The sequence below is a fragment of the Pseudovibrio exalbescens genome (genome assembly GCF_028737195.1).
Lineage (GTDB): Bacteria > Pseudomonadota > Alphaproteobacteria > Rhizobiales > Stappiaceae > Pseudovibrio > Pseudovibrio zosterae.
Genome location: NZ_JAQZAJ010000003.1, coordinates 1 through 56,386 on the forward strand (window position 1 = coordinate 1; position 56,386 = coordinate 56,386).

Here is a 56,386-nt window from a genome sequence, read left to right on the forward strand (position 1 = left end):
GGCGCCAGATCCGCCGATCAGCGTGTCATTGTCCTCGCCACCAAAGAGCGCGTCGTCGCCCTGATTGCCGAACAGAATGTCATCGCCAGCGCCGCCATGAATTGTGTCATTCCAATTGGCTTTGCCTTTGGCTTCATGCTTGCTGCTGTCGCTGTAATCTCCGTAAAGCAGATCGTTGCCTGCCCCACCATCGATAAAGTCTGAGCCAGACCCGCCCTTTACAAAGTCATTGCCGCCTTCGGTGCGGATGTCATCATTGCCCGAGTTACCTGCAATAATGTCGTCGTTTTGGCTGCCGCGCATTTTATCGTTGCCACGCCCTCCGGTCGCTATGACCGGTGAGCTATACTGGACGTCGTCATTGCCTTTGCGAAGGAAGTCGATGTTATCTTCCGCTGAGACCGGCTGGCCACCAACGTCAGCGTTATCTTCGAACTTCAAAACGCCTTTTTCGAACAGCTTGGCTGTGCCACGGATGTTTAGCGTGACGATGTCGCCTTCTTCTTCTCCAAGCCGTGTATCGCCAAAGAGGCCATTAACGCGCTTGCTTGAAACGCTCCCCTCTTCAAACGCAGTGTAAAGCGCATCCCACCATGCACTTTGTGTGGTAAACCACTTTTCGAAAATGGTCTGGTTCTCGGTGTTAGTAAGATCGTTCGGGTTAAATTTATTCTGAGGCATAATCCATCTCTCACGTTGCCACATAATGAAAACAAATTAATTCAAATTTTAATAAAATATCTTCGCGAGTCGCACAACTCCTAGTATTGGCGAGCTTCTTGCCTAAAGGAATTTCATGATCTCTTGCATCAACATCATGGAGCTGGTGAGTTAATTGGATTTGCTGGCAAAGAAGAGAGTTGGATTTGGTAAACAAAAAAGACGCCTCCCGGCGCCTTGTCAGATCTCAATCTCATTTCGAAGAGAGATGGTAGCGAGGGAGGGACTTGAACCCCCGACACGCGGATTATGATTCCGCTGCTCTAACCAACTGAGCTACCCCGCCATCCGGTGCGCTGTGTTTCGGCGTGTCGCCGTCGCGCTGTGTGAGGGGTGTATAAGGCTCTTGAGTGAACTCGTCAAGCTTTCTTCGCCAAGATTTGTGGAAATTGCCCGGCTTGTGAAAAAACTTTTAAAAACAGCAGGTTTGCGCGGTTTTTGCCGGGTCGAGAAGTCTTGTTTGTGACCTTTTTGGACGGCCATTTGTATTCACTCCTGTGAAATTCCAGCGGCTCCGCCGTGGTGTAGGCTCACGTCTTAAAAGGCGGGCGAGTTTGTTGGACCTATCCCGGAATATCGGGCCTATTGGTCAGGTTTCTCTATGACCGGGACAGGGCTAGGCTGTCTCATGAAATGTTGAGAGGGCGCAACGCGGCGCGAGGAGGAGAAGATGGAAAAATACTCGGAGGGGCTTGAGGCATGGCTCACCGGCTTAAAGGGCGACCAAAAAGCGCAGATGTTGAACCAGTTGATTGCTGATGACTGCGTCTTCCATTCTCCAGTGGTTCATACTCCGCAAGAAGGCAAGCAGCTGACATTCATGTATCTGTATGGTGCTTCGCAAGTGTTCCTCAAAGAAGGTACATTCAAGTACACGCGCATCATCGAACAGGGCCTTGATGCCGTTTTGGAGTTCGAGACAGAGCTCGATGGCATCCATATCAACGGCGTAGACATGATCCGCTTCAACGATGAGGGCAAGATAGCGGAGTTTAAGGTGATGTTGCGGCCGCTAAAGGCAGTTCAGAAGATACATGAGCTGATGATGGCGGAACTTGCCGCCTTCAAAAAGCCTGCCTGAAAACGGGGCGCGCGCATACATAAAAAGGCCGCCGAAGCGTACTGACGTTTCGGGGGCCTTGCATTTTCTAGCTCTTCTACTCAGTTTCCTGGTAGGCTCGCGGCTTCCCAGGATTTTCCAATGAGTGCCTGTAGCGCGTCTTCAGACTTCTGATCTTTCTCGGCTCTTTGGATCCAGCCACCGCCGAGGACGCGTGCGTTCTGGGTGTCTTCATCAAAGAAAACACATGCCTGACCCGGGGCGACGCCGAGCTCTCCTGCGATCAGTTCTACGGTGATCTCGTCGCCTTCCTTGCGCACGACGGCCTCGGTTGGCGGGCGCGTGGAGCGGACCTTCGCAAAAACATTCAGGCCTTCCGCCGGAATGTCTTCAAGGTGGCCGGGGCCAATCCAGTTCACGTTGCGCAGCAAAAGCTTGTGCGTTGCAAGCGCCTCTTTGGGGCCAACGATGACGCGGCGGTTCTCAGCGTCCAGATGAACCACATAAAGCGGCTCGCCAGTGGAAACGCCGATGCCACGGCGCTGACCGATGGTAAAATGAATGATGCCTTCATGTTGGCCGAGGACGCGGCCATCTACATGCACAATCTCGCCTGGATCCGCTGCGTGCGGCCGAAGGCGTGCGATAACATCCGTGTACCGGCCTTGTGGAACGAAGCAAATGTCCTGGCTGTCGTGCTTGTCGGCAACGGCCAGACCGAACTCTTCTGCCAACTTCCGTACCTCAGGCTTTGTCATTCCACCTAGAGGGAAGCGGATGAAGTCCAGCTGTTCCTGTGTGGTTGCGAACAGGAAGTAGCTCTGGTCACGGTCCAGATCGACCGGGCGGAACATGGCGTTGCGGTTGCCTTCCAGCTGGGTGCGCACATAGTGGCCGGTGACCAGCACGTCAGCGCCAAGATCCTTAGCTGTTTCCAGCAGGTCCTTGAACTTTACTGTCTGATTGCACGTGACACAGGGAATAGGCGTTTCACCGTTGATGTAGCTGTCGGCGAAGCGCTCAATCACCTGTTCTCTGAAGCGAGATTCATAATCCAACACGTAGTGAGGGATGTTCAGGCTCTCTGCCACGCGGCGTGCGTCATGGATGTCTTGCCCCGCGCAACAGGCGCCTTTTTTCTGAACTGCCTCGCCGTGGTCATAGAGCTGCAGGGTGACGCCGATCACGTCATAACCTTCGCGCTTCATCAAGCCTGCTACGACTGACGAGTCCACGCCTCCAGACATGGCAACAACCACCCGAGTGTCTTCCGGACGCCCGGGCAGGCCGAGACTGTTAAGCATTTCGCGACTGACCTTCTATTGTTTTCCAGCGGATCAAGCGCTTGCGGCGGCTCGATCTCGTTGGTGCGCATATGGCAATTGTTGGATTTTTTCTCAAGCCCGATTGCTTCAGCAAACGGCTACCGAATTTGTAGGGGACTATACTCAAGTTTCCAATGGATGCCAATCACAGTTGTTTGGTCCGATGGAAAAGCTTGCCTAGTTGCCGTGCGCGCTCGGCATATTCTGCCTCAAGCCACAGATGTGAGGTTTGTTACAGTTTATTAAATTGCTGAATTTATTGAATTTTTACAACTTTCTTGGTCTGGCCCGTTGCTTGCTTGAAGGGGTGCGGAATTGTGTCTTCAGGCTCAGAGGAATGAATGGCCGGTGCTATCCAGCTTGATCCGTCAGCGATCAGTCTAACATCAGCAAAGAGCGTGCTTTCAGGCACGGCTTCTGGCGCGGCTGGGCAACCTGCTGGTGTGCAAGGGGTCTTTGCTGCCCTTTTGCAGGCTCAAGCAAGTCCGGATGGTGTTGAGCTACCGCATGCTGGGAAAGAGGCTCAAGCTTTGCCTGTCAGGCAGGCGGGTGAAGGCGGCGGCGAGTTCCTTCAATCACTGTCTCAACAAGAAGAAGTGCAGACGGTTGCTCCCGGTTTTGACGAAGTGGCAGCCGCATCCCCATTCCTGCAATTGGCTTCAGTCGATCAGGTCCCTGCAGCTTCCGTTGGAGGCGATGGCACTCAATCAACCACAATCAACCCAAATGCGCTCTTGCCGGTATCCGGGGAGATTTCTCAAGCGGCCCTGCTTCGTGGGCTTTCCAATCGTACTTCGGGTGTTGAAGCTGCTGTTGGTGTCGAGACGTCGTTGGTTGGGCCTCCTCAGTCGCCCGGAGGTGATATTGGGGCGGACGATCTTGCCCAGACTTTGAGCGCCCAACAGGCAGCTACTCAGTCCGCAGCGGCTGATCTCCTTTCCGGTATTCCTCCGTCGAGTTCCGTCGATGGTGAGTTGCTCTCGCCGCCGATCTTGCCGAGCGCAGCCAACACATCGAAAGGTGCTGTAGAGCTTGACCCCGCGCCTGTGTTCAAAGGGGCAGGAAAGGCTAGTGAAAATGTTGAGCCGGCGGCTTCATTAAAGAATGCGCCGCAGGTTCAGTCAGCTTCTTCTCAGGTTTCGGAGGTGGCCGAAAGGGAACTCAAGACGCCGCGGTTCTTCGACGATCCTCAGTTGCGCGCTGCCCTTGAAGGCAAGCAATCACCCAAGGCAATGGCAGAGATGTCCCTTCTGCGAGGGGCTGCTGATCTCAGCGCGCCGAAGGTGATGACGGTACCTCAGCAGCAAGTTGATGGCTCGGCGGGGGCGCACAAAGACGGCGCGAGGGTACTAGCAGCCGCCCAGCATACAGCTCAAAGTTCTTCGAATGCTATAAGAGTAGAGGCGTTGCCTCACTCTCAAAGCGGAAACGCTTCGTCCCTTGGGGCGTTTGAAAAGGCATCTGCGTCACGGCCTGTTTCAGAAGCGGCTCAGGTTTCAGTCCGCAAGGGCGCGGAGGTGGCTCAGCAGGTGCAGGTCTCCACTGCAAACCCTGCTAACACTGCCAACAGCGCTGTTGCGAAGCCTGAGGGTAGCCCGCGTTCAGCGGCAATGCCAGCTACTGAAGCGCCTGTGAACACGGGGCAAGCCAAGGGAGCCGTTGAAGTTCAGGGCGCGCGTTCTGTTCCGACTTCGGGAACCATTGAGGCGAGTGTAGCCTCGGGTGCTGCCCCCGGTACTGCCAAGGTTTCGCTGGACTTGGATCAGGCAAGGCAGGCGTCCTCTCAACGGTCGCTTTCGCAGCTTGCCGTTGCCGGTACGGTCGAAATTGACGCCGTAGATGTTGAGAGGCTGCCATCAAGCATCGCGAAAACCACAAGTGAAGTGGCGGGTGGCGTTTCAGCGGAACGAGGTACCGGTGCCGCTCAGTCTGGAGCTGCGCCCAATTCTCAGAGTGGTTCATCCGCGCCGCAGCAGGTTGCCGCCCAGCGGAGCGTGACCGACATTTTGTTGGCGCAGGAGGCGGAGCAGGCGCAGATGCAGCTTGGCGATAGCGCTCAGGCCGCCAAAACTCAGGTAACAAATGAAGCTGGGGCCCAAAAGTCCCAGAACAACGCTGCTCAAGCGGTTGCGCAAATCGCTGTGCCAGTGGTTCCTCAGCAGAACAGCAGCAAGCCGCGCTTGTTGCCGATCAACCTGTTCTCAAGTGGGCAGGCTGAGGCGGTTGATCCAACTGCGAGTGCTGATGATGCCATGCTCTCGGATGGGGTTGTATCTGGGGGCACTGCCGCGCGCAGCGCAGGGTCGAGCACCAACGTCATGCCAGGCATGGGAGCGAACACTTCCGCTGGGCTGCCGTCCGCGAACGTCGGATCCAACGCCGGTCAGGCCACAGCGGGCAGCGCTTTGGCAGGCGGTGAGCCCTTGCTCTTCAATCAAGCATTGGCCATGGGCGATGAAGGTCTCGTGGGAGATGATGGCGAGGTCTTGGACGAGGCGCTTGGTGTGACACTCTCCGGAGGTACGACCAGCTCTGCCAGTAGTGCTGCCATTTCCTCGGCGATGATACGTGATGGGGCGCGTCATGTTGCCCAAAGCGCGATCCCTTCCATCGTCATGCAGGCGCAAAGCGGCAACAAACGTTTTGAGATCCGAATGGATCCACCAGAGCTGGGCAAGATTGATGTGTCTCTCGAGTTCAAGAAGGACGGTTCTGTTCGGGCGCATCTGACTGTGGATCGGCCGGAAACGCTGGACCTCTTTATGCGTGATCAACGCACACTTGAGCGCGCGCTGGCAGAAGCAGGGTTTGATACCAGCAGTGAAGGGGCGTTGCAATTTTCCCTCAGGGGCGAGCAGGGCAACGGTCAAAGTGATCAAAATGGATCTCACGGGCAGTCTTCGCAGCCCGGACAGATCCCAGAAGGTGGCGGCGTTGACGAAACGCTGGCTGCCGCATCCAAAGCATACAGCAGCACCGCATCTGGTGCGCTAGACATCTCCGTTTAAGCCGCAGGCAAAGTGAAGGGCATACCCAATGAGCACCATTTCAGATCTGGCTTCCGCGGGCTCTTCAAGCGCGCAAAACAATGCAGCGAGCCAGTCAATCAGCGCAAACTATGATCTGTTCATGTCCATGCTGACGACTCAGTTGCAGAATCAGGACCCGTTGGATCCCCTCGATTCCGCGCAGTACACGGAACAGCTGGTTCAATATACGCAGGTTGAGCAACAAATTCAGCAGAATGAAAATTTGGACCAGCTTCTGGTTCAAATGAAAACGCAAAATGCAAGTCAGTTTGTTGGCTACATCGGCAACGAAGTTACCGCCTTGGGGGACAAGGCGATTCTGGTTGATGATGAAGCGAAGTGGACATACGTCGCACCTCAAGACGGCAAAGCGCAGATCGAGATCAAGAACTCCGAGGGCGCTGTTGTGTACCGCGAGGAAGTCGACATTAAAGAGGGCGATGGCACCTATAAATGGGAGGGAACCACGGAGTCTGGCAGCAAGGCAGCCGACGGGGTCTACAGCATTTCCATGACAATGCAGAACGAACTCAACCAGCCGTTTGAAGTTTCTACTAACATTACGGGGGTTGTCACTGAGGTTGACTTCACTCAGGGAGAGGTAGTGCTGCGCTTGGGCGATCTTGAAGTCCCTGTGAGTGACATTACCAAAGTAAAGCAAGTATAATCGTGGTTAATATCCACTATGAATTTCAGTAATGAATCTTACCGAAATCTCACCGGCTGTTTAGGTAATTTTTAAAGCCCTTCGTCTACTCTCATTCCAACTTGGTCATGGTTTGTGTGAGAGTAGAATGACCGAACAAGTACGTTCACGAGTAAAATACGTCATCGGCCCCGATGGGAGTCCTTTGACGATCGCCGACCTTCCTCCAGCGACGACAAAGCGCTGGGTGATCCGTCGTAAGGCAGAGGTTGTTGCTGCAGTTCGCGGCGGCCTCTTATCGTTAGACGAGGCTTGTCAGCGATACACTTTGACGGTGGAAGAGTTCCTTTCCTGGCAGAGCTCAATTGAAAGGCATGGTCTGGCTGGCCTCAGGGCCACCCGCATTCAAGACTATCGCAACTAAAATAATGAGACTGCTTGTCCGTCTGGGAGGCTTCATCAGGTGGACGTAACAACAAGAGATCACCCTCGCCATTCGGCGGGGGTTTCTTTTCCCTTTTATTTCTCGGTTTAGGCTGAAGCCTGTTGCCCCTGTGCACAGGTCATGGATTTGGCACTATAACGCACGCCCGACCGGCAAACCGAGAGCGGCCTGCCCGCCGCTTCATACACTTCTCAACGAACAATGTTACGGGATCGCTTGTCTCAGCTTCGCCATATGCAGATGGCGGAAATGGGGCGGCAATTGGCCGTTCGCGCTGATTTGGTTGCGGTGCTGGCAAAATACGCGTTAACCGAGATTACCAAAAAACTAACGTTTTTCCTGACGCCTAGAGGATTTATCTAGGTAAAATTTTCACAAACATTTGGATAAGCTGTTAGGCGAAACGGCAGATTCTGGCCAAATCAGGGCGATGTAGGGCAAAGTCACAAAGTGGCGTTAAGGATTTGTTAACCACATTGGCGGCAATTTTTGCCCAGTAGATAGCCGCAGGGGCATTCGATTTTAGTAGCGGTTGTTAACTATTAGGGGCAGCGATCCTGGGCGTGGGGCAAAATACGTGAACGGTATCCTGGATTTTTTGAGAACACTCGGTCCGGCGAGACTTGGTGCTATGGGGGTCATGGCGACGATCCTCATTGGCCTGTTTTCATTTATCATATTTCAGGCCACTGCACCGCAGATGGTGCCTCTCTATACGGATCTCAGCTCCGATGATGTTGCCGGTGTTGTGGCTCAGCTTGAGAGCCAGAGCATTGACTATGAAGTTCGCGACAATGAGACTGCTGTCTTCGTGCCTGAGGCAGATGTCTACCGCATGCGTATGGTTATGGCGGAAGCGGGTCTGCCAACTGGCGGCGGTGTCGGCTACGAGATTTTCGACAAGACCGATACGCTCGGCGCCACCAGCTTCGTCCAGAACATCAATCACCTGCGCGCTCTGGAAGGTGAGCTTTCTCGCACCATTCGTTCTTTGGGCAGCATCAATGCAGCGCGTGTGCATTTGGTTATCCCTGAGCGCCAGTTGTTTCAGAGGGATCGCATTCCGCCGACAGCCTCCATCGTCCTTGCTGTTCGTGGCACCCTGGATGCAGGGCAAATCCGCGCCATTCAGCATTTGGTGGCCTCCGCTGTTGAAGGTTTGGAGCCTTCCTACGTTTCCATCGTTGATGAGCGCGGAGCGCTTTTGGCCAGCGGGACCGGGCGGGACGAAGCCAACTTCGGCGTAACTGCGCTTGATGATCAGGCGATGGCCATCGAAAATCGCCTCCGCCTTCAGATCGAAGAGATTTTGAACAACGTTGTCGGCTTCGGACGTGCCCGTGTTCAGGTGTCGGCTGATCTGAACTTCAATAGGCGAACTGAAACCAAAGAGCTGTTCGACCCTTCTGGTCAGGTGGTGCGTTCCACCCAGACAAGGGAAGAGACTTCTTCTTCGCGGTCCGGCGAAGACGCGGTAACCGTTGGCAATCAGCTTCCTAACGCCAATCCGGGCGCTGGTGGTGAAGGTGACTTCGATCAGGCCGGGTCATCTGAGGAAGTCATCAACTACGAGATCTCAAAGAGCACCGTTACTGAGGTGGTAGAGGCTGGGGAGCTAGAACGTCTCTCAGTAGCTGTGCTCGTTGATGGCACCTATCAGGAAAATGAGAGCGGTGAGGTGGTCTACACGCCGCGCTCCGAAGAGCAGCTGGAGCAGATTGCCACATTGGTGCGCAGCGCGGTTGGCTACAACGAGGAGCGTGGGGACACCGTTGAGATTGTGAACTTGCAGTTTACCGAGAACGCGCTTCGCGACGTTGAAGCAGTCTCTGGCGGCCTGTTTGAGTTCACACGCTACGACATCATGCGCCTCATTGAACTCGGCGTGCTTCTGGTGATCTCTGTATTGCTCCTGATCTTCGCGGTGAATCCGTTGATGAAGAAGATTCTCGCGCCTACAGAAAAAGGGGCGGAGTTTGGTGGATCTGAAAGCACTGGCGGTGCATTGGTGACGACGGGTCCAGATGGGCAGCAAGAATATCTGGCGCAGCTCGTTGATGATAGCGGCAGTGGCGGCAAGGCTCCACTTCCACCTGCCGAGTGGATTGAGGACGCGAAAAGCGAAGCAGCTCTGCATGCAAACTCGATCAAAGAGATCAGCGACATGATCGAGGAACTTCCATCCGAAGCGGTCAACATTGTCCGCGGTTGGCTGAACGAGGCAGCATAACGTGGCAGAGAACTCCCTCACTTCCACTGGCGGCAAGTCTCTCGAAGTCTCTGATGGTGCGAACCATCGTGAACTGAGCGGGGCTGAACGTGCGGCTGTGCTGCTGCTTGCACTTGGTCAGGAGCATGGGCGTACGATCTGGGAAGGCCTTGATGAAATTGAAGTGCGTCAGGTTTCTCAAGCCATGGCGCAGTTGGGGCCTGTAACGCCGGGCATGCTGGAAGATCTGTTCGTCGATTTTGTTCGCAAGCTGTCTACTCGCGGCTCGCTGAACGGCAACGTGGATGTGACTGAACGCCTGCTGTCTTCCTTTCTGTCGCAGGACCGTGTTTCTATCATTATGGAAGAAATTCGCGGGCCAGCTGGGCGGAATATGTGGGAGAAGCTCTCCAACGTGCAGGAGAACGTTCTCGCCAACTACCTGAAGAACGAATACCCCCAGACCATTGCGGTGGTGCTTTCCAAGATCCAATCGGACCACGCAGCCCGCGTACTGGCGTTGTTGCAGGATGAGTTGGCCATGGAAGTGATCAACCGAATGCTGCGAATGGAGTCTATTCAGAAAGATATCCTGGAGAAGGTGGAGCAGACGCTGCGCGTTGAGTTCATGTCCAACCTGTCGCAGACCAGCCGTCGCGACAGTCACGAGATGATGGCGGATATCTTCAATAACTTCGATCGTCAGACCGAAGCCCGGTTCATGGCGTCTCTTGAAGACAATAACCGTGACTCTGCAGAGCGCATCCGCAATCTCATGTTTACCTTCGAGGATCTGCTCAAGCTCGACAACGCGAGCTGTCAGACCCTCTTGCGTCACGTGGAGAAGGATCGCTTGGCACTGGCGCTCAAGGGCGCCAGCGAAGCTGCCATGGAGTTCTTTACCTCCAACATGTCAGCGCGCGCTTCCAAGATGCTGATGGAAGACATGGAGAACATGGGCGCGGTTCGTTTGCGTGATGTTGATGACGCCCAGTCCCACCTTGTTGCAGTTTGTAAGGATCTTGCCGCGAGCGGAGAAATCATGATCTCCAAGAAAAAGGGAGATGATGAGCTTGTCTACTAAGCTGCTCTACCTCCCTGATGGAGGGTTTTCATGGTGACAGTGATGCCGGAAGGGGCCGTTCGCAAACGGTTCCTTTTTGATACCTCTGAGAAAGAGGCTGAAGCCCAGCAGGCCCTCGCTGAACCGGCTGAGCCAACCATTACCATGAGTGAGCATGCGGCGCTGTTGCGGCAGGCTGAAGAACAGGCATTTGAGCGTGGGCGCGCCGAGGCCATCACGGGGATGGAAGCTCAGGAGGAGGGGCGCCGGACAGCGATTGCTCAGGACATTGCAGTTGCCCTGAAGGACCTTATCGAGCGGGTAGAGCAGGTGAGCAAGGAGCAGGAAAAAGGAGCGGTGGCCCTTTGCTTTCTCATTGCGCGTCGCCTTTGCGCTCACCTTGTTGCACGAGAGCCTTTGGGTGAAGTCGTCGCTCTCATGAATGAGTGTTTGAAACCTTTGCGCCGCGTGCCGACCATCAGTATCGAAGTGCCTGAGCAGGACGCACCTGCCCTTGAAAAGATGTTGGGTGAGATTGCAGGCGTCAATGGATACACCGGGCGCATTCATGTCTCTGGAAAACCGGGATTGATGCGTGGAGATTGCCGCATCGAATGGCCAGAAGGTGGTATTATCCGCGATCGTCGCAAGACCAACGAACACATTGAGGGCGTTTTGCAGGCTTACTTTAAGGCAGCGGATCGTGAGAACGCAGCGCCGAAGGGTAACGGCCACGCCGAACAGATGGAGAAAAGCGCCTCATGAGTGAAAAAGATCAAGAAAAGCAGGGTGTTGTCTTCAGCGAGCTCGATGGTGCCGCAGGTATTGGTGGCCAAAATGGCGAGACAACAAACGGAAACAAGTCCGCTGAAGATCTGGAAGCCGTTTTCGATGTGCCGGTGCAGATCTCTGCTGTGCTCGGGCACACCAAGATGCACATTTCCGATCTGCTGCAGCTGGATGCCGGTGTTGTGATGGAATTGGATCGCAAGGTGGGCGAAGCCATCGATATCTATGTGAATGATCGTCTGGTTGCCCGCGGGGAGGTTGTTCTCGTGGAAGAAAAACTGGGCGTGACCATGACGGAAATCATCAAAGCCGATAAGTAAGCGCGACGGCATGCATGGGGAAGAATAAATGCGGCTTTTGATTGTAGGTACATTGGGTGGGCAGCTCACCACGGCGACAAAGATCGCCATGGATCGCGGCGCCTCTGTCACCCATGCCGCAAACATTTCCGAGGCGATGAACGTTCTTCGCTCTGGCCGTGGTGCCGACCTTTTGATGGTGGATGTGAACGAAAACATCACCGATCTTCTGGAGAACATCGAACGCGAACGTATTCACGTGCCTGTGGTTGCCTGTGGCTTGGAGACGGATGCCAAGGCCGCCGTTTCAGCAATCCGTGCAGGGGCCAAGGAATACATTCCACTTCCGCCTGATCCGGAGCTGATTGCCGCAGTCTTGTCTGCCGTAACAGAGGATCGCCGGGATCTCATTTTCCGTGACCCTGCCATGGCAAGTGTTGTTAAGCTGGCAGAGCAGATTGCGCCTTCCGAGGCCTCGATCCTTGTGACGGGTGAATCCGGTACGGGCAAGGAAGTCATTTCTCGTTTTGTGCACCGGAAGTCTGCGCGTTCATCCAAGCCGTTCATCTCCATCAACTGCGCCGCTATTCCTGAGCATCTTCTGGAAAGTGAACTTTTCGGTCATGAAAAGGGGGCCTTTACTGGCGCCATGGCGCGGCGGATCGGCAAGTTTGAGGAGGCCCATGGGGGCACCCTCATGCTTGACGAGATTTCTGAGATGGACATCCGCCTTCAGGCCAAGTTGCTGCGTGCCATTCAGGAGCGCGTGATTGACCGTGTTGGCGGCAGTAAGCCAGTCCCAGTCGATATCCGCATTATCGCGACGTCCAACCGGGATCTGTCCGAGGCGGTCAAAGCGGGCACGTTCCGTGAAGATTTGCTTTATCGCCTCAATGTGGTGAACCTGAAACTGCCGCCTCTGCGCAGTCGTCCCTCGGATATTCTGGAGCTTGCCGAACACTTCCTGAAAATCTACGCCAAGGCCAATGGCATGCCTGCCTCAGCACTTGGCGAGGATGCGCGGAAGGTGCTTCTGGGAAATGAGTGGAAGGGCAATGTTCGCGAGCTGGAAAACACCATGCATCGTGCGGTTCTTCTTTCTGGTGGCGAGGAAATCACCGCTGATGCGATCCGCATGCCAGACGGCTCTCCCATTCAGGCCGGGCCTGTAGAGGATACTGCGTCACGCGCGGCGGCTCAGGCTGCAGAGGCGGTCTCCCATGCGATGGTGGGGCGCACGGTGGCTGATGTAGAGCGTGATCTCATTCTTGATACGCTGGATCACTGTCTGGGCAACCGAACCCATGCAGCCAAGATCCTTGGCATTTCAATTCGCACACTACGCAACAAGCTCAACCAGTATGCCGATGAGGGGGTTTCGGTTCCGGCACCGGGTGAGCTGCGTGCGGGCACATAAAGACGCGGGTTAAAGGGGCACTCGGGCACACATGGCGGACAACGACGTAACACAGCAGCCTGCTTCGGGCTCTGGGCTACCTGCGCAACAAGGCGCGGGCGGCTTTGCGTCGTCTCCATTTGGCGGTGCGCTCCGGGATCTTTATCAGGCCGTCCGACATGGTGATCTGGGCTTGGCAATAGGTGTGATGGTCATCCTTGTGATGCTCATCCTCCCCATGCCAGCGGTCATGCTGGACATGTTCCTTGCCATTTCCATCATCTTCTCTGTCATGATCTTGATGACGGGGCTTTTCATTCAAAAGCCGTTGGAGTTCTCCTCCTTCCCGACGGTTCTGCTTATCGCAACCATGTTGCGCCTGGCGCTAAACATGGCTTCCACCCGCCTGATCCTGGCCAATGGCCATGAGGGGGAGGGCGCTGCAGGTAGCGTGATTTCAGCGTTCGGCAACTTCGTGATGGGCGGTAATTATGTCATCGGCATTATCGTCTTTACGATCCTCGTAATCGTCAACTTCATCGTTATCACAAAGGGTTCTGGCCGTATTGCAGAGGTCGCGGCCCGCTTTACCCTTGACGCCATGCCCGGCAAACAGATGGCGATTGATGCGGACCTGTCAGCCGGCCTGATCGATGAGGATGAAGCCCGCAAGCGCCGCCGCGAACTGGAGTCTGAATCTACGTTCTTTGGTGCCATGGATGGTGCGTCCAAGTTCGTGCGCGGTGATGCGATTGCAGGCCTTCTGATCACCTTCATCAACATCATTGGCGGCATTGTCATTGGTGTGCTGCAGATGGGCCTGAGCTTTTCTCAGGCTGCCGAGAACTACACGCTTCTCACGATTGGTGACGGTCTTGTCTCTCAGATCCCAGCGCTCATCGTGTCAACGGCCGCGGGTATTCTGGTGTCCAAGGCGGGCCTTCAAGGCTCCGCAGACCGAGAGTTGGTAAAGCAGTTCTCTGGCTATCCAAAAGCTCTGGGCATGTCGTCCTTCGTCATGATTGTGTTGTCCTTGCTGCCTGGCATGCCCATGATCCCGTTCCTCGCGCTGGCTGGTCTTTCTGGCTATCTGGCGCGCAAGGCCTCCAAGCAGATCGAAGAGCAGAAGGTTCAGGAAGAGGTCGCGCAGGCGGCGGTTGAAGAGGAAGATGCAGCGCCGAAGGAGCCGCCGATCACCGACAGTTTGAAGCTGGACGAGCTGAAGATTGAGTTGGGCTATGCCTTGCTGCCGATCATCAATGGGCGCAACAAGGAAGAGACAGATCAGGTCACCGAGCAGATCAAGGCTCTGCGCCGCCAAATTGCATCCGACATGGGTGTCATCATGCCAGCGGTGCGTATTCTGGATAACATCCAGCTGCAGCCCAATGAGTATGTGATCAAGGTAAAGGAAGTGGATGCGGGCGCGGGCGTGCTCTATCCGAACCATTTCATGGTCATGGACCCGACTGGCGGCGAGGTGAGGCTGCCCGGTACGCAAACAACCGAGCCGACCTTTGGGTTGCCAGCCACTTGGGTGGATGGCCAGTATCGGGAAGAGGCGAGTTTGCTGGGTTATACCGTGGTTGATCCGGCAACGGTATTGTCCACGCATTTGACCGAGACGATCAAGGCCAACATCTCTGAGCTTCTCACCTATGCTCACGTTCAGCATCTGTTGAAGCAGCTGCCGGATGATCAGGCCAAGCTGGTGGAAGACATCGTGCCGAGCCTGATCTCCATCTCCGGCATTCAACGTGTGTTGCAGGCGTTGTTGGAAGAGCGTGTGTCTATCCGTGACCTTGGCACCATTCTGGAAGGCGTTGCTGAAGCCGTTGGTTCCACGCGCAATCCGTCCATGATTGCCGAACACGTGCGTACCCGCTTGGCACGTCAGATCTGCGCTGCCAATCAAGCACCGGGTGGCTACCTGCCTCTGATCAGCCTCAGTCCCAAGTGGGAAAGCGCGTTCATGGAATCCATCGTCGGCGATGGCGATGACCGGCAACTGGCCATGCCGCCGTCCAAGCTTCAGGAGTTTGTCGGGCTGGTGCGCGATGCCTTTGAAGAGGCAGGGCTTGCTGGTGAGGTGCCAGTTCTCCTGTGTTCGGCCCATACGCGGCCATATGTGCGCTCAATCGTGGAACGGTTCCGCTCGCACACATTTGTCATGAGCCAGAACGAGGTCCATCCGCGAGCACGCCTGAAGACAATTAGCTCCATCTAAGGTGCAGTCTTGTCAATGCAGGTCGTTCTGCTTAGTTCTTAGGGGATTGCCAGCCTCGGAGATTTCATGAGCACTCAGACATTGCATTTGGACGGCTATACCGTTCTGCCCAAAGATAAAGTCGCCTTTGTTGTCACCTATCTGGAAATGAACGCGCGCCCGGAGCTCAAGCAGATTGAACGACCGGATCTAACCCTAGAGCAGGCGCAAAACATGCAGCCGGACGCATTTCGGGATCTTTTCCGGGCTGTTGGCGAGAAGTGGCTCTGGTTTGGACGTCTAACATGCTCTGATCAGGAACTCAGCGATATCCTGAGTGAGCCCAATCGGGAGCTCTACTTGCCCATGAAAGATGGCAGGCCTGTCGGCATTCTAGAGCTGAACTTCGATGACCCGCATAACGTTGAGCTTGCCTACTTTGGCCTCATTCCTGACGTGGTGGGCGGGGGAGCTGGGCGCTGGCTCATGAACCAAGCCATCGATATGGTTTTTAGCCGAGAAAAGACCCGTCGCTTATGGCTGCATACCTGCACCGGAGATAGTCCACAGGCAATCAGTTTTTATCAGCGCAGTGGTTTTGTGCCATTTAAGCGTGCAATTGAGGTGGCAGATGACCCTCGGGTTTCTGGCGTTCTTCCTGCAGACTGCGCGGGCCATGTCCCTTATCTCAAATAGGCAAAGCACTTAGCTGAATAAGAGCTGTAAACCCTTCCCTAATGGGAGGGAAATCCCTTGGGTTGCAGGGCGCATTGATAGCTTTCACAATGTTTGTACAGAAGATCCACCAAGTTCTCGCTGCGTAAAAACCTTCTGTTGTGTGCTTATTGTTAAAAATGTATTAATTCGGGGGTTAACTTTAGTTAACCACTGGCGCATCATTGTCAGTGGATGACCGGACTACCCACTCTGCGGCCCGATTTTTATTGCATAAGTATGACGGTCTGGTTCGGGTAGTTTGTATGTGGCTCTGGGGGCTCAATGTCAGAAGTGCGTGATAATGTTGTGCCGCACGCGCGTGTTCGGTCTTTGCGAGAAGCTATCCGTAAAGTGCGGTTGGCCGAGATTGAAAGAGCGGACGTTGTGGTAGACCTGCAGGAGAGTGAGCGCGCTCGCCTGGAAATGCTCAGTGAAGAGCTGCAGGAAGTGTTCCGGGAAGTTCCGGAGGACGACGACCAGTTTTCCTTCCACATCGTGGGGGGCTCTCAGCCACGGCTTTGGATTGATATGACCAGTCATGTCATCATGGCGCGGGACAAACACACCTACCGATTTGTCAAGGACACGCGCATGGGCCGTGTGGTGCTGTTGGAGACCGCCAACATCGACGACATGGCGGATTGCATCACCGAGTACATTGCTGAGCGCATCATCGAGAAGGACCTGTTCCTCGAAGGGGACTGGTTGATGAACCGCCTGCGTGGCAAAGACGCGGACAAGCAGAAGGCCCTTGAACTTCTGGCTCAGCACAAGGCCACGCAAAAACCAGAGGCGAACGCTTCTTTCTGGCGCGGCATGTTTCTGTTCGTGCTTGGGCTCATGGCCGGTGCTGCCGCCTTAGTCGTTTATGCGTGGTTCTTTGTTGCCTCTCCTTGAGGGAACATCTCGACCCCAGCATCTTTTCTATGGCGCCTATGCACTGCTTGGGGGCATGGCGGCTTTGCGGGTGTGGCCTGCTTCCTGCAATCAAGCCGACTTTCCCCAAGGTGTGCTGGAGTGGCTGGCCTCCCATCCCATAATGCGGGGTGTTCTTGAGAACGCCGCCCACCCACCGGAAAACTTCAGACCAGCTTGCCCTTATGCCTGCGAAAACTGCAGAGGTGCGCCACCAGGTCGCCGCTTCAAGCCATTGCAGCCAAGCCCTGAGGGATCTCGAGTTCATTTGTTGCGATGTCGATGATGCCTCGGGCGCCGTCCTTGAAGCCGCGCTCGTGCATCTTGCACCTCCAATCCCCTGATGTGCCGGAGATCTCAAAGGTATTGTAGCGGGACGGGGGCTTCTTGTGCCCCAGCCCATTGGATGCCGATGGTACGCAAATTACTGGCACAGGACCGCATGGTCCCTGAATGGTCATGCGCGTTGCATAGTGGGTATGCCCGTGAAGGATCAGCTCCGCCCCGTGCTCTGCAATAACTTTCCTAAAGCGGCTGGAGCCAACGAGGCGTTTGTGCCACTTGGTGGCCTCTCGCACGGGCGGGTGGTGCATGACCACCACACGGAACAGCCCCTGTTTGGCCATTGAATCGAGCGCTTCGCCTAAGGCCAGCAGTTGCTTGACCTCCATGTGCCCGGTTGCCATGAACGGCCCCGTCGCGCGCGCTGTGTTTACGCCAACTATGCCGACTGGACCGCGCCTTCTTTGAAAGGGAAACTGAACAGGATCGCTCGCCAGTTTGTCGGCGGCGGCGTCGCTGCTCATGTAGGGGCGCCATTCGGTGGTCGCTGCCTTGAGTGCGCCGGGAACATAGGCGTCGTGGTTGCCTGGTGTTACTGACACATCCTCAGGGTTACCAAGGGTGCTCAACCAGGCTTTCGCGCTCTCAATTTCATGGGGCAGGGCGATGTTCACCAGATCACCGCAAAGCGCGATATGATCAGGAGCGCTTGCGTGGATGTCCTCAACCAACGCATCCAGATAGTGGTTGGTCATGGAATGTGCTCGATTGCGCTGCCAGTTGATGTAGCCGAGCACGCGTTTGGACGCGAGCTGCATGGGTTTTACATCCGGCAGCGGGCCGAGGTGCGGATCTGAAATTTGAACAAGCTTGAACATGATCTGGGATATTTACTGACGCGATCCCAAGTTCAAGTGGTAATGTGCATTCAAGCCGAATTTTATGGGATTGGCCACAAAACGCGCATACAAAACAGTTAGCCGTTGTAGCCCATGCGAAGGCAAGAGATGACCCGTGGCTGGGACGAATTCAGGGCTGGCTGCCAACGGAAACGTGAATGTGGGCGACGGTGACGGAACCATGCGGCAAACATGATGTGCCTCGATAATTGGGGTTTCTACTAGGGTAATTGTGCGAATTTGCTAGGTAGCGCTACATTGTTGCTTTACCTAGCGTCGTTTTAGCGGAGTCGCGACAAAAGAGTATTGTTGATTGCGCAGGGGAGCTATGCGCAAATCGAGGGTGTCAGAGGGGAGGATGCCGAGTGGTAGATGCGGACAGCGGTCACATTAGCCTGAGAACAAAGATTGTTCGGACACTGGTGCACACATTTGCCATGTTCCGCCGGGCCATGACCCTGGGGGTGCGCATTGCTGTGTTTAATCAAGACGGTGAGATTCTGCTGGTCAAACACACGTATCTTAAAGGTTGGTATCTGCCAGGCGGAGGCGTTGATCCGGGTGAAACTCTCGAACAGGCGGCTATCCGAGAACTGCGAGAAGAGGCGGGTATCGTCCCGGTCACGCCACCTCAGTTTCTTTCCATGCACTTTAATCGCAACGCAACCCAGCGCGACCATGTTGCTTTTTTTGTTGTACGGGACTGGAACCGGGATCCGCACTGGCAAATGCCGGGCCATGAAATCGCTGAGGTTGGCTTCTTTTCTCCAGAATCGCTACCACAGGGCACCACGCCAGCTACACGCCGCCGTTTGATGGAGGTGCGAAATGCGCAAGATGCCTCTGCATTTTGGTAGAACTGTCTAAAATACTAGGTAAATCACCCTATTCGTGCTCGTGCCCATTTTCTGGCTTTACGCTGAGTAGAGAGCATGCTAACGAAACCGCTCATTTTACATCTGGCAATGTAACGCCACTAGAGGATCCAATATTGGCCAAGCTTGTACTCCGACGACGAATGACCTTGAGCGAGCGCCCTGTGCGTGACGCATGTCGTCGTGGTTTTACAGCTGTTTGCCATAGCCTCTAGGGGACTGTGACCGCTGTGGAGCCGCGAGTTTACGGTTCCAATGATGGTCTTATGATGCTCACTCCCCCTTGGTTTATTCGGCAGGAACTGCCGCAGGACGACGTCGAAATCGATTTGATGCAGGAAGAGGCCTTTGGCCCCGGGCGGTTTGCACGTACCGCGTTTCGCATCAGAGAAGGTGCCTCGGCGGCTGCATCCTTGAGCTTTGTTGGTTTGATCGACGGTGTGTTGGCAGGGTCCGTGCGGTTGACGCCGATCATGATTGGCACAACGCAAGCCATGCTGCTTGGGCCGTTGACGGTCAGCCCTTCCTACAAGAACAGAGGTCTTGGCAAGGCTTTGATGGCGACAGCTCATGAGGCTGCCAAGGCTGAGGGTGTGCCCGCCATTTTGCTCATTGGGGATGCGCCCTATTACGGGCCTTTGGGCTATCAGAAGGTGCCTGAGCATACAGTTGAACTGCCAGGACCATTTGATCCTGACAGGCTTCTTATTCTTATGCTTCAAGATGGTCCACTGCCTTTTGGCCATGTGAAACCCGGTCATGATCACTAAGATAGCGGCCAGTGTTACCGCCCTTCGCGGTACCACATGGCTGACAGCACGAGAAGCAACAAGGCAAGGCCGAGGAAGCCGGCAAACAAGGGGTACTTTCTAATGCCGTTCAGCACACTTGCGTCTGTGCGCTTCAGGCCAATCCAGCCAGAACCGTGGTAGCTGTTGGATTCTCCAAGGGCTGTCACGTCCGGCACTGCAAAAGAGGCCGGCGTTGAGCGAAGGCGCGGCGTGCCGCCGTTCGTCGCCTCAACAAGAGGGGCGAGGACGTTGCCAGTCGATATCACCTCAAGGAATTCTTTCGGGTTCGCTGGTCCCACATTGATCAGCGCCCGGCGTACGCCATCATCCGCCTCGTAGAGCCCAAGCTCTGTTGCGGCGACGGTTTTGCGCCACAGGCCGGGCCCAATGGCTTCCAACTCATGCACTTCCGTCTCCCCAGAAGGGCTGGTCAGAACGACCGGATCAACCTGCTCTGACAAGGTCTGGCGTTCGATCTGCAGTTCCTGACCGTTAGCCTGTAAACGCAGGGCTTCTTCGCTCAGGTCCGGTTCCTGCATGAGCCAGTGGGCGAGGCGGCGCAGCAATGTGACATGCGGGCCTCCTCCCTCGTATCCGCGCGCCCAAAGCCACACATGATCCGAAAGCAACGTTGCCACACGGCCGTCTCCCACACGATCCAGTACCAACAGCGGACGATCATCAGCGCCTGTCATCAGGTTCTGGCCGCTCGTCAGCGTTGAATCTACCAGTCGGAACCAGCGGCTCCATGCGGGCGGGCTTTCATCGGCACCGGGCAGTTGTCGGGTGACGGGATGGCGCTCGCCGAGCTCTGAAATTTGAGGGTGGTAGGGCATATCCAGCGTCTGACCGGTGGGCGCGGCGGGCAGAATGCGGCTTAGAGGCGTTTGGTAGATGGAGGAGATGTCTGCGTAATCCGGTCCGCCCGACACCAGCACCGCCCCGCCGTTCATGACGAACTGGGCGATGTTGTCGAAATAGAGCAGGGGCAGCACGCCGCGCCGTTCATAGCGGTCGAAAATGATAAGGTCGAACTCGTCAATCTTTACGGAGAACAGCTCACGTGTTGGAAAGGCGATCAGGGACAGCTGATTGATTGGCGTTCCGTCCTGCTTTTCAGGCGGACGCAGAATGGTGAAGTGAACGAGGTCGACGGCGGCATCGGACTTCAGAAGGTTCCGCCATGTACGCTCGCCGGCATGAGGTGAGCCAGAAACCAGAAGAACGCGCAGGTTTTCGCGTATGCCGTCGACGCTGACTACCGACCGGTTGTTGATTGTCGTCAGCTCATTGTCGACCGCCGAGATCTCGAACTCATAAAGGTTCTGGCCACCGTGGCCAATTTCGATTGTCACTTCGAACGGTTCGTTGACCTCCACAATTCGGCTTTCCTCGCCCGAGCCGTTGTGCCGAATGGTGAGCATGGCGGTTTGTTCCGCATCTGCCACATTGCCGGATTGAACGGCCTCCATCATGATGGGTTGGCGGGAGCCAACAAGGCCAAACTTGGGCGCAGAGACAATTCGCAGACGCCGATCAATCTCTTCCGGGTGGCCTGTAATGACCGCATGAAGTGGTGCTTCAAAGCCGAGCTGCGAGGCGCTCTCCGGGACATCATGGATTTGACCATCCGTAATCACGATGGCACCGCCAATCCGCTCTGGCGGCACATCGGAGAGGCTGTCTGCAAGAGCGCCGAAGAGAACAGTCCCGTCGTTGCGCAGACCCGTTGCGGTTTCAACGCCCACTTCACGCAGCTCAAAGCCTTCCAGCGCCCCGATTTTTTCCGCAATCGCTGCACGTGCCTCTTCAGTGTCTTGGGCGCGGCCATCAAGTTTCTGGCTCTGGCTGCGATCAGTTACCAGCGCGACAACAGTGGAAAGCGGTGTGCGATCCTCCTGATAGAGGGAGGGGTTGGCAATGCCCACGAGAAGCAAAGCCAGCGCGAGCATACGAAGAAACGCGCCGCGCAAGCCCAGGTAAAACAGCAGAGCGCTCAAGACTAAGGCAAGCACGGCGCCGACCCCGAGCAACCAGAGCGGAACAAGTGGATCAAAGGAGAGAGACCATATCATGCTTCTATGCTCTCCTATTGTCCAAGCCGCTCAAGCAGAGCGGGAATGTGAACCTGATCGGACTTGTAGTTGCCGGTCATCACGTACATCAGAATGTTGACGCCAACGCGGAATGCCATCTCCCGTTGAGATGGGTCTGGTGGCACTGTCGGAAACAGGTAGGTGCCATCGCTGTCTATGGCCCAGGCTGAAGCCATGTCGTTGGCCGTGATCAGAATGGGGGATACACCATCACTGACGCGCACGGGACGAGAACCTGATGCGTTTGCCGGTGGTAGAGCCTCCACCCATAGCGGGCTGCCAGCATAGCGTCCCGGAAAAGTGGAGAGGATGTAGAACGTCTTGGTCAATACATGGTCCTGAGGGACCGGCTCGAGAGGCGGGACGTCGATGCTCGCCAGCATATCACGCAGCCGGGTGCGAGCGGGTGTGCCGCTAAAGCCACCCGACCCTGAGGAGAGCTGGTCACGGGTATCGATGAGTACTGTGCCGCCATTCCGCATGTATGCATCAAGCCGAGTAATGGCTTCGTCGCTTGGTGCGATCATGTCTTCATCGATGGGCCAGTAGAGGAACGGGAAGAATGCCAGTTCATCCTGCTCCAAATTGACGCCTACCGGTGCTTCCGGCTCCAGCGCTGTGCGAGCGGCAAGCACCCGGGTCAAGCCAAACAGTCCGGCCCGGCTGATTTCATCAACGGCGTCATTTCCGGTCAGCACATAGGCAAGACGCGTGTCCAGCGTGGCATCCAGTGCGAAAAAGTCTTCATCGGTTTCCTGGGCCTTTGCGTAGTCCATCGGGAATGCGGCCAAGCTGGCGGCGATCAGCAGTGCGGTTGCCGCACGATGGCCAAAGCGCTGTTGAAGGGCGCCTGACATGAAGATGCGGATGAGGGTGTCTAGCAGTGCCAGCACCAGAACTGCGGCAAACAGCGTGCCGCGCAAGTCGAGTGGTTGCTGGTCTGGGTAGGCGCGCACACTGCCCGATGGTGCGCCGCTCAGGTCAATTTGCGTGAGTGTGTCTTCAGGCTTGAGCAGATTGAGTGCCGTGAACGCACCATCAGCACCATAAAGACCCGGCTGATGGCTGCGGGTTGGGCGCAGAGCGGCAAGCGCTGTTTCTTCTACCGGCAGTGCTTCTGGCGGTGGAGTGGTCAGTTGTCCTTTCCCGTTCAGGACGCGAAACGGCGCGAGAACGGTGCTGGACCCGCTGGTTTCTGTTAGTTCAGGTGTGCCGGTGGCTTGTGCGGCGGCATTGCGTGAGATGGCTTGCAGCATCTCTACAAAGGCTCCGGAAAGCGGGAGGTTGGACCAAGTTGTATCGGCGGTGACGTGAAAAAGCACGAGCTGGCCGCGACCGCGCCGATCTGCCGTGACGAGGGGAGTGCCGTCTGAAAGCGAGGCCCAGGTCTTGTCTGGCAACTCCACCGAAGGCTGAGCGAGGACTTGGCGGCTTACGCTCACATCGCGCGGAACGGCAAGCGTCCTGAAGGGGCTCTGTTCGGAAAAACTGCCAATTGGTTGCGGCTGTTTCCAGGAAAGTGAACCGCCGAGCGTCCGGTCACCTCCTCGAAGGCGCACGGGGATCAGGCTGTCCACCTCGGCCGCCATGTTCGGACCCGCAAAACGCACCAGCGTGCCACCGTTCTCAACCCACTGGGACAAGCGTTCTTCTGCGCCGGATGGCAGGGTGCCAATATTGGCGAGCACCATCACGGTAACGCCTTTATCTATAAGGTCGTCAATGGCTTGGCGCAGGTCGCGGCTGCGAGTTCCTGGTAGGTCCGCAAAGGGGGCGAGCGCACGCGTCAGATAATAGCGCGGGGAAAGCAGGGGCTGTGCTTCTTGCGCAAGGTTGTCGGTGAGGATGCCAACTTTACGGCGTTTCCAGCGTTCATCTACCAAAAATGTGGTGCCGCTGGAGGCCTGACCAACAACATTGATCTGAGCGATATCGTTGCGCAAATCCGAGGGTAGATCAAACACGGCTTGCGCGCTTTCGGTGCCTGCGTCCAACGTGATCGGCTGCTGCGCTATGGCTCTCCCTCTTGAGTCGATGGCCATGAGGGTGTGGGCGGATGGCTCACTAGCGCTCAGCCGGGTGACGTCAATCTCCATGGATCCGGCCGAATTGCGCAGATTTTTCAGTGCGATAACTTGGGCTTCGGGCTCAAACACCACAACTTCGTCAGCGTTCAGTTGCGCGAGAGCGGAGAGGAAGGCCGCATCCCCCTCGGCTTCAAGCAGGGAGGGCAGCCATACAACAGCGCCTGCCTCGGCTTGTGTGCTTGACGTTTCGAAAAGCTTGGCGACATCTTCGCGATTGCTTGGCCAGCTGCGCGGCTCCAAGGCACGGATGTGGTCTCTGGCGCTGGTCGCGTCCGTGAGAGTTGCTTGCTGGCGCTGACCGTCGGCGCTGGCGATCACCAAGACCGGCTGGCCGTTTTCGACAGCATTGTCAATGAGAAGGTCGGCGAGGCGTTGCTGCTGGTTCCATGTGTTTGCTGCATCCCAGCCATTGTCGATGATGAGCCATAAGGGATCGGTGCCGCTGACGGCTCGTGTGAGCGGGTTCCAGACGGGACCGGCCAGCGCGAGGATAAGGAGTGCGGCCAGAAGCAAGCGCAGTAGCGTGAGCCACCATGGGCTCTTGTTGGGTGTTTCCTCTTGTTTTTCAATGTCTAACAGCAGGCGAAGCGGCGGGAAAACCGTCTGCAATGGCCGGGGTGGAGTGAGCCGCAACAGCCACCACAAAACGGGGAGAAGTACAAGACCCGCAAGCACCCAAGGGGCCGAGAAAGCGAGGGCGGGGAAGAGGCTGCTCATAGGGCGCCTCCAAAAGCACGGTTGTCTGATCCAAGGCGCGCATGCAGGAACAAAAGCGGTTCGCTTGGAGAATGATCCGTGTGATGTTCAATGTAGGACCAACCGGCACGGCGCGCTGCAGTTCTGATCTTGTCCTTGTGTTGAGCAAGAAGCCTGCGGTATTTTTCCTTCCATTCCTCGGCCCGTCCGGCCAGAAGCTTGACGCCGCTTTCCGGGTCCTCGAACTCGACCCTACCGTTGAACGGGAAGGTTTCTTCAATCGGATCAAGGATATGGACGAGATGTCCCTTTGCGCCAGCGGCGGCAACCTTGCCAATCCATGCGGAAATTTCTTCCGGCGTGTCCAGGAAGTCCGAGATGAGGATTACATCCGAAAACCGGCGAATATGCTGTGCTGAGGGGAATGCCACGGGCGCATCGTGATGCACAAGCGCGGTTGCGATCGTTTCGGACAGGCGGCGGCTTGCTGTCGGGGCAACAAGGTCTGGTACGCCCACACGTTCTCCTGCATCGCCAAGAAGATTGGCGAGTGCGAGCAGGAGCAGGAGTGCCCGGTCCTGTTTGGTGGTTTGGCTCAGTTTAGAGCGAAATTGCATGGAGGGGGACAAGTCGGACCAGAGCCACAATGTGTGGGCAGCTTCCCACTCTCGTTCGCGCACGTAAAGGTTGCTGTCGCGTGCAGAACGACGCCAGTCGATGCGTTTGACTGGCTCGCCATTGTGGAACGGCCGAAACTGCCAGAATGTTTCGCCGGGGCCCGAGCGTTTCCGGCCATGCCAACCGGCCGTCACCGTTTGAGCGAGCTTGCTGGCATCCACCAAAAGGTCGGGCAGTGTCTCGGAAAGCGCACGGGCCTTCACGGAAACTGTCATGTTTTCCAGCGAGGTGCCAGCAGTGGGCGCCATTCAATTCCTCCGGTGTGCCAGTGGCTTATATGGATCAGAGCTGTCGCTCGACAATGTTTCTGATAATGCCGGGAACCGTCTGGCCGTCCGCTCTTGCGGCAAAGGTGAGGGCCATACGGTGCTGCAAAACGGGTTCCGCCAGTGCGAACACGTCTTCAATGCTGGGGGCAAGACGGCCATCCAGCAGCGCCCGCGCCCTTACAGTGAGCATAAGTGCCTGACTGGCGCGCGGGCCGGGGCCCCATGCGATGAGGTCTGACAGCGGGTTACCCGCCTCCATCTGATCTGGCCGCGCGGCGCGCACGAGGCGCAAAATGGCTTCGATGACCGCTTCGCCCACCGGGATTTGCCGCACCAACCCCTGAATGCGCATGAGCTCTTCCGCGCTGACCACGGCAGAGACTGCGGCTTCTTCAGATCCCGTTGTCTCAAGCAAGATCCGGCGCTCGGCTTCAAGGTCAGGATAGTGAACATCTATCTGCATGAGGAAGCGGTCGAGCTGTGCTTCCGGGAGGGGATAAGTTCCCTCCTGCTCCAGCGGGTTCTGGGTCGCGAGCACATGGAACGGGCGGGGCAGGTCGTGACGGTGACCGGCGATGGTCACATGATATTCCTGCATGGACTGAAGCAACGCCGACTGGGTGCGGGGACTGGCACGGTTGATTTCATCGGCCATGAGGAGCTGAGCGAACACCGGCCCTTGAAGGAAGCGGAAGGCGCGCGAGCCGTCAGGCCCTTCCTCCATCACTTCCGACCCCAAAATATCGGAGGGCATGAGGTCTGGCGTAAACTGAATGCGCCGGGCATCCAGACCCAGCACGGTGCCAAGTGTTTCAACCAGTTTGGTCTTGGCAAGGCCAGGGACACCCACCAACAGGCCATGACCGCCTGACAGGATGGTTACGAGGGTGCGTTCCACCACACTCTCTTGCCCGAAGATAACCCGCGCAACTTCTTGGCGGGCCTTGATTATTGCCGCCATCGCCTCTTCGGAGGCCTTGACGATTTCTTCGGGATCCTGCGAGACGCCGGGGGTGTTGGTGTTCATGCGTGCTCCACGGTTTCTACTTTGCTACAAAACGGCCAGTGGGCCAAATTGACCACCCATCATATTGGGTTCAATCTGGAAGTGTTCCATGCAATTTCACGGAGATGTCAAAATTGCGGCATCTAAACAAGTGTCCAATGATTGCCTTAACATGATGAGAACGCAACGTAGTTTTCATGATGGTGATCAACCCTCGGCGCGTTTCACGATTGCAGTTTCCGCAAGAATGCATAGATTTTAAAGGGTGCTCCCGTCTCAGCTCATACTGATGACTGGTTGCAACCCACTGTACTTGCGATTTCAGAGCTTTACCATAGAGACAATCAAAGGAGGAGCGGCCAAAGATGAGCGAACTGAAAATGCCGGCAGGCCTTCAAGCCTTGATTGATCGAGCGGGAGGCGCTGATAAGTCTCTGCCACCTATTGATAAATGGGATCCACCATTTTGTGGGGATCTGGACATGCGGATCGCCAGCGATGGTCAATGGTACTATATGGGCACGCCGATTACGCGGCAGGCCTTGGTCAACCTTTTTGCCAGCGTGTTGAAGCGGGATGACGACGGAAAATACTATCTCGTAACCCCAGTTGAGAAGATTGGCCTTACGGTGGACGATGCGCCGTTTCTGGCGGTTGAGATGGACTATCAACCGGGTGAGGATGGCGAAGGCCCGCTCTTTACGTTCAGAACCAATACGGGCGATGTGATAGCGGCAGGACCTGAGCACCCCATGCGGTTTGAGAATGAAGAAGCAACAGGCGGGTTGAAGCCGTACATCCATGTGCGCGGCAAACTGGAAGCCTTGTTGGCGCGGCCGCTGCTCTATGAGTTGGCGGACCACATGATTGAGCATGACGTTGATGGTGGATCTGTTCTCGGGATTGAGAGTAATGGGGCATTCTTCCCGGCAGAACGACTGGAGGATAAGTGAGCTTGAGCCCTGCAAATCTGATGCATGCATCCCCCGGGGATAAACCTGATCTGTATTCGATAGACGGCTTTCGGCAGCGGGCGCAGCAGCGCCTAAACTCCCATGGGAACTGGGTGGGGGGCGACCATCTGCTGAACCCCGATTTCGCCTATTCAGCCGAGCAGGAACGCAAGCTGCGTGACGCGGCGGTGCTGATCCTTGCGGTGAACCATGGTCCGGATGCGCGGATCGTACTGACCCAGCGCACCGCTCACTTGCGCTCTCATGCGGGCCAGATCGCGCTGCCTGGCGGCAAGATCGACAAGGAGGATAACGGGCCCATTGCTGCGGCACTGCGCGAGGCGCAGGAAGAGGTGGGGCTGGACCCCTCCTGTGTGAACACAATCGGGCCGATGGGCACCTACATGACCGGCTCTGGCTACAAGGTGGTGCCAATCCTCGCCACAGCTTCGACGGAACTCAAACTTACTCCCAATCCGGATGAGGTTGAGGATGTGTTTGAAGTGCCGCTTTCATTTTTGATGAACCCGCAGAACCATTTGACACAATCCCGCGAGTTCGCTGGAAAACAACGCTTTTTCTACGCCATGCCCTATGAGGACCGCTACATTTGGGGGGTCACTGCAGGGATCTTACGCTGCCTTTACAACACGGTATATGCCTGATGCTTCGAGTACTTATCACCCATGGACTTTTGTTCCTTGTTCCCTTCATCGGATACGCAATCTGGCTGTATCTTGGTAAGAAGGCGAAAGAGGATCGCAAGTTCCGTGATGGCCCCATTGCCTGGCTTGCCATTTCCGGTCTAGCACTGGTGGCTGCAAGCTTCATCGTGATGGCGGCGGTGGGTTATGCCCCTCAAGGCTCTCAGTATCGCCCTGCGCAGATGATTGATGGTGTGTTCGTCCCAGGGGGATACGAAGAGCCGAATGGCTGAGTTGATTACCAAGGAATGGCTGGAAACGGATGCCATTCAACGCGTGTTTGATGTTCTGGAACAAGGCGGGGATCGCGCCCGCGTTGTTGGCGGGCCTGTGCGAAATGCCCTTTTGGGTGAACGGGTTGACGACGTTGACATAGCCTGCACCGCCCTTCCTGAGATCACCGTTCAGCGAGCTGAGGCTGCGGGCCTGAAGGCCGTTCCCACGGGCATTGACCATGGTACGGTGACCCTTGTTTGCGAGGGGATACCTTTTGAAGTGACCACTTTGCGCGAGGACGTTGAGACCAACGGGCGTCACGCAGTTGTGCACTTTGGCCGGGACTGGGCACGGGACGCTGCTCGGCGCGATTTCACCATGAATGCGCTTTACGTCGACCGGGAGGGGGTGCTTTTTGACCCCCTTGGCGGGGTTGAGGACTGCTTGAACCGGCGTGTGCGCTTTATTGGCGATGCCGTCCAGCGTATTCGCGAGGACTATCTGCGCATCCTGCGGTATTTCCGGTTTTTCGCGACCTATGGTGTGGGGGCGGCTGACCCAATTGCCATTGCGGCTTGTGCTGCTGAAAAGCAAGGTATTTCAGGGCTTTCTGCTGAACGCGTCACCAAGGAACTGAGCCGACTTTTAGAAGCGCCGAGGGCGGCTGAGGTTTTGCAGCTGATGGATGGCAACGGCATTCTTGAGTTGGCGCTGGGCGAGCCCACAAGCCTTGACCGGGTTTTGGCAGTGATGGTTGCAGAAGCGACGCTCGGCCGGCAGGGGGATAAAGACCTGCGGATGGTTGCGTTGAAAAATGAAAGGATTTGCGCTGGTTTGCGTTTTTCCGGGGTTTTCTGCAAGCGTGAGGAGCGTGCCAACGCAGCCCGCCATGCACTTGCCCGAAATGGGCTGGATGAGGTGCATCTGAAGTCGCTGATGGTAGACTTATCCCCCCAGGCGGTGTCGGATGGTATTCTTCTTTCCGCATTGGAAGTTGAGAGCCCAGAGGCACTGCGGGCACCGCTCGCCTTTGCCGAAAGCTGGGAGGTGCCGACCCTTCCACTTGCCGGTCGGGATCTGATCCAAGCCGGTCTTGCACCTGGCCCCCGGATTGGCGAGTTGTTGGCGGCGGCGAAGGAGAGCTGGACGGCCTCTGACTATCAGAAGGGGCGAGAGGTGCTGCTTGCTGAAGTGTTGGAAGCGGAGGAGCAATGACAGTTGAGCTGCGCGGTCATCACCTGTTGTGCATGCTGACCTTTGTGGGCAAGGGGTATAACCCGGCGTTCACCGCAAACTACCTGCGGATTGTTGAACGGCTGAACACGGGAGAGGACATCCGGCTGGTTGCTGGCCCCGATGACATCTGTCAGTGCCTGATTGAAACGGAAGACGAGCCGCACTGCTTCAACGACAGCGTGATTGAACGCGACGCCAGCGCCATTGAGGAGGTGCAGAAGGTTCTGGGCCGGGCTTTGCCAATGGGTGAAGCATTTTCACTTTCTGGTCCCGAGATTGCGAAGTTGCGCGCGGCCTATCAAGAGGGGCGGATGCAGCAGGCGTGTGGCGGCTGCGAGTGGCAGGAAACGTGTCGTGCCATCGCACGGCGGGGCTTTCCCGGCGCGTGTCTCCAATAAAAAACACATCTGAGATACTTTTATTCCAGCGTAGCCTGACTATATCCGAGAGTAGATCGGTTTTTGTCTTGTTACTGCAGGAAACACATGCGTTTTTTTACTAAATCTCGGCGGGTACTGAGCCTGTTGATCTTGTCAGTCGCCGTTATTTTTGTAACAGCCGAGTTCGCGGAAGCGAAACGTGGCTTCAGCTTCGGCAGCCGGGGGTCTCGCACCTATACCGCACCGAAGACGACCAACACAGCGCCGCAGACCCAGCCCTTGCAACGGTCCATGACGCCCAACAATCAGGCCACTCAGCCTGCCGGTGCAGCACAGCAGACCCGGACCCAGCAGGCCGGTGCCGCAACCCAGCAGCGTCGTGGCATGTTTGGTGGTGGCTTCATGGGCACCATGCTGGGCGGCTTGATGCTTGGCGGTCTGATTGGCATGTTGATGGGCCACGGCCTCGGCGGCTTTGCCGGTTTCATGGGCCTCTTGTTCCAGTTGCTGCTGATTGGCGGCGCGGTGTGGCTGTTGATGCGTTTCTTGCGCTCGCGCCAGCAACCGCAGGCGGCAGGTGCCGGACACGGCTATGCGCCGCACCCGAGCCAGAACTTCGAGTTCAATGACGCTGGTGGCGCACGGGCTGGCAGCTCTGTGCCCAATGCAGGTGCGCGCCCGATCCACGAGGAGCAGGGCGCACCAGCTGTAGAAAGTGCTACCCCGGCAGACGATGAAGTCGGCCTGACCGCTGATGACTTTGACCGTTTCGAAGAGATGCTGACCACGGTGTGGACCGCTTATGGCAACGAGGACTATGGTGCCATCCGTCAGCTGACCACGCCGGAAATCATGGGTTACTTCGCTGAGGAGCTGGGCCAAGCGGCGTCCAACGGCCTGATCAACGAAGTGCGCGACATCAAGTTGCTTCAGGGCGACCTTTCTGAAGCGTGGCGCGAGGGCGACCAAGACTTTGCAACGGTTGCCATGCGTTATGAGTCTATTGATGTGACCCGCGAACGTGCCACCAACAAGGTGGTTGAGGGTAACCCGGAGGTACCGGAAGAGCGCACCGAAATCTGGACGTTCGTCCGGCAAGCGGGCGAACCTTGGAAGCTATCTGCCATTCAGCAGCCATAAGCTGAAACTCAGACTGAACCCAAATTGCGACTTTAAGGCCCCGCCTCTGGTGGGGCTTTTTGTTTGTTCCTAGCGCGTTTGCTGCAACGGCGGCGGGGTCTGGTTGGTCTTGCGCGCCTGCACCAGAATTTGAATGGCTCTGCCGCTGAAGCTTCCTCCTGCGAACCCGATGAATGAGGCATACAGGGCGATGGCTAACGAGGTGGTTGCGGCGCTTGGGGCGACCGCGGAGAAAACACCGTAGCCGAAGTTGCTCCAGAACGAGAGCATGATCATGGCGAAGGTGGCCCATTCACCGGCAAGCTCCACCTTGGGGCCGTAAATGCCGCCGATCTGGCCGCGTTGCCACGAAAAGAAGACCAAGCCCCCAAGGCCGCCAAAGCCCAGAAAACTGCTCCACGCCAGTGCCGGGTGGGGGAGTGCTGCAAAGTATGCCGCAGACAGAATTCCAAGGAGCGGCAGGATCAGGAAGGACTTGATGGACGTGCAGCGGGGCTTTGTTGCTCTGATGCCGATGACGCAGAGCAGGACGAAGAGCGGCCAAACCCACAACGGGGCGCCTGTAAAAATTTGCAGAAGCATTGTGTTTTCGTGTCCTGAGTTGTGAGAGTGAACGGGGTGTTACTCTGTCAGGACGAGCTGGACACCTGGCGCTTTACCATGAAGGCGTCCCAAGCGTGGAAGGCAATTGCGATGCCCCAGCCTAGAGCGGGCCAGACAACCCAGAAGTAGTCAGGGTTGGTGACCAGATTGATGAGCGTGAGCACGGCCATCACGATCAGGTAGCGCGAAAGATGCCCTTTGAATGAGTTGACGGTTTCCTGCTGCTCGTTTTTGGCGTCATAGGCGCGCACAGCGGCCAGCATGGCGGGTGTGGGCTCTGTGTTTTCGTGGGTGTCTGGATGCGTCATGTGAGGTGTCTCCCGCAGATCGGCAAAGTTGATCTCTAATGCGGAGGCCAGGCACTTCAAGGTTTCGGTGCTTGGGTTGGCACCATTTTCAATACGCTGCAAAGTGCGGGTACTGACGCCTGCCATCTCGGCAAGCTGCTCTTGCGACAGCCCTTTTTGCTGACGTAGCTCTTTCACCTTCATTACCTCTGGCCCCCTTCGAACGCCTCGATCTTTCGCATTTGGCGGGAAAAACACCACGACACGAACCCGACACAACCCCGACAGTGGCCCGAACTTAACCCGCCTTGACGCTGACAAACAGAAAAATCTGATCGCAGGCATGCCGTAGGTTGGGCCAGCAGGGAGGTCTTTTACTTAAACAGCCAAAGGGGTCCACTCCTCCATCTGAGGGGGACGTTTATGCGGATAAGGAAACAGCGCAACTTGGGAAGCTGCGCTGCTGGGTGTTTGCGGGGCAAGAAGTGCAGGCTGTTATGCGAGGGACAGCTGGACCGCGATGTTGTTGCGGGTTGCGTTGGAATAAGGGCAGACTTCGTGCGCAGCGGCGACGACTTCTTCAGCCAGTGCCTTGTCCAGGCCCGGAAGGGCGACCTTCAGTGCAACCTCAAGACCAAAGCCGCCTTCGGAGCGAGGGCCGATGCCAACGGTCGCTTCCACATTGGCATCTGCCGGGATGGTCACGTCGGAACGCTGAGATGCGACGAATTTCATGGCCCCAATGAAACACGCGGCGTAGCCAGCTGCAAACAGCTGCTCGGGGTTGTTGCCCGCACCACCGGCTCCGCCCAGCTCCTTTGGGGTGGACAGGTTCAACTCAAGAGAACCGTCCAGAGTCTTGGCGGTGCCGTCGCGGCCACCGGTTGCAACTGCAGCGGTTTGATAAAGAACGTTCACAGACATGACTATCTCCAGCTTGGTAAAGGGTGGTGAATATCGGCAGCGATTAAATCGTTTGCGATATAAATACGGGAGACGGTGTTGCGTTGTCAATAAGAATTTGAAATAATCGTGTGCGATGTAATGGCGATGAGCGTTCCGCTCCCCCAGAAAGACGGTCGGATGTCAGAAAAGAACAAACAGCAAGGCTTGGTAACAGAAGGCTGCGAAAGCGAAGAGTTTCAGAGGCTTGCGCTTGATAGCCACCTTTGCTTTGCGATCTACAAGGCGAACCACGCCTTCAACCGCTTTTACAAGCCTCTCATGAAAGAGCTGGGCATTACCTACCCGCAGTACATCACGCTTCTTGCGCTTCTTGAGAAGGATGGCCAGCGGGTAAGCGACTTGGGCGAGACGCTGTTTCTGGAATCGAACACGCTGACACCTCTCCTCAAGCGACTTGAAGAGATGGGGCTGGTGAAGCGGAAACGGTCGGCCAAAGACGAGCGTCAGGTAATCATTAGCCTGACGGCGCAGGGCAGGGCGCTTGGGCAGGGCATCTGCGAAGTGCAACGATGCGCTGTCGATGGTCTTGAGATGAGCATGGACGATGTTCAGCACCTGGTGCGTGAGTTGAATAGGGTGCAGGAAATGCTGGTGAAAGCGGGCCGGTAGAGCGAAGGGGCAGACACTCGCCGAGGGACAGCGGCGCGAGCGCCTGATGCCATCAAGGCGGAGAATAGCGGGTCTGCATTCGTTTGAGGTTTCCTGCTTCGGGTCGCCGCAAATTGCCAGTCTATGAATGCCGCGCAGCGCTTGTTGCCTCTGCGCGCGACAAGGGCTATCTATCAATAGATAGGCTTCGGCTGCGGTGGTCTGGCTGCGGTGGTCTGGCGCCAGGTGGCGTGTCGTGTTTGGGCGTACTTGGCTTGGTCAGGTCATGGTGGCGGGGTTTTGCCGGTGCCCAGCCGGAAAGCCGCTTGTTTAAAGCATTCGTGGTTCGAGGTGTTCTGCTGGGAACAATGTGGTGGCTCTTGTCAGAGCATTGGTGGCTACCGGGAATAGTGCGAGATGGCAAAGACAGAAAAGACGACCGTGGAGCGCATTGTGGAAGCTGCTGAAAGCCGGATCCGCACCGCTGGATTTCATGGGTTTTCCTTCCGGGATGTGGCTGGTGATGTGGGCATTAAAAGCGCCAGCGTGCATCACCACTTTCCCACCAAGGATGCGCTCGGGGTTGCCGTTGCTCGCTCTTACACGGACCGGTTCCTGAGGGCTCTGGGCGATCCGGGGGATGAAAGCCGCGGGCCTGAGGCGCTTCTGGCTGCATATGCCGGGTTGTTTCGCCGTGCGCTGATGGTGGAAGGCAAGATGTGCCTTTGCGGTGTGCTGGCCGCTGAAAGCGCTGGGCTTTCTGCGCCGGTGCAGCTGGCGGCAAGAGACTTTTTCCAGCGTAATCTGGCGTGGCTGAAGGGGGTTCACAGCCGCCAGTTTCCAGGGGCTGCTGAAGACGCCATTGAAGCGGAAGCCCTGCGAACAATCGCGTTGATGGAGGGAGCCATCTTGACCGCGCGGGCCCTGGACGATGTTGGGGTGTTTGATGTGCTCACCCAAAAGGGCTCACTAGGTGGCCTTGCGGTGCTCCAAAAGGTTTAAGAGTGCAACCATGACAATGCCGTAGAGCACATGGCCAACAAGTGCGACCCATGTGATGCCGGTGAAGTTCAAGAAGAAAGGCAGGCCCGCAACCGCTGTAATGCCGCCAATTGCAAACACCCAAAGGCCGAAGCCATAGATGGCGGAGGGAAGAAACCAGTTGGTGTCGCCAAAGATCATTCGCCAGATTGGCGCGAAGATGTACATCCAGCCAATGGGATAGCCGATGAGGCCGACAAGGTAGAAATGCACGAAGTATCCAGCAAAGTCGTTGCTCGGCAAGCCAAGGGTGCTTAGCAGGCTACGCGCCAGACCGTGCGGCGACAGGTTTGCAAAGCCAAGGCCCGGACTGAGGACCTGGCCCCAAAAGTCAAAGGCGATGGTTGCAAAAAAGCCGGAGATGAACATGGCACCAAGCGTTGCGAAACTGAGGGAGGGAAGAACCCCTGCCAGCTTTCGTGGTGACGGTTTGCCAGCCATTGCGTCATTCCCCTTCTGTGCCTTGCTTTAGAAACCGCTTTGCAAGACCTGAGTGTGTTCCTCGATCTCATGGCAGGGTGGCAGCGTGACACCCAAGCCTCAAGCCTTGCTTTCCCGTAGGATCGAAGGGCCTACACCGCCATGAAAGCAGGTGTTCAAAGCACTAGTGTGGCACTTTGGGCGTGAAAATCTCCAAGGGCTGGGAAACACCTTTTACAGAATGCGGACCGAGCCCTTCCAGCTCGTAGCTCACGAGCCGGGCCACGGGTTCTGTAACCAGCAACGGTCTTTTCAAGGATTTGGTGAGACTTTCAACCCGTGAGGTGACGTTGACCGCCTTCCCGGTCACGGTGAAATCAAGACGCTGCGGGGCACCGATGTTGCCGAAGAAAACTTCTCCCGAGTGCAGGGCAATGCCGGTGCGCAGGGGACGCCACCCCGAAATGCCGGGCAGGGCTTCCTCATCATTATTGAGGGTTTCGAGGCGCTGCAGTGCGGAGTTTGCGGCTGAAAGTGCCGCCTCTGCCGCTGCGCTGTCGGTGTCGAACTGGTCGAAAGGAAATACGGCCAGCAGGCCATCGCCTATGTACTTCAGCACTTCTCCGCCATGGTCAATCACAGCCCCTGCGAGACACTCGAAGTATCGGTTCAGCACTCGCAGCATTTCGCTGTTTTCCAAACGGTCCGACAGATCTGTTGAGCCGCGCAGGTCTGAGGCCCAGATGATGGCGTTGATGGGCTCCCCCGAGCCGCGCTTGATGTTGCCAGCCAATACCTTCTGGCCTGCCGCCTCGCCCAGATAGGTGTTCATGACGTTTCGGGCGATGCGCTTGATGGCATGGCGGCCCACATGCAGGGCAAAAAGGTCCAAGAGGATGCGGATGGAGGCGAACTGGTCCTTGGTAAAGCCGCCTTCCTGATTGGTGGAAAAGGTGACGGTGTGGTGCAGCTTGCCACCCGTTTGCATGGGGAGCGCGGCATATTCCGTGTGCCCCAAATCCCTCAGTTCCCGCATTAACGGGCTGAGCTTATCTTCCGGTTGGTTTGGAAGGTACTGGTGAAACTCTTCGCCAAACTCAATGCAGCGATAGAGCGGGTTCTTGCGGTAGGAATCCGTTTGCAAAACAGCTTCTTCCACCTTGAACTCGTCGCAATAGCCTTCCCTGCGGTTCCAATGCCAGCCATAGGCATAAAGCTGCGGATGGAGCGTGCCCATGTGCAAGGTGGAGCGGATGATTGGAAAGCCTGCGCCCACAAGGCGATGCATGAAGGCGTTGTAAAGGTCCAGCAGGTCTTCCTCAAAGTTTGCCCCGTGCAGCAACCACCGTTTTAGGTCCAGTTCTGTGAGCGGCGTGAAGGCAGCTTCGTTGATCTGCTTGCGATGCATCACAAAAACGGAGGACGGATAGGTGTGGGTGATGCGGGTTTCTTGCTCTGTCATTGCCTGGTTCCATGAACGCGGTGAAGCCACCTTGTTATTTAGTCTTCTGGAGGCACTAAGAAAATGGGTGGCCTTGCAGAACAGTTTTAATCGTCGCCCACAAACTCGCCTGTAACCTTGAGGCCATCGATCTGGGTTTGGCCTTCTTCCTTGTAGATGCGGCGCGGATAGGCCCCGGCATGGGTGATGAGGTGTTCGGCGAGTTGCTCGGAGTGGGTGACAATCCAGATTTGCGCTCGCTCGGCGGCCTGCGCAATGACCTTGGCGAGTGGTTCCAGCAAGTCTGGGTGGAGGCTTGTTTCCGGTTCGTTGAGCGCCACGAAAGCAGGCAGCCGATAGGACAGCAGACCGCCAAGAAGGGCCAGATATTGAAGCGTGCCGTCCGACAGCTCTCTTGCCGGGAAGGGGCGCTGGATTTCGGGGGTCTCTAGGGAAAAGCGGCAGTCCTGACCATTGGCCTCAATAAGCAGGCGGCTACCGGGAAAGGCATCTTCCACCGCCATGTAAAGCGGGTGGGCGTCCTGCCGGATTTCCTTCAAGGTGGCGTAAACAGCTGCAAGGTCGCTGCCATTGGAGGACAAGGTGGGCGTGGTGACATTGGCGCTTGGCTGGCGCAAGGGGCTGTCCTTGTCGGTGCGGAAGCTATGGTAAAACCGCCATTCAGCCAGTGTGTGGCGAACCACATCCAGCTCCGGAAAGCGAGCGCCGTCGCGAATGTTGGCAAGGGCTGTCTCCGAGCTCAGCAGCTCGTTGTCATAGGTGACGCGCTCACCGTCGCTCGTTCGCAGGAAGACGCTTGGGCCTTTGCGCTGCATGAGGCATACAGGTCTGCGTCCCGTCAGGAGGTTCAGCTCCTCCTCCTTCACCATTGTTTCGAGGGGAAGCGCTGGATCGGAAATTGGGTTTGGAAGGCCCAGGGTGATCTTGTAGGAGAGGTCGCCCAGATCGGCGCGTAAACGGATCTGCGCCTTGTCATGAACTTTGCGGCCCCCGGCCCACATGACGCTTTCCACGCCGCCATCCTCTGACACGGCGCGGGTGATGCGACCAAGAGCAGCCTGCTGGAGAAGTTCCAGAGACTTGTAAAGATTGGTCTTTCCAGTGCCGTTCTTGCCAATGAACACGTTGAGGGCCCCCACGCGCATGAAGATGGAGCGCACTGACCGGTAGTTTTCAATGCCGATGGCGGAAACTGGAGGCATGCCCATGGAACGGATCCGCAGAAGTTGAGGACGGGAAGGGAAGAGCATACAAGCAGATGGCCACCATGCAAGGGCGAGAGACCTTCGAAAACGCTCTGTTCACGGTAAGGTCAGTCTGCAGGCATTGATTGGCGGATTTGGCGTGCTTACCTCGTAATAGTCACTAGGATTTCGTTTGGGCGGCTTCAGTGGCCGCCTGCCGTTTTCAAGAGGAGTTCGTCATGAGTCTGCTGTCCACTGCTGCCGTAACCCGCACTGAAACTGACAGTTTTGGTCCTTTGGAGGTGCCAGTGGACAAGTATTGGGGCGCGCAGACAGCCCGTTCCTTGAACAACTTTCCCATTGGGATCGAAAAAATGCCGGTGCCATTGGTGCATGCGCTGGGCGTGGTGAAGCTGGCCGCCGCTGCCATCAACGAACAAGAGGGGCGGCTGGAGCCAAGGCTTGCAGGCGCGATCAAGCAGGCGGCGCAGGAAGTGGCCAGCGGGCGCTGGGACGAGCACTTTCCACTTTCCGTGTGGCAGACGGGCTCTGGAACTCAGTCCAACATGAACGCCAATGAGGTGATCGCCAACCGGGCGATTGAGATTCTCGGCGGGGAGGTTGGTTCCAAGAACCCCGTGCACCCCAACGACCATGTGAATTTGGGTCAGTCTTCAAACGACACATTTCCGACCGCCATGCACATTGCTGCGGCAGTGGAAATCAACACCAAGCTGCTGCCTGCCCTGCGCCATTTGGAGGAGGCCCTTCAGGCCAAGGTGGAGGCGTTTGCGGACATCGTGAAGATTGGCCGGACGCACACACAGGACGCAACCCCATTGACACTTGGGCAGGAGTTTTCCGGTTATGTGGCGCAGCTTCGCCTATCGCGCGAGCGGCTGGAGCAGGCGCTGGTGGGGCTTTATCGGCTGGCGCAAGGCGGCACTGCGGTGGGAACGGGCATCAACTCCACGCCCGAGTTTGCCGCAAGCTTTGCCGCGAAGGTCGCAGAGGTGACGGGGCTTCCCTTCAAGACGGCGGAGAACAAGTTTGAGGCGCTGGCGACCCACGACGCCCTTGTGTTTGCCCATGGTGCGCTGAACACCCTGGCGGTTTCCCTGATGAAAATTGCCAATGACATCCGCTTTCTCGGGTCCGGTCCGCGTTCCGGCTTGGGCGAGATTTCTCTGCCTGAAAACGAACCGGGGTCGTCCATCATGCCCGGCAAGGTGAACCCCACTCAGGCGGAGGCACTGACCATGGTCTGCGCCAAGGTGATGGGCAATGAGACCACGGTGACGGTGGCCGGTGCGACCGGGCATTTTGAACTTAACGTGTTCAAGCCGGTGATTGCGGAGAGCGTGCTGCAATCCATTCAGCTGATGAGTGATGCCATGGTGAGCTTTGCCGACCGCTGTGTGGTGGGCATCAAGGCCAACAAGGACCGCATCGAGGAGCTGGTGGAACGCTCGCTCATGCTGGTGACGGCGCTTGCGCCCAAGATCGGCTATGACAAGGCAACCGAAATCGCCAAGGCCGCGCACAAGAACCACACCACCTTGCGTGAGGAGGCCCTGCGGCTTGGCTATGTGACAGCGGATGAGTTTGACCTGATCGTTCGTCCGGAACTGATGGTGATGCCGAGATAGGCCCTATGGTCGGCGTTCAATGCGGGACAGGGGCACGCTGGTGCGTGCCCGTTTTGCGCTGGATCCCGGATCTGCGTTTTGCTTTCGCGTCACTTGTCCGGGATGACGCGAGTGGGGTGAGAACTTCTCAACACCATCCGCAGCTGTAGGGGAGGGTCAGGCGCCGGTTTCGCGGTGGTCACCTTGCAGGTGCGTGCTCCTTTTGCGCTGGATCCCGGATCTGCGTTTCGCTTTCGCGTCACTTGTCCGGGATGACGCGAGTGGGTGGGAACTTCTAAACACCATCCGCGGCTGTAGGGGGGGGTGGTCGCAGGTTTCGCGGTGGTCACCTTGCAGGTGCGTGCCCGTTTTGCGCTGGATCCCGGATCTGCGTTTCGCTTTCGCGCCACTTGTCCGGGATGACGCGAGTGGGTGGGAATTTCTCAATACCACCCGCAGCTGTAGGGAAGGTCAGGCGCCGGTTTGGCGGTGGTCACCTTGCAGATGCGTGCTCTCAACGTCGCTGGGATGACGAGAGGGGGGTGAGGTGGCTTAGGGCCACTTCACTACTGGAGGCATGGAGGAGAGGATGGAGGCAACGTTGCCGCCGGTCTTCAGCCCGAAGATGGTGCCGCGGTCGTACAGCAAGTTGTATTCTACATACCTGCCGCGACGAACGAGCTGCTCCTCACGCTGCGCCTCGGTCCATGGCTTGAGGTAGTTCGCACGCACAAGCTTCGGGTAGATCTCAAGGAAGTTGCGGCCAACGGACTTGGTAAAGGCAAGGTCCGCATCCCAGTCGCCGGTGTTGTGGTAGTCGTAGAAGATGCCGCCGATACCGCGCGGTTCGTTGCGGTGCTTGAGGTAGAAGTAGTCGTCGCACCACTTCTTGTAATGCTCGTAGTCGGCACCGTTGTGGCCGTGACACGCCGCCTTCATGGCCTCATGGAAGGCGATGGTGTCCGGGTCTTCCTGGGTGCGTCGGGCATCGAGAACCGGGGTCAGGTCAGCGCCGCCACCAAACCACTGGCGTGTGGTGACCACCATGCGGGTGTTCATATGCACCGCTGGCACATTTGGATTGTGCATATGAGCAATGAGGGAAATGCCGGAGGCCCAGAAACGCGGGTCTTTATTGGCTCCGGGGATCTGGCCGCGAAATTCCGGCGAGAACTCCCCGTGCACCGCTGACACGTGGACGCCCACCTTCTCGAAGACGCGGCCCTTCATCATGGACATGACGCCGCCGCCGCCCTTGGCTCCGGTATGATCGGTGCGCTCCCATGGTGTGCGCTCGAAACGCCCGGCAGGCTGATCGCTCAAGGGGCCGTTCTCAACGGCAATGTCGTCCTCCAGGTTCTCGAAGGCAGCGCAGATCTGATCGCGCAGCTCGGAGAACCAGCGGGTGGCGGTTTCCTTTTTCTCTTCGATGTTGGAGGGGATCGGTCCGCCGCGCTCACTCATGACATGCTCCAAAAACATTTGGTTTATTTAGAATTGTTCTCAACTAGGTGAAAATGCGGGTTGGTTCAAGCAGTAGTTTGGCCGCAGTCACGCAAAGCCATCCGTCTGGCGCAGGGCTTCGCCCAGAACCATGCCCGCTGAGATCGCCATGTTGAGGGAGCGCATGCCGTTCTTCATTGGGATGAGCAGACGATGGTCTGCGGCATGGTGCACATCTTCTGGCACACCCGAACTCTCCCGCCCCATGAGCAGAATGTCGCCGGGTTGGAAGGTGAACGTCGTGTAGGGCTCGGCTGCCTTCGTGCTCATGAGAACAAGGCGTCGCCCTTCTTGCTGCTGCCAGGCGCGGAAAGCATCCCAGCTGATATGGCGTTGCAGCTTGGCGCGCTCGATGTAGTCCATGCCTGCGCGTTTCAAAGCGTGATCGGAGAGGGGAAACCCCGCGGGTTCAATCAGGTGCAGTTGCACGTCCATGCAGGCAGCGAGGCGGAGCAGGGTGCCTGTGTTTTGGGGAATGTCGGGCTGGTATAGCGCAATGTCTGGCATGACGGCTCGCTGGACAAGATTTTCGTTTCTGGTTGGCGATCATGATAGCGGTGGGTCCCTGCCGACATAAGGGCCGTTCACGGGAAAGCTGTTGACTGGTTTTGAGGGGCAGAGACGAAGGTGTGTTGCGAACAGGGAACACTCATATGTTGCAATTTTGCAACGCGCCTGATTTTGTTCGTTTTTCCGCTGCGTCAGCACTGGCCAGTTCTCGGGGAATTGTTTAGGAACAACCCCGTAGCGGACAACGGCTTCGAATCTCTAGCGTATCGCAGAGGATTGGGCCTCACTGCCGGCGCCCTGCCGGTAAAACTGAGTGATTAGTAAGGGGAGACAATACATGACAGATACTATTGTACATGTGCTGGGCCACGTTTCCTCTGGCGCGACTTGCCCTGTCGGGGCGCTGACACGCGCTTAAGCCCACCCACTCGCTCTAAACAGCTTCACAATCTCACTACATCTATCGGGTAGAGGCAGATAGCTTCCCTTTATGGGAGAGGTGTCGCTGTTCTCTGCCCGCCTCGAAAGAGACAGAACCATGATTACTAGCGTGCTTTTGGCGCACTTGGCGTCAAGGGCTGATCCGCTGCTCAATAAAGAGCCGCGGTACGGCCTCCGCTTCTCTGAAGAAGAAGCATTTAAACAACCCAGTTTGTTCAACAGAGGGATTGCTTTTCTTGGCATGACTGTTGGCGTTGCTCTGCTTGCCTTTCTGCCGGCACTCTTGGCCGTCTTTTTTGGGCTCGACAGTGCGGAGCGCAACGGCCAGGTCATGACAGGTGAGCAAATCAGGTCCAGTATGGTGGATAGCCTGTTAGGCGCTGTCGTCGTCGGGCTTGGTATCAGCAGCTTCGTCTGGGCCTTGGCGCAAGGCCCAAATCCCTCTCGGGACAAATATGAGAGCGATGAGCGGATGCGGTAACGCATCTGCTCAAGTCCAGCCGGAAGGCTTTAGAATAAGACTTTAAGGAAGCCTCGATGTTCTCTCGATTTGAAGGGTTAGTGGACCCGTTCAATACTTCAGAAGTGAAGACGCCCCCTTCCACTTTTTGGGCGTTCATATGGTACTACACGAAGCCGTTTGCCCCTCTGTTGGCACTGGCTTCGTTCTTTGGGGCTTGTATTGCCGTTCTTGAAGTAACGATTTTCACGTTTCTTGGAGATCTGGTGAACTGGATTGGAACGGAGGACCCGTCCACCTTCTTCCAGAACAACTGGCCGCACCTGCTCTGGATGGGCTTTGTCGTGCTTTTGATCATGCCCGTGGTTGAGGCCATCTGGCAGCTGGTGTTCCATCAGGGCATCGTGGGGAACTTCCCCATGCTGATCCGCTGGCAGGGGCACCGCTATCTGCTGCGCCAAAGCCTGCCGTTTTTTCAGAACGACTTCGCCGGACGTGTTGCCAACAAGTTGATGCAGAGCGCGTTGGCAGTGCGCGAAGTGGTGACCCGGATTGCCGACATCTTCGTCTACGTGGTGGTCTATCTGACGGCGGCGGTGTTTGTGTTGGCATCAGCTGACTGGAAACTGGCTTTGCCGTTGGTGTTCTGGCTGCTTGCCTATCTGGGTGTGCTTTACTACTTCGTGCCGAAGCTGAAGGACATCTCGCGGCAGCAGGCTGATGCGCGTTCGGTGATGACAGGTCATGTGGTGGATGCCTATACAAACATCTCCACCGTGAAGCTGTTCTCCCATGCGGAGCGTGAAGAGGACTATGCCAAGGCCTCCATGAAGGACTTCATGGATCCTGTTCATCGGCAGATGCGCAATGTAACCCTGCTCAACATCGCCCTGACCAGCATCAACATGCTGCTTCTGTTCGCGGTTGGGGCCACATCCATTGGCCTTTGGAGCTATGCCCTTGTAACAACAGGAGATATCGCCATCGCGATTGGTCTGGTGCTACGTTTGCAGGGCATGTCTCAGTGGATCCTTTGGGAAGTGGCGGGTCTGTTTGAAAACGTTGGTACTGTTCAAGACGGTATGGCGACCCTGTCCAAGCCGCGTGAAGTTGTTGATGTGAAAGATGCCAAGGACCTTGTGGTTCAGGATGCTGGGATCGAGTTCCAGAACGTGCGCTTCCACTATGGCAAGGAAAAGGGCGTGCTGGAAAATCTGTCGCTCTCCATCAAGCCGGGCGAGAAAATCGGTCTGGTGGGGCGTTCCGGAGCAGGTAAGTCGACCTTGATGAACCTGCTGCTGCGGTTCCATGATCTGGAAGGCGGCAAGATTACCATCGACGGGCAGGACATCTCGCAGGTCCGGCAGGAAAGTCTGCGTCAGGCGATCGGTGTGGTTTCGCAAGATACCTCGCTGTTGCACCGGACAATTCTGGAGAACATCACCTACGGCAAGGAAGGTGCGTCTCTGGAAGAAGCGACGGAGGCCGCTCGCAGAGCGCATGCACTGGAGTTCATTCAGGAGCTGCGCGACAAGGAAGGCCGAGCCGCCTTTGATACGCTCGTAGGTGAGCGTGGCGTGAAGCTCTCAGGAGGCCAGCGCCAGCGTGTCGCCATTGCGCGTGTGCTGTTGAAGGATGCGCCGATCCTTGTTCTTGATGAGGCCACCTCAGCTTTGGACTCTGAGGTCGAGGCGGCCATTCAGGAGAGCCTGTTCGAGCTGATGCAGGGAAAGACCGTAATTGCTATTGCGCACCGGTTATCTACGATTGCTGCGATGGATCGACTGATTGTGATGGATCAGGGAAAAATCGTAGAAATGGGGCCGCACGAGGAGCTTTTGGAGGCTGGAGGCATCTATTCCAACCTTTGGCAGCGTCAATCTGGTGGTTTTTTGTCGCAGATTGCGGCGCAATAACTGCGAGTCAGAATGAATCAACCTATAGCCGTCGCAGAAAAAACTGCGGCGGCTTGCCCTAGGGGCGCTTGAAAATGCACGACTTTCTTACTAGGTAATTGGTCGTTGGAAGTGTTCTAATCCACCGAATTGCGTAATTTTCCCAATTTTGATGCGACAATAAGTCCACTTTTCGCCGTGGTCGCTGGACAAGTGCGCGCGTTAATGTCAGATAAACCACGCTAATATAATTGCGTATTTCGCGCATGGGCGCCTACAGCTAATTCACGGTCGATTTACATCGAAAAACATCGAGTGAGGGCTTGGTGGGGCGTTGAGAATTTAACCTGTTTCGAGAGGACGCGACCTTGGAACACTCTGAAACGGCAGAACCAAACCGCCGCGACTTTCTATACCTGGCAACAGGTGCTGTGGGAGCAGTTGGCGTGGGTGCAATCGCCTGGCCTTTCATCCACCAGATGAACCCGGATGCATCGGCATTGGCACTGGCGTCTATTGAAGTTGATGTGTCAGCCATTGAGGTTGGACAATCCATCACCGTCACATGGCGCGGTAAACCAGTTTTCATCCGCCAACGTACTGACAAAGAGATCTCCGAGGCGAACAGCGTGCCTGTTTCCGACTTGCCGGATCCAATTGCACGCAATCTCAACCTCGAAGCCAACGCTGAAGCGACCGACGTTAACCGCTCGGCGGAAGGTAAAGAGCCATGGCTTGTCATGGTTGGCATTTGTACGCACCTCGGTTGCGTGCCATTGGGAGAAGCAGGCGACTTTGGTGGCTGGTTCTGCCCATGCCACGGATCTCACTATGACACCGCTGGCCGTATCCGTAAGGGCCCCGCTCCGGAAAACATGCTGGTGCCCCCTTTCGCTTTCGTTGACGACGAAACAATTCGCATCGGCTAAACGGATCAAGTCTGGAGGCAGCTATGGCTGGGCATACTAAATATGTACCGCAAAGTGCACCTGCAAAGTGGCTCGAAGCCCGTTTGCCGGTGATTTCGCTCATTCGCGGAAGCTTTGTGGACTTTCCTACCCCGAAGAACCTCAATTACTGGTGGACCTTCGGCGGCATCGCATTCTTCGTTCTCGTTGTGCAGATCGTGACCGGCATCGTGCTGGTGATGCACTACACACCGCATGTGGATATGGCATTCCGCTCTGTTGAACACATCATGCGTGATGTGAACTTCGGCTGGCTGATCCGCTACCTGCACTCGAACGGTGCATCCATGTTCTTTATCGCCGTTTACATCCACATCTTCCGTGGCATGTATTACGGCTCCTACAAGGCACCACGCGAAATCTCATGGATCCTCGGTGTGATCATCTTCCTTCTGATGATGGCAACCGCATTCATGGGCTACGTTCTGCCTTGGGGCCAGATGTCCCTTTGGGGCGCAACCGTGATCACCAACCTGTTCTCTGCAATTCCGGTTGTAGGTGAAGCTGTTGTGACATGGCTGTGGGGTGGCTTCTCTGTCGGTAACCCGACCCTGAACCGCTTCTTCTCCTTGCACTACCTGCTGCCATTCGTTCTGGTGGGTATCGTGCTGCTGCACATCTGGGCATTCCACACCACAGGTAACAACAACCCGACGGGTGTCGATCCGAAGTCCGAAAAGGACACGATCCCATTCCACCCGTACTACACCATGAAGGATTTGCTCGCGATCGTCGTGTTCATGATCTTCTTCTCATGGTTTGTGTTCTACCTGCCAAACTATCTGGGTCACGCGGACAACTACATCGAGGGCAACCCGCTTGTAACGCCAGCACACATCGTTCCTGAATGGTACTTCCTGCCATTCTACGCGATCCTGCGTGCTGTTCCTGACAAGCTGGGTGGTGTGCTTCTGATGTTCGGCGCAATCGCGGTTCTGTTCATCCTGCCATGGCTGGACACATCCAAGGTTCGTTCCGGTACGTTCCGTCCGCTGTTCAAGATCTTCTTCTGGCTGTTCGCATTCTACTGTGTGATCTTGGGCTGGCTGGGCGCCATGCCTGCAGAAGGCATCTACGTAACGCTGTCTCAGATCTTCACCACACTGTACTTCGTGCATTTCCTGGTCATTCTGCCAATGCTCGGATTTATTGAAAAACCGAGCAGGCTGCCGGAATCGATCAACGATGCTGTGCTTGCCGATAACGGCAAGACAAGTGCAGCTTGATCGGAGCGGGGGACTTTAAGACAATGAAAACATTTCTCGTCAAAAGCGCTCGTGCTCTGACTGTTGCTTGCGGCGTTATCATGGCTGGTACGGCGGCTCAGGCCGCCGGCGAAGGCCCACACGTTGAGCGTCAGCAGTGGTCTTTCTCTGGCCCGTTTGGTCAGTTTGACAAGGCGCAGCTGCAGCGCGGCTTTCAGGTGTACCGCGAAGTTTGTGCATCCTGTCACGGTCTCAACTACGTTGCTTTCCGCAACCTGGCTGATGACGGTGGCCCGGGCTTTTCTGAGGACGAAGTCAAGGCGCTGGCCGCTGACTACGTGATTGAAGATGGCCCGGATGATGCCGGTGACATGTTCGAACGTGAGGGCAAGCCGTTTGACCGCTTTCCATCACCTTTCGCGAACGAGCAGGCAGCACGTGCATCTAACAACGGTGCTTACCCGCCAGACCTGTCTTTGATAGCTAAGGCTCGTGCGGTTAAGCGTGGTTTCCCCTGGTTCGTGACGGATATCTTCACTCAGTACCAGGAAAACGGTCCGGACTATCTCTATGGTCTTCTGACTGGCTACCATGAAGCGCCTGAGGGCTTTGAGGTTCCAGTAGGTCAGTACTACAACACCGGTTTCATTTCCGGTCAGACCTTGGCCATGGCGCCACCGCTGTCCGATGAAATCGTTGAGTACACCGATGGCACGCCGATGACCGTTGACCAGTACGCCCGTGACGTTTCTGCGTTCCTGATGTGGACTGCAGAACCAAAGCTGGAAGAGCGCAAGCAGCTCGGCCTTGGTGTCATGATGTTCCTGATCCTGTTTGCGTCCTTGCTGTACTTCACCAAGCGCAAGATCTGGAAAGATGTAGATCACTAAGTCGGCAAGACTTGAGGATTTGAAGGCCGCCCCCGGGCGGCCTTTTTTATGGTGGGGCCGTTTTGGCTTGAGAAACCCTTGCGGTTCTGCATGCTGGAGCGCGGGTTTGAGTTTGGCGCATTTGGTGCAAGTTGAAGAGAAAGTGGTTTTGCTATGAAGTCAGTTCTTGGAATTGTTGGTGGCTCTGGGCTTTACGATTTGCCGGGCTTTGAAAACAGCAGCTGGGAAACCATCGAGAGCCCTTGGGGGGAGCCGTCTGACGCGCTGCGCATTGGCGAGATTGATGGGCTGAAGGTTGTGTTCTTGCCGCGCCATGGCCGCGGGCACGTTTATGCGCCGAGTGACATCAACTACCGCGCCAACATCGATGTCTTGAAGCGTGCTGGCGTGACGGATCTGGTCTCTGTATCGGCTTGTGGTTCGCTCAAAGAAGACTATGCGCCGGGCACGTTTGTTCTGGTCGATCAGTTCATTGACCGCACTTTCGCGCGCCCGAAGAGCTTCTTTGGCAAGGGGTGTGTGGCTCATGTTTCTGTGGCCGAGCCGGTGTCGCCAAAGCTCCTCGACCTCGTAGAGCAGAGCTGCAAGGACGAAGCCCTGACCTACAGTCGCGGTGGAACCTATCTGGCGATGGAAGGGCCGCAGTTTTCTTCCATGGCCGAAAGCCACCTTTACCGTCAATGGGGCTGCGACGTGATTGGCATGACCAACATGCCGGAGGCGAAGCTCGCCCGTGAAGCGGAGATGAGCTACTGCACCGTTGCCATGGTAACCGACTACGACAGTTGGCATCCGGGTCATGGGTCGGTGGACATTGCCGACATCATTCGAGTTCTGAAAGAAAACGTCGCCCATGCACAGCGGCTGGTGTTGAACCTTGCCAAGCGTTTTCCGCGTGACCACGAGCCATGTCCCATCGGATCCAACAGTGCACTGGAATATGCCATCATGACGGCACCTGAAAAGCGTGACCCTGAGCTGATCGCCAAACTGGACGCCGTGGCGGGGCGTGTACTGAGCAGGGCATAGGTTGCAGGCGCCGTGGACTTGCATCCGCTTCCATGGCATCGTGAGGTTATGAGAACCAACTTTCAGATTTCTGGCGCGCGGCGTCTGTTGCGAATTATCAGCCCGGCCTGAACTGCCGGGCCGGGGTTATTTGCATCTGATTGTTAAATGCGCGTTCTGCGCTTTCCAAAGGGTTTTCTCATGTCACAAGACAAGCCTGTTCTGCACCTGATGTGCGGCAAGGTCGCTTCCGGCAAATCTACGCTTACTGCAAAGCTTGGCGAACTACCGAATACGGTTGTCCTCGCCGAAGATGAATGGCTTGCGGGCCTTTATGGAGACCAGATGGTCTCAATCTCCGACTTTGTGCGCTGTTCTGCGAAGCTGGAGGCGGTGATTGGCCCGCACACCGTTGCCTTGTTGAGGGCAGGTGTTTCAGTGGTGTTGGATTTCCACGCCAACACGGTCGAACGGCGGCGCTGGATGCGCTCCATTGTGGAGGCGTCTGACGCCGAGCATCGGCTTCACTATCTGGATGTGCCTGATGAGGTGTGCAAGGCCCGCCTTAGAGCGCGCAACGCCAAGGGGGAGCATCCCTTTGCGGCGAGCGACGAACAGTTCGAACAGCTTTCGCGGCATTTCGTCGTGCCGAGCCCGGAGGAGGGGCTTGATGTTGTGGTTCACCGCTTCGACGGCGCGTGGTCGCCCATTGAAGCTGACTGACGCAGCTCATAATGTGCCGCGGGTTCCATGTGCTACCGATGATGCGACCTTGGTCTAAAGGTCGGCGTGGTGTAGATTGGCCCGCTATTTCGGAATCAACGGAGAGCGCGCGCTCTCCGTCAACATAGAGCAGGACCGTGTCTGAGAACTCAATTCGTGAAGAACTGATTGAATCCATTCGTACCATTCCAGACTACCCTTCAAAGGGCATTCTGTTTCGGGACATCACGACGCTCCTTAAAAACGCGCGTGCGTTCCGCAGAGCTGTAGACGCCCTTGTGCAGCCTTATGCGGGCTCCAAGGTGGACCAGATCGCGGGCATTGAAGCACGTGGGTTCATTCTGGGCGGTGCGGTTGCTCACCAGCTTTCTGCTGGGTTTGTGCCTGTGCGCAAGAAGGGCAAGCTGCCGTGTGAAACCGTGGAACAAGAGTATGAGCTGGAATATGGCTCCGATGTCATTGAGATGCATCTTGATGCAATCAAGCCGGGTGATCAGGTGCTCTTGGTCGACGACCTCATTGCAACCGGTGGTACTGCTGAAGCAGCGGTTTCCCTGTTGCGTAAGGCGGGGGCGGAAATTGTCGCTGCGTGCTTTATAATCGATTTGCCAGATCTGGGTGGACGTGCCAAACTTGAAGCCATGAACGTACCTGTGCGTACATTGGTGGAGTTTCCAGGGCATTGACTTCTTTGAGTTCTGAGGACATTCCGAGTTTCTCGGGAGCATTTGAGAACCAATTTGAACTGCTACTGAAATGGCGGCGCGACGTTCGCCATTTTTTGCCCGATCCCGTTTCCAGAGACGATCTCGATCACCTACTTCAGGTTGCTGACCTTGCTCCTTCTGTTGGGAACAGTCAGCCTTGGCGCTTTGTGATTGTGGAGACGCCTGAGGTGCGAAGCGCGGTCTATGAGAGTTTCAAAAAGGCCAACGGCGAAGCCTTGGCGGGCTACAAGGGCGACAAAGCCAAGACCTATGCCACGTTGAAACTCTCGGGCATTGAGATCGCCCCCGTGCAGCTGGCGGTGTTTTGCGAGCAGGACCCTGTGCAAGGGGCCGGACTTGGTCGCCAGACCATGCCCGAAACACTGAATTACTCTGTAGTTTCAGCAATCTATAATTTATGGCTGGCAGCGCGTATACGTGGGATCGGCGTTGGTTGGGTCTCTATCCTTGACCCTCAGGCCATAACGAAAGCTATGGGGGCCCCAGACAGTTGGTGTCTTGTGGCCTACTTGTGCATCGGATACCCGGTTCAGGAAACAGATACGCCTGAACTGGAGACATTGGGGTGGCAGAAGCGAACCTCGCTAGAGACACGGATCTTTTCGGACAAGGAACTGCGCCGAAAGGATTGAGTTTAGGAAGGACATATGGATGGCGGTTGTTATCAGACCGATTGAAGAGCAGGACCGCGATCTTGTGGTTGACCTGCTGGTACGGCGCTGGACAAGCCCTGACATCCTGATTGAAGGCGAAATGATCGACGCCTCCCGGCTGCCTGGTTATCTGGCGCTGGAAGATGGGCGTTTGGTCGGCCTCGTGACGCTGATCAAGCGGGACGCGGAGTGGGAGATTCTCACGCTTGATTCGCTCCAGCGCTGGGGTGGCGTCGGCACAATGCTGCTGGATGCAGTGGTTGACAGCGCACTTGCGGAAAATATCCCCCGTCTAATGGTACGTACCTCCAACGACAATCTGGACGCTTTCCGCTTCTACCAACGTAGAGGTTTCCGGCTTGAACGCGTCGTGCAGGGCGCAATTGACGAAGAGCGCAAGCAAAAACCTGAGATCCCCGTAACCGGACTTCATGGTATACCAATCCGCGATGAAGTTGTATTTGGTCGACCTCTTTAAAATTTAATCTACTTGTCGTAAGGGTAGGTTAATTGAACGTTGTTTAATTTGGGCTGGGGTTGGGATCAGCTCGGGGGATCAATGACACCAAAGGTTCTGGAGGAGCTGGTCAAGAGTCACCGTACCATTCGTGTGGTTACGGCGCAGGAGATTCTTGGCCTGAGCGAGCCCGTCTTTTCCAAGTTGATAGACGAAGCCGTCCGCCGGAAAACTGTGCGTGTCAGTGACGACAAGCTCATTTCCCAAATTCCGCAGGCCGAAGAAAACATCGGCGTGCGCATGCACAATCGCTTTCGCGAGAAAGACGCGATAGGGAAGCTTGCAGCGCAGCAGGTTGGCGCGAACAGTCATTTACTTATCGAAAGCGGAAGCACGCCTGCCTACTTCGTCAAGCATCTGAACTTCCAAGACAACATCAGCATCTCCACCACCAGCCCGCTTATTGCCCAAAGTATTGTGGTGCAAAAGCACTATATCGAGGTGGAGGTGATTTCGGGAAGCCTGACGCCCGGAAACTCAAACCTGCACGGGCCGGAAGCGATCAACCGGATTGAGCAGATCGACGCAGATTGGTCGATCATCAGTCCAGTGAGCCTGAACGCAGAGCAGGGGCTCGCCTACTACTTTCGGGAGGATATCCTTGTTTGTGAAGCGATGCAGCGAAACGGCAAGAAGACAATGGTGATTGCGGATAGCTACAAGTTCGGTGTGCCAAGTAGGTTTTCTTCGAATGTGCCGATGGAGATAGACTTACTTGTGACGGATGCAGGTTCTCCTGCCGAACTGGATGCCGTTTGCAAGGTCTTGAAGCCAAAAGAAGTTCTGCTTGCGGATCCGGAAACCGAGGAGCGCAGCGAGCTGACGCTTCTGGATACATAGTTTATTAGGGTAGATACACTAGGATTTTTACCCAGCATATTTTTTAGTTTTGCGTCTCGGGGTGGGGTGACTGGTCAGAATGGTTAGCGAGCTAATGGTCGATGTGCTGGCCAACCTGGTCAAGCGATACAGGCGCATCGAACTCAAGACAGTCTGCGAGATACTGAATATTGATCCGTCGAGTGTGGGTGAGATTGCAAACTCTCTCGCCTTGAGAGAACATTTTGACCTTTATGACGACACGCTGTTCTATCTGGCACCGCGTGAAGAGGATCGCTATTCCGTCCGCCTCCGCAGTCACTACACCGAGAAGTTTGCGATTGGACAGCTGGCTGCGACCCTGTTCCGTCCCGGCGATCATCTGATGATTGAGGCCGGGAGCACCATGACCATCTTCACGCAGAACCTTACGGACGTTCCGGGGCTGCGCATTTCGACCAACAACTATGCAGTTGCCTCACATATGGTGAGCTCCAACTCGACTTGTCAGGTGCGTATCATCGGTGGTCATTTGAAGGCCGATGGCGGCGGCTGTATGGGCGAACTGGCTGAGGCGAATGTGCGTGCCACACCGGCAGACTGGGCCATTATCTCGCCGGTGGGGGTCTCCGCTGAGGGGGAGATCATGTACTACGATGCGCAGGAGGCATCCTTTGCCCGCGCCATGTCTCAGAGCTGCACCAAGACCATTGTGCTGTGTGACTCCAGCAAGGTGGGGGTGCCCAGTCGGCATACGGCCATCGAGCCGCAGGACGTGGACTACTTCATTACCGACAGCTATTTGAAACCACTGTCTCAGGCGCGGCTGATGCGCTCGGGCCTGCGGGCATTGCGCATTGCCCAAGTGGAGGTAGAGACTGCCAGCGAAATCGTTATGCTGGACGTTTAGGCGATGCCTTGCCGCGCCCATTAATGAGCGGACAAGAAAAAAGGCGCCTTCGAAGGGCGCCCTTTTTACATCCAGATCACGCTCGACCTCTGGTGGAGGTCTGTGGCTTTGGTGCTACGTGTTGAACTTGAACAGCATCACATCGCCATCCTGAACCACGTACTCTTTGCCTTCGTCTCGGGCCTTGCCCGCATCCTTTGCGCCGACTTCACCGTTCAGTTCGATGTAGTCCGGATAGGCGATGGTCTGGGCGCGAATGAAACCACGCTCGAAGTCGGTATGGATTACGCCAGCGGCCTGAGGTGCCTTGGTGCCCTTCACGATGGTCCACGCACGGGTTTCCTTTGGACCGGCAGTGAAATAGGTGATGAGGCCGAGAAGGTCGTAGCCTGCGCGGATCAGGCGATCCAGACCAGGTTCTTCGAGGCCCATGTCGGACATGTATTCACGCTGTTCTTCGTCTTCCAGCTGAGCGATTTCCGCTTCGATGGCAGCTGAGATGACAACGGAAGCGGCACCCATTTCTGCGGCCATTTCCTCAACGCGCTTGGACAGGGCATTGCCTTCTGAGGCGCTCTCTTCTTCCACGTTACAAACGTAGAGAACCGGTTTGGAGGTCAGGAGGTTGAGCATCTTCACCTGACGGATCTCTTCAGGGTCGGTCAGGCCCAATGCGCGCACAGGCTTGCCGTCCTGCAAGATGGCCAGTGCCTGCTCCATGATGGGCAGTGCCAACTTGGCATCCTTGTCGCCGCTCTGTGCCTTTTTCTTTAAGGGCGCAATGCGCTTTTCAAGGCTCTCCATGTCTGCGACCATGAGCTCCGTTTCCACTGTCTCAGCGTCAGCGATTGGATCGATCTTGCCATCCACGTGGGTGATGTCGTCGTCTTCAAAGCAACGCAGAACGTGTGCGATGGCGTCAACTTCACGGATGTTGGCGAGGAACTGGTTGCCAAGACCTTCGCCCTTGGACGCGCCACGGACGAGGCCAGCGATGTCCACGAAGGTGAGGCGGGTCGGAATGATTTCCTTGGAGCCTGCGATCGCAGCAATCTTGTCCTGACGTGGATCAGGCACTGCAACATCGCCGGTGTTCGGCTCGATGGTGCAGAATGGGTAGTTGGCTGCCTGAGCCGCAGCGGTCTTGGTAAGCGCATTGAAGAGCGTTGACTTGCCTACGTTAGGCAGGCCGACGATGCCGCACTGAAAGCCCATTAGTCTTGTCCTTTCGATCCGAAAAGCCGCTCCAGCCCTGCGGCGAGCGGTCCTTTTTTGGCAGCAGGCGCAGCGGCCTCGCTACCAGAAACTTTTGTTTTGGGGTCTGCCTTGGCCTTGTCGGCAGAGCGCTCTGCCGCAGCATCCCGCGAAGACTGCTTCTTGTATGGCTTGCCGGTGTTCTCGCCGCGGGTGTCCAGTGTGACCTTGTTGGAGAACTGGCTGTCTTGTCCTTTGGCAAGGAGCGGCGCATTGCGTGCAATGGCCTCGAGGAGCGGCTCAAGCCATTCCTGATCGGACTTGGAGAAATCGCCCAGAACCCAATGGACCACGCGGTCCTTGTGGCCGGGATGACCAATGCCAAGCCGTAGACGGCGATAAGCGTCGGTGAGATGCGCGGTGATGGAACGCAGACCGTTATGTCCGCCATGCCCGCCGCCGGCCTTCATGCGGAACTTGCCGGGGGGCAGGTCGAGTTCGTCATAAAGAACGATGATGTCTTCCGGGGCGATCTTGTAGAAACGAGCTGCCTCGCCAACGGCGCGGCCGGACTCGTTCATATAGGTCGTGGGCTTCATCAGGAGGACTTTTTCGCCTTCCAGATTGCCTTCCGAGACCTGCGCCTGAAAGCGGGACTTCCATGGCGTGAATGAGCTATGGCGGCGATGAATTTCATCTGCCGCCATGAACCCGATATTGTGCCGGTTTTTTTCGTACTTAGGACCCGGATTACCCAGGCCGACAAGCAGCTTCATCTGGTTCACTCCAGTCCTGACGAGAAAACCTTAAGCGTCGCCTGCTTCGCCTTCTGCACCTTCTTCGCCTTCGTCAGCTTCCTTCAGGCCAGCTGGTGCAGCGATAGTGGAGATGGTGAAGTCACGGTCGGTGATGGTTGGTTCGCAATCCTTAGGCAGCTTGACAGCAGAGATGTGCTGAGAAGAGCCGAGGTCTGCGTCTGCCAGGTCAACTTCGATCGCTTCTGGGATCGCGTTGGCTGGAACAACCATTTCAACGGTGTGACGAACGATGTTCAGAACGCCGCCGCGCTTGATGCCCGGGCAGGTTTCTTCGTTCAGGAAGCGAACTGGAATTTCAACTGTCAGCTTCGCATCGGCAGCAACGCGCATGAAGTCGATGTGTACGAGGAAGTCACGTACAGGCTCCAGCTGGAAGTCCTTCGCGATGACAGAAACTTTTTCGCCGTTCAGATCAACGGTACCAATCTGAGAGAGGAAACCGCCCTTCTCGATGGTAATCATTGCTTCCTTGTAAGGAAGCTCGATGGAAACGGCTGGCTTTTTGTCGCCATAGATCACTGCAGGAACAAGGCCTGCGCGACGAGATGCACGAGCGGCCCCCTTGCCAACCCGTTCACGCACCGTTGCTTTCAGCTCATAGCTGCTCGCCATGGTGGTTACTCCTAATTTTGATATAAAAGAAGGCCGCGGAAGGGGTGAAAAAACCTCTCCGTACACGGCCCGGCTTGCGTGCCTCCTCCAAGGGTGTCGACACGCGTGGCTCGTATAGCGGATGCGGGGGCAAAGAGCAAGTGGCATGCCCGTCCAGAGCGGCTAAAGGCGCATTTCTTTCCCATCGGCTCTCTTGGTAATGTCGCATGATGACACTTGCCCGCTGCGGCAAGGGACACGGGCGCCGAAAATCATTGCAAAATCAGAGGTGGAACAGGCGCCCCTTTGGAGGGGAACTGTGGCAGAACTGGACTTGATGAACATCCTCGGCTTTGCCGCCGGATTGTTGGCGACAGGTGTTATTGCGGGCATTGTGGCCGGGCTGTTGGGGGTCGGCGGTGGGATCGTGATCGTGCCCGTCCTCTACTACATGTTTACCGCATTGCAGGTGGATCCATCGGTTATCATGCATGTGGCCGTGGGAACATCGCTTGCGACAATCATCGCAACGGGCACTTCCTCGGCTCGGGCACACTACCGGCGTGGCGGTGTCGATATGGACCTGTTGAAACGATGGGGTGCTCCGATCGCCGTCGGCGTGGTCGCGGGCTCCGTGGTGTCAGGGCTTGTCAGCGGTGCTGTCCTGACGGCGGTCTTTGGCGTTGTCGCGCTTTTGGTGGCCTTCAACATGGCCTTCAGGCAGAACGCGGCCGCGCTTGCCGATGGTCTTCCGGGGACGCCGGTCAAGGAACTGCTGGGATTTGTGATCGGCGGGTTCTCGGTGATGATGGGGATTGGCGGCGGGACGCTCTCGGTTCCCATTCTCACCTTGTACTCATACCCCATACGCAAGGCAGTGGGCACGGCCTCTGCAATCGGCCTCATCATCGCCATTCCGGGAACACTGGCCGCCATCTACTTCGGCATGGGGGTGCCCGGACGACCGCCATTCTCTCTGGGCTATGTGAACCTGATTGGCCTCGGTCTCATCATTCCCGCATCCACGTTATCCGCGCCGCTTGGAGCGAAACTGGCGCACACAATCCCGCCAAAGCTTTTAAAGGCGTTGTTTGCCATGTTCCTCGCCTTTACCGGCGGCAAGATGCTGTGGGACGTATTCCTCTAGCCCTGACAACAAAAAAGCCAGAGGCGGGGAGCGCCACTGGCTTTTGATCGTTCTTCTGTAACCGGTTCTTAGATGAACAGGCTGGAAACAGACTTTTCCT

55 protein-coding genes and 1 tRNA gene (1 of these 56 cut by a window edge) are annotated in these 56,386 nt (G+C 56.5%); 36 read left to right on the forward strand and 20 right to left on the reverse strand.

Going from position 1 to position 56,386, the window contains the following annotated elements:
• Window positions 1–681 (reverse strand): calcium-binding protein (locus tag PUV47_RS09445; protein WP_425313748.1); only part of this gene is annotated, 681 nt, incomplete at its 3' end.
• Window positions 682–929: 248 nt separating this feature from the next.
• A tRNA-Met gene (locus PUV47_RS09450) sits at window positions 930–1,006 on the reverse strand.
• 384 nt (window positions 1,007–1,390) lie between these two features.
• Here PUV47_RS09450 and PUV47_RS09455 point away from each other — a divergent pair.
• On the forward strand, window positions 1,391–1,801 hold the full coding sequence (locus PUV47_RS09455) for a nuclear transport factor 2 family protein (RefSeq protein WP_274218312.1): 411 nt from the start codon (window positions 1,391–1,393) through the stop codon (window positions 1,799–1,801).
• A gap of 80 nt (window positions 1,802–1,881) precedes the next feature.
• Here the strand turns inward: PUV47_RS09455 and mnmA are convergent, their stop codons facing one another.
• Window positions 1,882–3,084 carry a tRNA 2-thiouridine(34) synthase MnmA gene (gene mnmA / locus PUV47_RS09460; protein WP_274218313.1) on the reverse strand — a complete coding sequence of 401 codons (1,203 nt, stop codon included), beginning with the start codon at window positions 3,082–3,084 and terminating at the stop codon, window positions 1,882–1,884.
• A 362-nt stretch (window positions 3,085–3,446) separates the two neighbouring features.
• Between mnmA and PUV47_RS09465 the strand changes: the two genes are divergently transcribed.
• The 11 genes from PUV47_RS09465 to PUV47_RS09515 all read left to right on the forward strand — a co-directional run bounded on the left by PUV47_RS09465 (window position 3,447) and on the right by PUV47_RS09515 (window position 16,801).
• Entirely contained in the window at window positions 3,447–6,113 is a 2,667-nt protein-coding gene (locus tag PUV47_RS09465) for a flagellar hook-length control protein FliK (RefSeq protein WP_274218314.1), read from the forward strand.
• A gap of 28 nt (window positions 6,114–6,141) precedes the next feature.
• Window positions 6,142–6,801, forward strand: a complete 660-nt coding sequence (locus PUV47_RS09470; protein ID WP_274218315.1) for a flagellar hook assembly protein FlgD — start codon at window positions 6,142–6,144, stop codon at window positions 6,799–6,801.
• 127 nt (window positions 6,802–6,928) lie between these two features.
• Complete coding sequence (locus PUV47_RS09475) at window positions 6,929–7,204, forward strand: DUF1153 domain-containing protein (protein ID WP_274218316.1); 276 nt, start codon at window positions 6,929–6,931, stop codon at window positions 7,202–7,204.
• 598 nt (window positions 7,205–7,802) lie between these two features.
• The gene (fliF, locus tag PUV47_RS09480) at window positions 7,803–9,455 is read left to right on the forward strand and encodes a flagellar basal-body MS-ring/collar protein FliF (RefSeq protein ID WP_274218317.1); all 1,653 of its coding nucleotides are present in this window, start codon (window positions 7,803–7,805) and stop codon (window positions 9,453–9,455) included.
• 73 nt (window positions 9,456–9,528) lie between these two features.
• The gene (gene fliG, locus PUV47_RS09485) at window positions 9,529–10,518 is read left to right on the forward strand and encodes a flagellar motor switch protein FliG (protein WP_274218878.1); all 990 of its coding nucleotides are present in this window, start codon (window positions 9,529–9,531) and stop codon (window positions 10,516–10,518) included.
• Window positions 10,519–10,548: 30 nt separating this feature from the next.
• Window positions 10,549–11,262 (forward strand): FliH/SctL family protein, encoded by a 714-nt coding sequence (locus tag PUV47_RS09490; RefSeq protein WP_274218318.1) that lies wholly within the window; start codon window positions 10,549–10,551, stop codon window positions 11,260–11,262.
• Complete coding sequence (gene fliN, locus PUV47_RS09495; RefSeq protein ID WP_274218319.1) at window positions 11,259–11,606, forward strand: flagellar motor switch protein FliN; 348 nt, start codon at window positions 11,259–11,261, stop codon at window positions 11,604–11,606. The genes PUV47_RS09490 and fliN overlap by 4 nt, the downstream gene beginning before the upstream one ends.
• Window positions 11,607–11,634: 28 nt before the next feature.
• Window positions 11,635–13,002, forward strand: a complete 1,368-nt coding sequence (locus PUV47_RS09500) for a sigma-54-dependent transcriptional regulator (RefSeq protein ID WP_274218320.1) — start codon at window positions 11,635–11,637, stop codon at window positions 13,000–13,002.
• Between the two features lie 31 nt (window positions 13,003–13,033).
• Window positions 13,034–15,208 (forward strand): flagellar biosynthesis protein FlhA, encoded by a 2,175-nt coding sequence (flhA, locus tag PUV47_RS09505; RefSeq protein WP_274218321.1) that lies wholly within the window; start codon window positions 13,034–13,036, stop codon window positions 15,206–15,208.
• A 66-nt stretch (window positions 15,209–15,274) separates the two neighbouring features.
• Window positions 15,275–15,883: a GNAT family N-acetyltransferase gene (locus PUV47_RS09510; RefSeq protein WP_274218322.1), complete on the forward strand. Its 609-nt coding sequence runs from the start codon at window positions 15,275–15,277 to the stop codon at window positions 15,881–15,883.
• Between the two features lie 303 nt (window positions 15,884–16,186).
• A complete protein-coding gene (locus tag PUV47_RS09515; protein ID WP_274218323.1) occupies window positions 16,187–16,801 on the forward strand; it encodes a hypothetical protein in 615 nt (204 codons plus the stop codon).
• A gap of 245 nt (window positions 16,802–17,046) precedes the next feature.
• Here PUV47_RS09515 and PUV47_RS09520 read toward each other — a convergent pair whose 3' ends face one another.
• Window positions 17,047–17,979, reverse strand: a complete 933-nt coding sequence (locus PUV47_RS09520) for a metallophosphoesterase family protein (RefSeq protein WP_274218324.1) — start codon at window positions 17,977–17,979, stop codon at window positions 17,047–17,049.
• A 386-nt stretch (window positions 17,980–18,365) separates the two neighbouring features.
• On the opposite strand from PUV47_RS09520, the gene PUV47_RS09525 reads away from it, so the two are divergent.
• On the forward strand, window positions 18,366–18,857 hold the full coding sequence (locus PUV47_RS09525; RefSeq protein ID WP_274218325.1) for an NUDIX domain-containing protein: 492 nt from the start codon (window positions 18,366–18,368) through the stop codon (window positions 18,855–18,857).
• 284 nt (window positions 18,858–19,141) lie between these two features.
• On the forward strand, window positions 19,142–19,645 hold the full coding sequence (locus tag PUV47_RS09530; RefSeq protein ID WP_319623125.1) for an N-acetyltransferase: 504 nt from the start codon (window positions 19,142–19,144) through the stop codon (window positions 19,643–19,645).
• Window positions 19,646–19,659: 14 nt separating this feature from the next.
• Here the strand turns inward: PUV47_RS09530 and PUV47_RS09535 are convergent, their stop codons facing one another.
• The 4 genes from PUV47_RS09535 to PUV47_RS09550 are packed head-to-tail and all read right to left on the reverse strand — an operon-like array spanning window position 19,660 to window position 26,519.
• Window positions 19,660–21,741: a hypothetical protein gene (locus tag PUV47_RS09535; RefSeq protein ID WP_274218326.1), complete on the reverse strand. Its 2,082-nt coding sequence runs from the start codon at window positions 21,739–21,741 to the stop codon at window positions 19,660–19,662.
• 14 nt (window positions 21,742–21,755) lie between these two features.
• On the reverse strand, window positions 21,756–24,566 hold the full coding sequence (locus PUV47_RS09540) for a DUF4159 domain-containing protein (RefSeq protein WP_274218327.1): 2,811 nt from the start codon (window positions 24,564–24,566) through the stop codon (window positions 21,756–21,758).
• Window positions 24,563–25,471: a DUF58 domain-containing protein gene (locus PUV47_RS09545; RefSeq protein ID WP_274218328.1), complete on the reverse strand. Its 909-nt coding sequence runs from the start codon at window positions 25,469–25,471 to the stop codon at window positions 24,563–24,565. Before PUV47_RS09545 ends, PUV47_RS09540 begins: the two co-directional genes overlap by 4 nt.
• A 34-nt stretch (window positions 25,472–25,505) precedes the next feature.
• The gene (locus PUV47_RS09550) at window positions 25,506–26,519 is read right to left on the reverse strand and encodes an AAA family ATPase (protein ID WP_274218329.1); all 1,014 of its coding nucleotides are present in this window, start codon (window positions 26,517–26,519) and stop codon (window positions 25,506–25,508) included.
• Between the two features lie 344 nt (window positions 26,520–26,863).
• On the opposite strand from PUV47_RS09550, the gene PUV47_RS09555 reads away from it, so the two are divergent.
• From PUV47_RS09555 to PUV47_RS09580, 6 genes are all read left to right on the forward strand, one after another.
• Window positions 26,864–27,451 carry a DUF1285 domain-containing protein gene (locus tag PUV47_RS09555; protein ID WP_274218330.1) on the forward strand — a complete coding sequence of 196 codons (588 nt, stop codon included), beginning with the start codon at window positions 26,864–26,866 and terminating at the stop codon, window positions 27,449–27,451.
• Window positions 27,448–28,116 carry a CoA pyrophosphatase gene (locus tag PUV47_RS09560; protein ID WP_274218331.1) on the forward strand — a complete coding sequence of 223 codons (669 nt, stop codon included), beginning with the start codon at window positions 27,448–27,450 and terminating at the stop codon, window positions 28,114–28,116. The genes PUV47_RS09555 and PUV47_RS09560 overlap by 4 nt, the downstream gene beginning before the upstream one ends.
• Window positions 28,116–28,388 (forward strand): DUF6111 family protein, encoded by a 273-nt coding sequence (locus PUV47_RS09565; RefSeq protein ID WP_274218332.1) that lies wholly within the window; start codon window positions 28,116–28,118, stop codon window positions 28,386–28,388. Before PUV47_RS09560 ends, PUV47_RS09565 begins: the two co-directional genes overlap by 1 nt.
• Window positions 28,381–29,586 carry a CCA tRNA nucleotidyltransferase gene (locus PUV47_RS09570; protein ID WP_274218333.1) on the forward strand — a complete coding sequence of 402 codons (1,206 nt, stop codon included), beginning with the start codon at window positions 28,381–28,383 and terminating at the stop codon, window positions 29,584–29,586. Before PUV47_RS09565 ends, PUV47_RS09570 begins: the two co-directional genes overlap by 8 nt.
• Entirely contained in the window at window positions 29,583–30,005 is a 423-nt protein-coding gene (locus PUV47_RS09575; RefSeq protein ID WP_274218334.1) for a DUF1284 domain-containing protein, read from the forward strand. The genes PUV47_RS09570 and PUV47_RS09575 overlap by 4 nt, the downstream gene beginning before the upstream one ends.
• A gap of 87 nt (window positions 30,006–30,092) precedes the next feature.
• The gene (locus PUV47_RS09580) at window positions 30,093–31,127 is read left to right on the forward strand and encodes a Tim44 domain-containing protein (protein ID WP_274218335.1); all 1,035 of its coding nucleotides are present in this window, start codon (window positions 30,093–30,095) and stop codon (window positions 31,125–31,127) included.
• Between the two features lie 69 nt (window positions 31,128–31,196).
• Here PUV47_RS09580 and PUV47_RS09585 read toward each other — a convergent pair whose 3' ends face one another.
• The 3 genes from PUV47_RS09585 to PUV47_RS09595 form a co-directional block, all read right to left on the reverse strand.
• Complete coding sequence (locus tag PUV47_RS09585; RefSeq protein WP_274218336.1) at window positions 31,197–31,709, reverse strand: hypothetical protein; 513 nt, start codon at window positions 31,707–31,709, stop codon at window positions 31,197–31,199.
• 47 nt (window positions 31,710–31,756) lie between these two features.
• Window positions 31,757–32,221 carry a helix-turn-helix domain-containing protein gene (locus PUV47_RS09590; protein WP_274218337.1) on the reverse strand — a complete coding sequence of 155 codons (465 nt, stop codon included), beginning with the start codon at window positions 32,219–32,221 and terminating at the stop codon, window positions 31,757–31,759.
• Between the two features lie 291 nt (window positions 32,222–32,512).
• Window positions 32,513–32,941 (reverse strand): organic hydroperoxide resistance protein, encoded by a 429-nt coding sequence (locus tag PUV47_RS09595; RefSeq protein ID WP_274218338.1) that lies wholly within the window; start codon window positions 32,939–32,941, stop codon window positions 32,513–32,515.
• Window positions 32,942–33,100: 159 nt separating this feature from the next.
• Here PUV47_RS09595 and PUV47_RS09600 point away from each other — a divergent pair, with 159 nt between their 5' ends.
• Window positions 33,101–33,592: a MarR family winged helix-turn-helix transcriptional regulator gene (locus tag PUV47_RS09600; protein ID WP_274218339.1), complete on the forward strand. Its 492-nt coding sequence runs from the start codon at window positions 33,101–33,103 to the stop codon at window positions 33,590–33,592.
• Window positions 33,593–33,988: 396 nt separating this feature from the next.
• Window positions 33,989–34,573 carry a TetR/AcrR family transcriptional regulator gene (locus tag PUV47_RS09605; protein WP_274218340.1) on the forward strand — a complete coding sequence of 195 codons (585 nt, stop codon included), beginning with the start codon at window positions 33,989–33,991 and terminating at the stop codon, window positions 34,571–34,573.
• Here the strand turns inward: PUV47_RS09605 and PUV47_RS09610 are convergent.
• From PUV47_RS09610 to PUV47_RS09620, 3 genes are all read right to left on the reverse strand, one after another.
• On the reverse strand, window positions 34,541–35,053 hold the full coding sequence (locus PUV47_RS09610; RefSeq protein WP_274218341.1) for a hypothetical protein: 513 nt from the start codon (window positions 35,051–35,053) through the stop codon (window positions 34,541–34,543). The genes PUV47_RS09605 and PUV47_RS09610 overlap by 33 nt on opposite strands.
• Window positions 35,054–35,216: 163 nt before the next feature.
• Window positions 35,217–36,494 (reverse strand): adenylate/guanylate cyclase domain-containing protein, encoded by a 1,278-nt coding sequence (locus PUV47_RS09615; protein ID WP_274218342.1) that lies wholly within the window; start codon window positions 36,492–36,494, stop codon window positions 35,217–35,219.
• Window positions 36,495–36,580: 86 nt separating this feature from the next.
• A complete protein-coding gene (locus PUV47_RS09620; protein ID WP_274218343.1) occupies window positions 36,581–37,702 on the reverse strand; it encodes an AAA family ATPase in 1,122 nt (373 codons plus the stop codon).
• Between the two features lie 215 nt (window positions 37,703–37,917).
• Between PUV47_RS09620 and fumC the strand changes: the two genes are divergently transcribed.
• The gene (gene fumC / locus PUV47_RS09625) at window positions 37,918–39,327 is read left to right on the forward strand and encodes a class II fumarate hydratase (protein WP_274218344.1); all 1,410 of its coding nucleotides are present in this window, start codon (window positions 37,918–37,920) and stop codon (window positions 39,325–39,327) included.
• 531 nt (window positions 39,328–39,858) lie between these two features.
• Here fumC and hemF read toward each other — a convergent pair.
• Window positions 39,859–40,770: an oxygen-dependent coproporphyrinogen oxidase gene (gene hemF / locus PUV47_RS09630; RefSeq protein WP_274218345.1), complete on the reverse strand. Its 912-nt coding sequence runs from the start codon at window positions 40,768–40,770 to the stop codon at window positions 39,859–39,861.
• Between the two features lie 87 nt (window positions 40,771–40,857).
• Window positions 40,858–41,316, reverse strand: a complete 459-nt coding sequence (locus PUV47_RS09635) for a tRNA (cytidine(34)-2'-O)-methyltransferase (protein WP_274218346.1) — start codon at window positions 41,314–41,316, stop codon at window positions 40,858–40,860.
• Window positions 41,317–41,857: 541 nt separating this feature from the next.
• On the opposite strand from PUV47_RS09635, the gene PUV47_RS09640 reads away from it, so the two are divergent.
• The 12 genes from PUV47_RS09640 to PUV47_RS09695 all read left to right on the forward strand — a co-directional run bounded on the left by PUV47_RS09640 (window position 41,858) and on the right by PUV47_RS09695 (window position 52,536).
• Complete coding sequence (locus PUV47_RS09640; RefSeq protein ID WP_274218347.1) at window positions 41,858–42,241, forward strand: hypothetical protein; 384 nt, start codon at window positions 41,858–41,860, stop codon at window positions 42,239–42,241.
• A gap of 56 nt (window positions 42,242–42,297) precedes the next feature.
• Window positions 42,298–44,136 carry an ABC transporter ATP-binding protein gene (locus tag PUV47_RS09645; RefSeq protein WP_274218348.1) on the forward strand — a complete coding sequence of 613 codons (1,839 nt, stop codon included), beginning with the start codon at window positions 42,298–42,300 and terminating at the stop codon, window positions 44,134–44,136.
• 347 nt (window positions 44,137–44,483) lie between these two features.
• Complete coding sequence (gene petA / locus PUV47_RS09650; RefSeq protein ID WP_274218349.1) at window positions 44,484–45,044, forward strand: ubiquinol-cytochrome c reductase iron-sulfur subunit; 561 nt, start codon at window positions 44,484–44,486, stop codon at window positions 45,042–45,044.
• Between the two features lie 23 nt (window positions 45,045–45,067).
• The gene (locus tag PUV47_RS09655) at window positions 45,068–46,309 is read left to right on the forward strand and encodes a cytochrome b (protein ID WP_274218350.1); all 1,242 of its coding nucleotides are present in this window, start codon (window positions 45,068–45,070) and stop codon (window positions 46,307–46,309) included.
• A 23-nt stretch (window positions 46,310–46,332) separates the two neighbouring features.
• Window positions 46,333–47,178, forward strand: a complete 846-nt coding sequence (locus tag PUV47_RS09660) for a cytochrome c1 (protein WP_274218351.1) — start codon at window positions 46,333–46,335, stop codon at window positions 47,176–47,178.
• 153 nt (window positions 47,179–47,331) lie between these two features.
• The gene (locus PUV47_RS09665; protein WP_274218352.1) at window positions 47,332–48,207 is read left to right on the forward strand and encodes an S-methyl-5'-thioadenosine phosphorylase; all 876 of its coding nucleotides are present in this window, start codon (window positions 47,332–47,334) and stop codon (window positions 48,205–48,207) included.
• Window positions 48,208–48,387: 180 nt separating this feature from the next.
• On the forward strand, window positions 48,388–48,909 hold the full coding sequence (locus tag PUV47_RS09670; RefSeq protein ID WP_274218353.1) for an AAA family ATPase: 522 nt from the start codon (window positions 48,388–48,390) through the stop codon (window positions 48,907–48,909).
• 137 nt (window positions 48,910–49,046) lie between these two features.
• Window positions 49,047–49,595: an adenine phosphoribosyltransferase gene (locus tag PUV47_RS09675; protein WP_274218354.1), complete on the forward strand. Its 549-nt coding sequence runs from the start codon at window positions 49,047–49,049 to the stop codon at window positions 49,593–49,595.
• Window positions 49,592–50,269 carry a 5,6-dimethylbenzimidazole synthase gene (gene bluB / locus PUV47_RS09680; RefSeq protein WP_337994499.1) on the forward strand — a complete coding sequence of 226 codons (678 nt, stop codon included), beginning with the start codon at window positions 49,592–49,594 and terminating at the stop codon, window positions 50,267–50,269. The genes PUV47_RS09675 and bluB overlap by 4 nt, the downstream gene beginning before the upstream one ends.
• Window positions 50,270–50,288: 19 nt before the next feature.
• Window positions 50,289–50,768, forward strand: a complete 480-nt coding sequence (locus PUV47_RS09685) for a GNAT family N-acetyltransferase (RefSeq protein WP_274218355.1) — start codon at window positions 50,289–50,291, stop codon at window positions 50,766–50,768.
• An 81-nt stretch (window positions 50,769–50,849) separates the two neighbouring features.
• Window positions 50,850–51,647 (forward strand): hypothetical protein, encoded by a 798-nt coding sequence (locus tag PUV47_RS09690; RefSeq protein WP_274218356.1) that lies wholly within the window; start codon window positions 50,850–50,852, stop codon window positions 51,645–51,647.
• Between the two features lie 79 nt (window positions 51,648–51,726).
• Window positions 51,727–52,536: a DeoR/GlpR family DNA-binding transcription regulator gene (locus PUV47_RS09695; RefSeq protein WP_274218357.1), complete on the forward strand. Its 810-nt coding sequence runs from the start codon at window positions 51,727–51,729 to the stop codon at window positions 52,534–52,536.
• Between the two features lie 114 nt (window positions 52,537–52,650).
• Here the strand turns inward: PUV47_RS09695 and ychF are convergent, their stop codons facing one another.
• The 3 genes from ychF to PUV47_RS09710 are packed head-to-tail and all read right to left on the reverse strand — an operon-like array spanning window position 52,651 to window position 55,160.
• Window positions 52,651–53,751, reverse strand: a complete 1,101-nt coding sequence (gene ychF / locus PUV47_RS09700; RefSeq protein ID WP_274218358.1) for a redox-regulated ATPase YchF — start codon at window positions 53,749–53,751, stop codon at window positions 52,651–52,653.
• Entirely contained in the window at window positions 53,751–54,506 is a 756-nt protein-coding gene (gene pth / locus PUV47_RS09705; protein ID WP_274218359.1) for an aminoacyl-tRNA hydrolase, read from the reverse strand. The genes ychF and pth overlap by 1 nt, the downstream gene beginning before the upstream one ends.
• A gap of 30 nt (window positions 54,507–54,536) precedes the next feature.
• Window positions 54,537–55,160, reverse strand: a complete 624-nt coding sequence (locus PUV47_RS09710; protein WP_274218360.1) for a 50S ribosomal protein L25/general stress protein Ctc — start codon at window positions 55,158–55,160, stop codon at window positions 54,537–54,539.
• 298 nt (window positions 55,161–55,458) lie between these two features.
• Between PUV47_RS09710 and PUV47_RS09715 the strand changes: the two genes are divergently transcribed.
• Window positions 55,459–56,286: a sulfite exporter TauE/SafE family protein gene (locus PUV47_RS09715; protein ID WP_425313749.1), complete on the forward strand. Its 828-nt coding sequence runs from the start codon at window positions 55,459–55,461 to the stop codon at window positions 56,284–56,286.
• 68 nt (window positions 56,287–56,354) lie between these two features.
• Here the strand turns inward: PUV47_RS09715 and PUV47_RS09720 are convergent, their stop codons facing one another.
• On the reverse strand, window positions 56,355–56,386 hold the end of the coding sequence (locus tag PUV47_RS09720) for a ribose-phosphate pyrophosphokinase (protein WP_274218882.1). The gene runs 901 nt beyond the window's last position; the window shows 32 of its 933 coding nt (coding positions 902–933); its start codon lies beyond the right edge, outside the window — the gene reads right to left on this strand; its stop codon occupies window positions 56,355–56,357.

Coding starts and splice junctions, on each gene's coding strand:
- PUV47_RS09455 (WP_274218312.1), top strand. CDS start 1,391: ATGGAAAAATACTCGGAGGGGCTTGAGGCATGGCTCACCGGCTTAAAG.
- mnmA (WP_274218313.1), bottom strand. CDS start 3,084: ATGCTTAACAGTCTCGGCCTGCCCGGGCGTCCGGAAGACACTCGGGTG.
- PUV47_RS09465 (WP_274218314.1), top strand. CDS start 3,447: ATGGCCGGTGCTATCCAGCTTGATCCGTCAGCGATCAGTCTAACATCA.
- PUV47_RS09470 (WP_274218315.1), top strand. CDS start 6,142: ATGAGCACCATTTCAGATCTGGCTTCCGCGGGCTCTTCAAGCGCGCAA.
- PUV47_RS09475 (WP_274218316.1), top strand. CDS start 6,929: ATGACCGAACAAGTACGTTCACGAGTAAAATACGTCATCGGCCCCGAT.
- PUV47_RS09490 (WP_274218318.1), top strand. CDS start 10,549: ATGGTGACAGTGATGCCGGAAGGGGCCGTTCGCAAACGGTTCCTTTTT.
- fliN (WP_274218319.1), top strand. CDS start 11,259: ATGAGTGAAAAAGATCAAGAAAAGCAGGGTGTTGTCTTCAGCGAGCTC.
- PUV47_RS09500 (WP_274218320.1), top strand. CDS start 11,635: ATGCGGCTTTTGATTGTAGGTACATTGGGTGGGCAGCTCACCACGGCG.
- flhA (WP_274218321.1), top strand. CDS start 13,034: ATGGCGGACAACGACGTAACACAGCAGCCTGCTTCGGGCTCTGGGCTA.
- PUV47_RS09510 (WP_274218322.1), top strand. CDS start 15,275: ATGAGCACTCAGACATTGCATTTGGACGGCTATACCGTTCTGCCCAAA.
- PUV47_RS09515 (WP_274218323.1), top strand. CDS start 16,187: ATGTCAGAAGTGCGTGATAATGTTGTGCCGCACGCGCGTGTTCGGTCT.
- PUV47_RS09520 (WP_274218324.1), bottom strand. CDS start 17,979: ATGTTCAAGCTTGTTCAAATTTCAGATCCGCACCTCGGCCCGCTGCCG.
- PUV47_RS09530 (WP_319623125.1), top strand. CDS start 19,142: ATGATGCTCACTCCCCCTTGGTTTATTCGGCAGGAACTGCCGCAGGAC.
- PUV47_RS09535 (WP_274218326.1), bottom strand. CDS start 21,741: ATGATATGGTCTCTCTCCTTTGATCCACTTGTTCCGCTCTGGTTGCTC.
- PUV47_RS09540 (WP_274218327.1), bottom strand. CDS start 24,566: ATGAGCAGCCTCTTCCCCGCCCTCGCTTTCTCGGCCCCTTGGGTGCTT.
- PUV47_RS09545 (WP_274218328.1), bottom strand. CDS start 25,471: ATGGCGCCCACTGCTGGCACCTCGCTGGAAAACATGACAGTTTCCGTG.
- PUV47_RS09550 (WP_274218329.1), bottom strand. CDS start 26,519: ATGAACACCAACACCCCCGGCGTCTCGCAGGATCCCGAAGAAATCGTC.
- PUV47_RS09555 (WP_274218330.1), top strand. CDS start 26,864: ATGAGCGAACTGAAAATGCCGGCAGGCCTTCAAGCCTTGATTGATCGA.
- PUV47_RS09565 (WP_274218332.1), top strand. CDS start 28,116: ATGCTTCGAGTACTTATCACCCATGGACTTTTGTTCCTTGTTCCCTTC.
- PUV47_RS09570 (WP_274218333.1), top strand. CDS start 28,381: ATGGCTGAGTTGATTACCAAGGAATGGCTGGAAACGGATGCCATTCAA.
- PUV47_RS09575 (WP_274218334.1), top strand. CDS start 29,583: ATGACAGTTGAGCTGCGCGGTCATCACCTGTTGTGCATGCTGACCTTT.
- PUV47_RS09580 (WP_274218335.1), top strand. CDS start 30,093: ATGCGTTTTTTTACTAAATCTCGGCGGGTACTGAGCCTGTTGATCTTG.
- PUV47_RS09585 (WP_274218336.1), bottom strand. CDS start 31,709: ATGCTTCTGCAAATTTTTACAGGCGCCCCGTTGTGGGTTTGGCCGCTC.
- PUV47_RS09590 (WP_274218337.1), bottom strand. CDS start 32,221: ATGAAGGTGAAAGAGCTACGTCAGCAAAAAGGGCTGTCGCAAGAGCAG.
- PUV47_RS09595 (WP_274218338.1), bottom strand. CDS start 32,941: ATGTCTGTGAACGTTCTTTATCAAACCGCTGCAGTTGCAACCGGTGGC.
- PUV47_RS09600 (WP_274218339.1), top strand. CDS start 33,101: ATGTCAGAAAAGAACAAACAGCAAGGCTTGGTAACAGAAGGCTGCGAA.
- PUV47_RS09605 (WP_274218340.1), top strand. CDS start 33,989: ATGGCAAAGACAGAAAAGACGACCGTGGAGCGCATTGTGGAAGCTGCT.
- PUV47_RS09610 (WP_274218341.1), bottom strand. CDS start 35,053: ATGGCTGGCAAACCGTCACCACGAAAGCTGGCAGGGGTTCTTCCCTCC.
- PUV47_RS09615 (WP_274218342.1), bottom strand. CDS start 36,494: ATGACAGAGCAAGAAACCCGCATCACCCACACCTATCCGTCCTCCGTT.
- PUV47_RS09620 (WP_274218343.1), bottom strand. CDS start 37,702: ATGGGCATGCCTCCAGTTTCCGCCATCGGCATTGAAAACTACCGGTCA.
- fumC (WP_274218344.1), top strand. CDS start 37,918: ATGAGTCTGCTGTCCACTGCTGCCGTAACCCGCACTGAAACTGACAGT.
- hemF (WP_274218345.1), bottom strand. CDS start 40,770: ATGAGTGAGCGCGGCGGACCGATCCCCTCCAACATCGAAGAGAAAAAG.
- PUV47_RS09635 (WP_274218346.1), bottom strand. CDS start 41,316: ATGCCAGACATTGCGCTATACCAGCCCGACATTCCCCAAAACACAGGC.
- PUV47_RS09640 (WP_274218347.1), top strand. CDS start 41,858: ATGATTACTAGCGTGCTTTTGGCGCACTTGGCGTCAAGGGCTGATCCG.
- PUV47_RS09645 (WP_274218348.1), top strand. CDS start 42,298: ATGTTCTCTCGATTTGAAGGGTTAGTGGACCCGTTCAATACTTCAGAA.
- PUV47_RS09655 (WP_274218350.1), top strand. CDS start 45,068: ATGGCTGGGCATACTAAATATGTACCGCAAAGTGCACCTGCAAAGTGG.
- PUV47_RS09660 (WP_274218351.1), top strand. CDS start 46,333: ATGAAAACATTTCTCGTCAAAAGCGCTCGTGCTCTGACTGTTGCTTGC.
- PUV47_RS09665 (WP_274218352.1), top strand. CDS start 47,332: ATGAAGTCAGTTCTTGGAATTGTTGGTGGCTCTGGGCTTTACGATTTG.
- PUV47_RS09670 (WP_274218353.1), top strand. CDS start 48,388: ATGTCACAAGACAAGCCTGTTCTGCACCTGATGTGCGGCAAGGTCGCT.
- PUV47_RS09685 (WP_274218355.1), top strand. CDS start 50,289: ATGGCGGTTGTTATCAGACCGATTGAAGAGCAGGACCGCGATCTTGTG.
- PUV47_RS09690 (WP_274218356.1), top strand. CDS start 50,850: ATGACACCAAAGGTTCTGGAGGAGCTGGTCAAGAGTCACCGTACCATT.
- PUV47_RS09695 (WP_274218357.1), top strand. CDS start 51,727: ATGGTTAGCGAGCTAATGGTCGATGTGCTGGCCAACCTGGTCAAGCGA.
- ychF (WP_274218358.1), bottom strand. CDS start 53,751: ATGGGCTTTCAGTGCGGCATCGTCGGCCTGCCTAACGTAGGCAAGTCA.
- pth (WP_274218359.1), bottom strand. CDS start 54,506: ATGAAGCTGCTTGTCGGCCTGGGTAATCCGGGTCCTAAGTACGAAAAA.
- PUV47_RS09710 (WP_274218360.1), bottom strand. CDS start 55,160: ATGGCGAGCAGCTATGAGCTGAAAGCAACGGTGCGTGAACGGGTTGGC.